Origin of the sequence: Achromobacter sp. Bel (genome assembly GCF_012928505.1) — a bacterium.
Classification (GTDB): Bacteria; Pseudomonadota; Gammaproteobacteria; order Burkholderiales; family Burkholderiaceae_B; genus Achromobacter.
The window spans coordinates 56178-104738 of record NZ_JABBJN010000019.1 but is presented as its reverse complement, the minus strand read 5'-3'; the positions used below and the strand labels follow the sequence as shown (position 1 = coordinate 104738).

Genomic DNA, 48561 nt, shown 5'->3' with positions numbered 1-48561 from the left:
CTTCCGATCCTCGGCCGTCAGTGCGACGGGTACGGCGGCCACCGGCGCCAGCACGGGCAAGGAGCCTGTGGCCGATGCGGGTTCCGGCGCAGCCGGCGCGCCTTGCGAGGCCAGGCGGCGGATCTCCGCTTGCGGAATGCTCTCCACGATGACCTGGCCGCTGCCCGGCCCGATGATGCCCAGCTTGTACGCCGCCACATAGGACAGGTCCATGATCCGGTCGCTATGGAACGGCCCGCGGTCGTTCACGCGCACGACGATCGTCTTGCCGTTGACCAGGCTCGTGACGCGCGCATAGCTGGGGATCGGCAGCGTCGTGTGGGCGGCCGTCATGGCGTACATATCGTAGGACTCGCCGATGGACGTCGAATTGCCGTGGAATTTCTTGCCGTACCAAGATGCGGTGCCGCGCTGCTTGTACGGCTGGCCGCTGGTGTCCGGCACATAGCGTTGGCCGAACACCACGTAAGGCCGGTTGGCGCCGCTGGCGTAGGGTTCGATGCGCGGCACGGCGTCGGGCACCTGGTCCAGGTTGGACGGTGGGTTGGCATCCGGACCATCGTCCTTGTAATAACCGCCGCCCTTTTTGCGTCCACCGGTGGAAGAGCATCCTGCCACGGCAATGGCCAGCAGCAACATCAGGATCAGGTGGAGCGGACGGGACAGGATCATGCGGATTCGACGGGCAATTGGTTGCGGTGGCGCACAAGCAGGGGGTCGTGGTCGGCGAAGCGTAGCGCCAGTTGCTCGACAACATAGACCGAGCGGTGCTGGCCGCCGGTGCAGCCGATCGCTACGGTCAGGTAGTTGCGGGTGTCTTGGGTGTACTGCGGCAGCCAGCGGTTCAGAAAGCCGGCGATGTCGTCGATCATCTGTCCGACCTGTTCGTACCCGGCCAGCCAGGTGGCCACGGGCTCGTCGCGGCCGGTCAGCGGACGCAGGTTGCGATCGTAATGGGGGTTGGGCAGGCAGCGCACATCGAACACCAGGTCGGCGTCGCCAGGCACGCCGCGCTTGTAGGCGAAAGATTCGAAGGTCAGTACCAGCGGCGCGCGATCGGCCTGGATCAGGTCGCGGACCCAGGCGCGCAACTGGCCGGGGGTCAGGTCGGACGTGTCGATCACATGCTCTTGCTCGCGCAGCGGCGCCAAGAGTTCGCGCTCCAGCGCGATGCAGTCGGTGAGCGACGGGGCGGTACCGCCGCGCTGCAGGCGGTCGGTCAGCGGATGGCGGCGGCGGGATTCGGAGTAGCGCTGAACCAGGGTGGCGGTGTTGGCGTCCAGGAAGACCACGCGCAGGCTGGTGCCCATGGCGCGCAGGGCCGTGACCACGTCGGGCAGTTCCGCCAATTCGCCCGGGGACCGGACGTCGATGGCGACGGCGACGCGCTCCAGGCCGTCGTCCCGCGCATTGGCGATGAATTCGGTCAGGAACCGGACGGGCAGGTTGTCGACGCAGGTGTAGCTGGCATCCTCGAGCATGCGCAGGGCAACGGATTTGCCTGAGCCTGAGATGCCGGTGACAAGGACGACTTTCAACATGGACATGATTGTGGCACGCTTTTCCAGGACGATGCCGGCGGGATGGCATCTGATATGGCCGTAAACTGGGAATCTGCGCCTGTACCGTTTCGTCTGCCCTGGCGTAAGCTTGGGGCCGGATACTTGATCGATTCACTTACGCGCCCCGCCGTCATGCGTTTCGGGGGATTGGAATTCGACCTAGATGTTAGCCCTCATTTCGTTTTGTAGTGTTTCACTGCCGCGGTTTGGGGCGATTTTCCGCGTGATGGCGGCAGCCGTTGTTGCCTTTATGGCAACGTCCGCGCTGGCGCAGCCGGCCGTTCAAGACACGTTGCGCCCCGACACCATGGCGGCCCGGGTCGCGGCCTGTACAGCCTGTCATGGGACGCAGGGCCGGGCCGGCACGGACGGCTACTACCCGCGCCTGGCCGGCAAGCCGCAGGAATACCTGTATCACCAGCTCCTGAATTTCCGCGACGACCGGCGCCAGTACCGCCCCATGGCGCATCTGCTGACTGGCTTGCCCGACGACTACCTGCGCGAGATGGCCGCGTATTTCTCCGAACAGCACGTGCCATATCCGGCGCCCACGCGCGCGCAGGTCGCGAGCGCCACGATGGAAGCCGGCCGCACGCTGGCCTTGAACGGCGACGCGGCCCGCGGCCTGCCCGCCTGCGCGTCCTGTCATGGCGCGGCCCTCAGCGGCCTGATGCCGGCCATCCCGGGCTTGCTCGGCTTGCCCCGCGACTACATCGGCTCGCAGATCGGCAGCTGGAAGAACGGTTTGCGCCGCGCCGCCGCACCCGACTGCATGGCGGACATTGCCGACAAACTCACCCCCACCGACATCGGCGCCCTGGCGGCGTGGCTGTCGTCGCAACCGGTCGTCGAGCCCTACGCGCCCGAGGCCGCCGGATCGCTGCGCCTGCCCGCCGAGTGCGGCAGCCAGGCGCAACGCTGAGAGGGGCCCCCGATGAAACTGCTAAAGAAAATCCTGGGTGTGGTGTTGCTGGCGGCGGTCGTCGCCGCGGGCGGCCTGTATTGGCTGGGTACGCGCGATGACACCAGCACGGGGCCTGCCGCAGCGTCGGTCGACGCCTCCACGCTGATCGAGCGCGGACGCTACCTGGCGCTGGCAGGCAACTGCATGGCCTGCCACACCAGCCGGGGCGGCAAGGCGCTGGCGGGCGGCACGCCGATCCCGACGCCGTTCGGCACCGTATTCGGTCCGAACATCACCCCCGACGACAAGACCGGCATCGGCACCTGGTCCGCCGACGACTTCTGGCAGGCGCTGCACAACGGCAAATCGAAAGACGGCACGCTGCTGTATCCGGCTTTTCCGTACACGGAATACACGCGCGTCACGCGCGCCGACGCCGATGCGCTCTACGCCTATCTGCGCAGCGTGGCGCCCGTCAGCCAGCCGAACCGTCCGCCCGAACTGGACTTCCCCTACGACCAGCGCGCCTTGCTGGCCGCGTGGCGCGCGCTGTACTTCAAGCCCGGCGTGCACGAAGCCGATGCGGGCCAGTCGGTGCAATGGAACCGTGGGCGTTATCTGGTCGAAGGGCTGGGGCACTGCGCCGCTTGCCATACGCCGCGCAACAGCCTGGGCGCGACGCGCGCGTCGGCCTCCCTGACCGGCGGGGTCATCCCGGTACTGGACTGGTATGCGCCGCCGCTCACTAACGACATGCAGACGGGCATGGGCCGCTGGACGGCAGCCGATATCGCCGCTTTGCTCAAGACCGGCATTTCCGCGCATTCCAGCGCCAGCGGACCGATGGCCGAAGTGGTCCTGGGCAGCACGCAGCACCTGACCGACGACGACGCCCTGGCGATCGGCGTCTATATCAAGTCGCTGCCCGCCACGCCGGCGTCCACGCCGCGGCAGAAGGTGGCGGCGGCGCCGGCGGCGATGGAACTGGGCAGCAAGATCTACGAACAGCAGTGCGCGCAGTGCCATCAGTCGAATGGCGGGGGAAGCGGCTCGGCCTGGCCCGCGTTGGCGGGCAACCCCACGGTGACGGCGCCGTCGCCGCTCAACGTGATTCGCATGGTGCTGGACGGCGGCTACGCGCCGGCAACCGCTGCCAACCCCCGGCCGCACGGCATGCCGCCGTTCGGGCAGCTGCTGAATGACAACGACATCGCCATGCTGGTGTCCTACCTGCGAAACAGCTGGGGCAACGAGGCCGGCGGCGTCACGGCGCTTGAGGTCAAGCGGGCGCGTGCCGCGTCGACACTGAACTGATGTCGCGCTAGCGCCGCCGGGCGGCCTGCGCAGAGGCCTTGCGCGCCAGTTCGCCCAGCAACCGGATGGCGGTGTCGTGGGCGGCGTCCCAGGGGTGGCCATAGTTCAGGCGCAACGCGGTGGCGAACTGGCCGCTGGCCGAAAATATCGGGCCCGGCGCTACGCTGATGCCGCGCGCCAGCGCATCGCGGTGCAGGGCTAGCGCATCTACGGCCGCGGGCAGCTCCAGCCACAGGAAAAATCCCCCTTGCGGACGCGTCACGCGTGTGCCGGCGGGGAATTCGCGCGCAATCGCATCGGCCATGCGTTCTTGCTGCGCTTGCAGCGTTTCGCGCAGGCGACGCAGATGGCGGTCGTAGCCGCCTTGTTCCAGGTATTCGGCGATCGCGCCTTGCGCGGGGCCGGAGGCGGACAGCGTGGACGTCAACTTCAAGCGCTGGACGCGTTGCGCGTAGCGGCCTGCCGAGGCCCAGCCGATGCGGTAGCCCGGCGCCAGGCATTTCGAAAACGACGAGCAGTGCAGCACCAGCCCCTGCTTGTCGTAGGCCTTGGCGGGCACGGGCCGCGCGGCGCCGAAATACAGTTCGCCGTAGACATCGTCTTCGATCAACGGGATGTCGTGGCGTGCCAGCAATTCGACAAGCTGCCGCTTCTTGTCATCCGGCATCAGGCTGCCCAGCGGGTTCTGGAATTGCGTCATCAGCCAACAGGCCTTGGGGGCGTGCCGCTGGATGGCGGCTTCCATGGCGTCCAGGTCGACGCCGGTGCGCGGATGGGTCGGCACTTCCAGCGCCTTCAGGCCCAGCCGTTCAAGCGCCTGCAACGCGCCGTAGAACGTGGGCGCTTCGACGATGACGGTGTCGCCTGGCTGCGTGACCGCTTGCAGGCACAGGTTCAACGCTTCCAGCGCGCCGTTGGTCACGACGATATCGTTGGCGGGCACGTTAATGCCGCCGATCAGGTAGCGCAGCGCGATCTGTCGGCGCAGGCGCGGATTGCCGGGGCTCAGGTCTTCTACGGTATCCAGCGGATCGTGGCGTTTCAGGTGCGCGGCCATCGCCTGCGCCAGCCGCGCCAGCGGAAACAGCAGCGGCGACGGAAAGGCGGATCCCAGCGGCGTCACGTCGCGGTTGCGTACGGAACCCAGGATATCGAAGATGCGTTCGCTGATCGCGAGTTCGGTGGACTCGCCGTCGGGGCTGGACGTGCCCGGTTCGGGGGGAAGGGATTCCGCGGGGGCGTGCACGTAGTAGCCCGAGCGTGGCCGGGCGCGGATGAGCCCGCGCGCTTCAAGCAGGTAGTACGCCTGGAACACCGTGGAAGGGCTGACGCCCCGGGCCGCGCAGGCATCGCGCACGGACGGCAATTTGTCGCCCACGCGCATTACGCCGTCCGCGATCGATTTGGCGATCTCGGCGGCCAGGGTTTCGTACAGGCTCACGGTGCCGCGTGGCGACGCGCGTTCATTTGCTGCTTTGCAGGATCGCCATGGCCTGGCGCTCCATGAACTCGCCCAGCGTATCGATGCCGCGCAGCTTGAGTATCGTGTTGCGCACGGCGGCTTCGACCAGCACCGCCAGGTTGCGGCCGGCGGCCACTTGCAGCATCACCTTGCGCACGGGCAGGCCCAGCATGTCTTGCGTGATGTCCTGCAGCGGCAGGCGTTCGAACTTGTCTTGCGCGGTGGCGCGCACCAGGTGCACGATCAGTTTCAAGCGCATCTTCCGGCGCACCGAGGTCTCGCCGAAGATGGTGCGGATGTCGAGCAAACCCAGGCCGCGGACTTCCAGCAGGTTCTGCAGCAGCTGCGGGCAATGGCCCTCGATCATGTTGGGGGCGGTACGCGAGAATTCCACGGCGTCGTCGGCCACCAGGCCGTGTCCGCGCGAAATCAATTCCAGCGCCAGTTCGCTTTTCCCCAGGCCGGATTCGCCGGTGATCAGCACGCCCAGACCCAACACGTCCAGGAATACGCCGTGCACGGTGGTGGTGGGCGCAAGCTTCTTGCCCAGGTAGATGCGCAGCAGGTCGATCAACTGGGCCGCCGCCACCGGGGTGGACAGGAGCGGCACCTGATGCTGGTCGCATTGGTCGACCAGGTCTTGGGGCGGCGTCAGGCCGTCGGCCAGCAGGATGGCGGGCACGCCGCCGATCAGCAGCTCGTCCATGTGGTGCATGCGGCGGCGCAGGTCGAAGCGCGTGTAGTACGCCAGTTCTTCCTGCCCGAACACCTGGATGCGCGACGGGTGGATCAGGTTCAAGTGGCCGACGAGGTCGGCGGCCGCCATGCCGTCATCGGGAATTGCGCGGTCCGCGGCGCCTTGGCCCGAGATCCAGTTGAAGGGGATTTTGTCGGCGTTGTCGTCGACGAGTTCCTGCACCGTGAGCATGGCAGCGTTTCCGCGGAGGGGTCAGAGTTGGCCGGTCGTGAGCATCTTGTGGACGATGGCCGGATCGGCCTCCGTGGCCAGAGCCTCGCGCAATGCCTTGTTGGACATGAGCTGAGCAAGTTCGGCCAGGATCTCCAGGTGCTGCTGGGTGGCCGTTTCCGGCACCAGCAGGCAGAGCAGCATCGACACGGGTTGCCCGTCGGGTGCGTCGAAAGTGATGGGCTGGGCCAGGCGGATGAATGCCGCCAGCGCCTGCTCCAACCCCTTCACGCGGCCGTGGGGCACGGCGACGCCCTGCCCAAGGGCAGTGGAGCCTAGACGTTCCCGGGCAAACAGGCTGTCGAACACGAGCGCGCGTGCCAAGCCATGGTTGTTTTCAAAAAGAAGGCCAGCTTGTTCGAACGCACGTTTCTTGCTCGTTGCGAGCATATCGAGCACGACGTTGCCGGCGGGTAGGATGCGCGACAAATGATTCATCGGATCATTATATGGTTATATGACGCAGTGCAATAAATTGGCCTCGCGCCGTGCCCATGGTGTGGGCGGACGACGTCACGGCAAGAGCGACAGCATAGACTGATCGCGCCGGATTGTGGGCATTCCCGGGGCCGAAGCGGCCCGATTGAGGGCGAAAAGCCGGAAATGCACGGCGCAACGACGCTTCTCCGGGAGAACCGGAAATTCAGGGACAAGCTTGGGTGGGGAGTGACGCGGAAGGGGGAGTGCGGGGAGTTTTGCCGATGCCCCGGCTGGACTGACGTCTAGCGGGACACCGGGACTTAGGCAGGATTTCTACAATCGCTGTTTAGCTTGATCGCCCAGGGCGAGTGGTCATGAAGCGCATTACTGCTGGGGTGGCGAGAGGCTCGCCGCTTGCCGCTTCACGGACTCCGCTGAGTGACTTCGTACCTTGTCCTTGTGCTTGATGACCTGACGGTCGACTTTGTCAGCAAGAAGGTCTATGGCTGCATAGAGGTTTTCATCGGTTGCTTCACAATGAATGTCCTTACCGCTTAGACGCATGGTGATTTCGGCTCTATGCCGCAGGGGCTCTACCGAGAGCATGACCTGGGTATCGATGACGTGATCGAAATGCCGCAGCACTCGCGCCAATTTGTTCATGACATATTCCCGGATTGCCGGGGTGACGTCGAGGTGACGACCGCAGATGCTCAGGTTCATAGTGTGCTCTCCTTCTAAAAGAGAAAAATGGGTGCGCAAAATGCGCGGTGAGGTCGTTAGGCGTTCTCCTTGATTGGGTGGGTTCGTTAAGTACTAGTGTATAGACTCGGGCCGATAAAACAAGCTGACCTAGCGCAAGAACATGGCATTTTTATGGCGGAGTCCCCGGGGTGTATCCGCCCTTGCCCGAGAGGGGGCTAGGGGTCTTCCCCAGGGGGCCTGTTACATGCGGAAGTGCTCGCCCAGGTAGACGCGGCGCACGGCCGGATCGCCCACGATTTCGTCGGGGTGGCCGTCGGTCAGCACTTTGCCCTCGCTGATGATGTAGGCGCGATCGCAGATGCCCAGCGTTTCGCGCACGTTGTGGTCGGTGATCAGCACGCCGATGCCGCGGCCTTTCAGGAACCGGACGATGCGCTGGATTTCGATGACGGCGATGGGATCCACGCCGGCGAAGGGCTCGTCCAGCAAGATGAAGCGCGGGCTGGTGGCCAGCGCGCGCGCGATTTCCACGCGGCGGCGTTCGCCGCCCGACAGCGAGATCGCGGCGTTGCTGCGGATGTGGCCGATCTGGAGCTCTTCCAGCAAGGACTCCATCTGCTCGTTGATCTTCGGCGTGGACAGCGGGCGTCCGTCGGCGCCGACCTGCAGTTCCAGCACCGCGCGGATGTTCTGCTCCACCGTCAGCCGGCGGAACACGGAGGCGTCCTGCGGCAGGTACGACAGGCCCATGCGGGCGCGCTTGTGGATCGGCATCGCCGTGATGACCGAGCCGTCGATTTCGATGCGGCCAGCGTCCGCGGGCACCAGGCCCACGATCATGTAGAAGCTGGTGGTCTTGCCGGCGCCGTTGGGGCCCAGCAGGCCGACGACTTCGCCGCTGACCACGGACAGGGACACGTCCTGCACCACGGTCCGGCCGTTATAGGTCTTGCGCAAACCGGTTGCGCGCAGGCTGCCCTGCTTGACCCCCGAGGGGGCGGAGGTCACGGGTGTCGGCACAGAGGGTTGGTTCATCGTGGCTGCGAGTGGTGTTGCATGGGGGGCGGTTCAACGCCCTTTCTTGGCGGCTTGCTGCTTGCGGCATTCGGCGACCGCGGCATCCGATTTGGCGCGCGGTTCGGCGACCGAGCGGACCCGTCCGCCGGCGGCGGCGGAATTCGGACCGCCCTGGGCTTCGTACGTGCCGGTTTTCTCGTTGTAGCGTACCCGTTCGCCGCGAATCGTGTCGAACGGTTTGCCACAGACGTAACGGATGACGACGGCCTGGCCGATCAGGTCGAAAGTGCTCTTGGTGCCGTCATATTCGGCGCGCAGGCCCTTGCCTTCGATCAGTTCGAACGTCTCGGGGCGTTCCTGGCGGATGGTCACGACCTTGCCCTTGTTGGCGGTGGCCGTGCCGTATTGGCCGCCCTGGGCGTCCTCGTGCATTTCCAGCGTGTCGGAGGTCAGCGTCATCAGGCCGCGCGTCATGTTGACGTTGCCCGTAAAGACGCTTTGCTTCTTCACGTCGTCATAGTGCAGGGTGTCCGACAGGATCAGCGTGCTGGGCTCCTCGGCGGGGGCTGCCGCCTTGCTGGCGCCGGCCGCGGGCTTGGGCGTGGCATCCTGCGCGTGCGCCGGCGCAAGCACCGAAGCCGTCAGCAGGACCGCGCCAAGCAGGCGGGTCGTCGGGGCAAGGAGAATCCGGAGGTCGGTCATGGTTTCTTCTGGTCAGAGTTGTTGGCGGGTATCTCGGTCCGGCGCTGTTGCTTGCCTTCGGAACCGGCGATCTCGACGTCCGTTGACGCGGATACCTGCAATTGGCGTGTTTTGTTGTTGTAGTGCATGCCCTTGCCGTTCATGCGCGAACGGCCCTTGATCACCTCGGCGGGCAGGTCGGTGAAAACCACATCTTCGTCCGGCAGGATGATCAACTGCTGGCTGCGCACGTCCAGTATGTCGTTGTTGGCGTCGGGCTGGCGATGCACGTGGGCGTCGCCATTCATGACGATGCGCTTGCCGCCTTGCTCCATTACCGCGGTCTTCGCAACGCCCACCGTGATCGGGTTGGCTTCGCGCTGGCCCACCGCGCGCGGCGCGGTGATGTGATAGGAGTCGTCGTCGGGGAAGTGTTCGGCGTATTCGCCTTCCAGCCGATTGATGGGGCGCCCCGTCGGATCGGTGCGCAGCATCACGAAATCGCGCGACCACGCGTCCATCTCGTGCGTGATGCGGCGCGGCGGGTCCACCTGGATGGCGCGTTGCGCGTAATCGGCGGCCCACCAGGAACTGGTGACGAGCACCAGCAGGAGGAACAGCGCGATCAGTGAAGGGAAACGTTCTTTCATCAGGTTCGCCGCGCGGGCGTATGCGTGTTCAAGAGGGTCATTGGATAGCGCCGGGACCCAGCAGGCCCGGCGCCGCCAGGAACGCGCCCAGGCGTCCCTGCGAGGCCAGCAGCAGGTCGCAGCATTCGCGCACCGCGCCGCTGCCGCCCGGTTGCGTCGAGATCCAATGCGCCGCCTGGCTGACATAGCCGGGCGCGTTCGGCACGCTGACGGCGAAGCCTGCGCGCTGCATGGCCGGCAGGTCGATGATGTCATCGCCCATATAGCCGGTCTGGTTCAGTTGGACACCGTTGCGCTGCGCAAGTTCTGCCAGGGCCGAACCCTTGTCGCGCACGCCCTGCATGACTTCCGCGATGCCCAGTTCGGCGGCGCGGCGCGCCACGATGGGGCCCGAACGGCCGGTCATCAGCGCCACTTTCAGCCCACCCTCCATCAGCAGGCGCAGGCCGTGGCCGTCCAGCGCGTTAAAGCGCTTCTGCAGTTCGCCGCTTTCGCCATAGTAAAGGCTGCCGTCGGTCAGCACGCCGTCGACGTCGAACACCATCAGGCGTACGGCCGCGGCGCGGTCGCGCACGGTGGCGGGGATACGGGCAAGGACCAGCGCTTCGGCCGGGTGAGTCACGGAAGCAGGAAGATTCATAGTCATACCACTTTAGCGGCCATCAGATCGTGCATGTGCAAGGCGCCGAGCAGCGCGCCGTCATTGTCCAGCACCAGCATCTGACTGAGCCGTAGCTCGTCCATCTGCTGGGCGGCTTCGACGGCAAGCGCGTCGGGGTTGATGCTGCGTGGCGACCGGGTCATGCCCGCCTCCACGGTCAGACTGCGGATATCGCCGTGCCGGGCGATCAGGCGGCGCAAGTCGCCGTCGGTGAAGATCCCCAGCGGGCGGTGCTGCGCGTCGGTGACGACCGTCATGCCCATGCCCTTGTTGGACATGACTTCCAGCGCCTGCGACACCGGGGTGCCGGCCAGCACGATCGGCAGGGCGTTGCCCTGGCGCATCACGTCGCGCACGTGGGTCAGCAGGCGGCGGCCAAGGGCGCCGCCCGGATGCGAGCGCGCGAAATCCTGCGGACCGAAGCCGCGGGCTTCCAGGCAGGCGACCGCGAGGGCGTCGCCCAGGGCCAGCGCCGCCGTGGTGCTGGCGGTGGGGGCCAGGTTCAGTGGGCAGGCCTCCACGGCCACGCTGCCGTCCAGGTGCACGTCGGCCAGCAGGGCCAGTTCCGATTGGGGGTTGCCGGTGATCGCCACCAGCTTGGCGCCCATGCGGCGCGCCACGGGCAGGATGGTCAGGAGCTCCTGGCCCGCCCCGGAATACGAGATGGCGATGACGACATCGTCCTGCGTGATCATGCCCAGGTCGCCATGGACGGCCTCCGCGGCATGCACGAAGAAGGCAGGCGTGCCGGTCGAGGCGAACGTCGCCGCGATCTTGCGGGCGATATGGCCGGTCTTGCCGATGCCGGTGACGACCACGCGGCCACGGCACGCCAGCAGCAGGGCGACGACCTGGGTGAAGGTGTCGTCCAGCCGGGCAGACAGGTCCAGCAGGCCCTGACTTTCGATTTGCAGCGTTCTGCGCGCAGATGCCAGCGCGGTATCGGACGATGTAGTGGGATGATCAGTCATGCGGCGATTTTAATATCAGTATGCGGGTTTGCCCCCGGCAGGGGCGTATGGCATCCTGGCGGCTGTTTTCAACGGCTTTCAATCCTTCTATCCAGGCCCGCTCCATGTCCAGCATTTCCAGCCCCGTCCTTGGCACGCCCCTGTCCCCCCTGGCCACCCGAGTCATGCTGCTCGGATCCGGCGAATTGGGTAAAGAGGTCATCATTGCCCTGCAGAGGCTGGGCGTGGAAGTCATCGCGGTGGACCGGTACGCGGATGCGCCCGGCCATCAGGTGGCGCACCGGGCGCACGTGGTCTCGATGACCGACGCGGACGCCCTGAAGAAGATCATCGAACAGGAACGGCCGCACGTTATTGTCCCCGAAATCGAGGCTATTGCCACGAGTTTGCTGGTGGAGCTGGAAGCGGCCGGCGTGGCGCGCGTGACCCCCACCGCCCGGGCCGCCCAATTGACCATGAACCGCGAGGGCATCCGCCGCCTGGCGGCCGAGACGCTAGGCCTGCCCACATCCCCGTACAAATTCGTCGATACCGAGGCGGAACTGCGCGCCGCCATCGACGGGGGCATCGGCTACCCCTGCGTCATCAAGCCGGTCATGTCTTCGTCGGGCAAGGGCCAGTCGGTGATCAAAACCGCCGACGACGTGGCGCAATCGTGGCGGTACGCGCAGGAAGGCGGCCGCGTGGGCGGCGGGCGGGCCATTGTCGAAGGCTTTATCCGCTTTGACTACGAAATCACCCTGTTGACCGTCCGCGCCCGCGGCGCCGACGGCACGGTCGAGACCCGGTATTGCGAACCCATCGGCCACAAGCAAGTCGACGGCGACTACGTCGAAAGCTGGCAGCCGCACCCCATGTCGCCCGCCGCGCTGGCACGCGCCCGGGAAATCGCCCTGGCGGTCACGGCCGACCTGGGCGGGCTGGGCATTTTCGGCGTCGAACTCTTCGTGGCCGGTGATCAGGTCTGGTTCTCGGAAGTCAGCCCGCGCCCGCACGACACGGGCATGGTCACCATGATCACCCAGGCCCAGAACGAATTCGAGTTGCACGCCCGCGCGCTGCTGGGCCTGCCGGTGGATACGCGCCTGCGCCAGCCGGGCGCCAGCAGCGTCATCTACGGCGGGGTGGATGCTGCGGCCGTCTCGTTCCATAACGTGGCGGAAGCCTTGGCCGAAGTCGGCACCGACATCCGCCTGTTCGGCAAGCCGGAATCCTTCGTCAAGCGCCGCATGGGCGTGGGCCTGGCCGTCGCCGACGACGTGGCGACCGCCCGCGCCAAGGCCAAGCGGGTGTCCGCCGCCGTCTCGGTCAAGGCGGGCTGACACCGCCGCATAAAGCTCGTCCCTTTTAATTTCTGCCGGGGCGTCGCCCCCGTCTACAGCCACCCGCCCTACGGCCGGTGGCTGTTTGCATTGGGTGGCCGTCCGCGGCCCGTATCCGGAGTTTGACCCTGGCCGTCCGCCCGGGCCCCGAAGCGGGGGCTTGTGCGATTGCCCCTGCCAGGTGTGTGGTTTGCGCTTTCTCACAGTTTGTTCGATAATTTCAGGAATTACTGAAAGCGGTGTAACTGTATTTATCAGCCATGCCGTGATCCTGACCCGCTGGCGCCGATAACTCATGGTTCTCACTCCTCAAAACGAACGTTTCGTGCTGCATTTCGGCGAAATGGGCAGCCGTTGGGGCGTGAACCGCACCGTCGGCCAGATCTACGCGTTGCTGTTCCTGCACCCCGAGCCGCTCAATGCTGACGACATCGCCGAAACCCTGGGGTTCTCGCGCTCGAACGTCAGCCTGGGGCTGAAAGAGTTGCAGTCCTGGCGGCTGGTCAAGCTGATCCATCAAGTCGGCGATCGCCGCGACTACTTCGAGACACCCAAAGACGTCTGGGAGATCTTCCGCATCCTGATGGAAGAAAAGCGCAAGCGCGAAATCAATCCCACGCTCACCCTGCTGCGCGACACCTTGCTGGAGACCCCGTCGGGGCCCAACGACGCCTACGCGCAGCAGCGCATGACCGAAATGCTGGAGCTCATCGAACTGTCTTCCGGATGGTTCGATGAGGTTCAACGCCTGCCCCCGGAGACGGTGCAAAAGCTCATGCGACTGGGGTCGCAAGTGCAGAAAGTGCTGGGCTTCGCCGGCAAATTGCGGGGCAAGGGCTGAGTTCCCGATGCGCCCCGATTTTTCAGGAAACCTCTATGAAGTTGTATGTAACGCCCGTAAGATGGCGCGAGAGACGGCCTGGGAACCATGCCGGTTGCCGCGGCACCTCAACTGCTTGGGAGCGTCCCAATGATTGATCTCGACGTCGTAAATCTGTCGCGATTCCAGTTTGCCGCGACCGCGCTTTACCACTTCCTGTTCGTCCCTCTCACGCTCGGCCTGTCGTTCATCCTGGCCATCATGGAAAGCGTGTACGTCATGACCGGCCGCCCCATCTGGAAGCGGATGACCATGTTCTGGGGCACCCTTTTCGGCATCAACTTCGCGCTTGGCGTCGCTACCGGCGTGGTGATGGAGTTCCAGTTCGGTATGAACTGGTCCTACTACAGCCACTATGTCGGCGACATCTTCGGCGCGCCGCTGGCGCTGGAAGGGCTGATGGCCTTCTTCCTGGAAGCCACCTTCGTCGGCCTGTTCTTCTTCGGCTGGAACCGCATGTCCAAGGTCAGCCACCTTGTCGTGACCTGGCTGGTGGCGTTCGGCACGAACTTCTCGGCTTTGTGGATCCTGATCGCCAACGGCTGGATGCAGAACCCGGTGGGCGCGATCTTCAATCCCGACACCATGCGCATGGAGATGACCGACTTCGCGGCGGTGATCTTCAACCCGGTGGCCCAAGCCAAGTTCGTGCACACGGTCAGCGCGGGTTACGTCGCGGGCGCCATGTTCGTGATGTCGATCAGCGCCTGGTACCTGTTGAAGGGCCGCCACACCGACCTGGCCAAGCGTTCGATGGCGGTCGCCGCCAGCTTCGGCCTGGCGGGCGCACTGTCGGTCGTGGTGCTGGGCGACGAAAGCGGCTACCTGACCACGGAACACCAGAAAATGAAGATCGCGGCGATGGAGTCCATGTGGCACACCGAGCCGGCGCCCGCGTCCTTCAACCTGATCGCGATCCCGAACCAGGCAGAGCGCAAGAACGACTTCGCCATCGAGATCCCGTACGTCATGGGCATCATCGGCACGCGTTCCTTGACCACGCCGTTGCTGGGCATCGACGACCTGATCCTGCGCGCCGAGAACCGCATCCGCGACGGCATGGTCGCGTACGACGCCCTGCAGAAGATACGCGCCAATCCCAAGGACGTGGACGCGCGCCTGACCTTCGACAAGACCTGGCCCGACCTGGGCTACGCCTTGCTGGTCAAGCGCTACCAGGAAGACATGAGCAAGGTCACTGAAGCGGACATCAAGAAGGCCGCGGTGGACACCGTGCCCAATGTGGCGCCGCTGTTCTGGGCGTTCCGCATCATGGTGGCGGTGGGCATGTACCTGATCCTGTTCTTCGGCGTGGCGTTCTGGCTGGCCTCCCGCGGGCGCCTGGACAGTCGCCGCGGCCTGCTCAAGGTGGCGCTGTGGAGCCTGCCGCTGCCGTGGGTCGCCATTGAAAGCGGCTGGTTCGTGGCTGAATACGGCCGCCAGCCCTGGGTGATCGAGGGGGTGCTGCCGACGTACTACGCCGCCTCGGGCCTGACGATCGCCGACCTGGCCATCAGCCTGGCGATCTTCCTGGTGCTGTACACGGTCCTCCTGATCATCGGCGTGAAGGTGATGCTGCACGCCATCAAGGCGGGTCCGAAATCCGATGGGCCGGTAGCGGGCAACGCCGCCGCCGATCCTGTGCGCGCCGCCGTGCGCGCCTGAGGGGGAGAAGCAGATGGATACCCTTATTCCTTTTGACTATGGCACCTTGCGTGTGATCTGGTGGGCGCTGCTGGGCGCCTTGCTGATCGGCTTCGCCGTTATGGACGGCTTTGATCTGGGCGTGGCCGCCTTGCTGCCCGTCGTGGCCAAGACCGATGCCGAGCGCCGTGTGGTGATCAATGTGGTCGGCCCGGTGTGGGAAGGCAACCAGGTCTGGCTGATCACGGCGGGCGGCGCGATCTTCGCCGCCTGGCCGTTGCTGTATGCCGCGTCGTTCTCCGGGTTCTACCTGGCGATGATGCTGGCGCTGATCGCGCTGATCCTGCGTCCCGTGGGCTTCAAGTACCGCAGCAAGATGGAAGGCACCCGCTGGCGCAACAGCTGGGACGGCGTGCTGTGCTTTTCGGGCGTGGTGGCCTCGCTGGTGTTCGGCGTGGCGGTCGGCAACATCATTCTTGGCGTGCCATTCACGTTCCAGGGCTCTGCGCTGCGCATGGTGTACGAAGGCCATTTCTATCAGCTGTTCACGCCATTCGCCCTGTTGTGCGGCGTGCTGAGCGTGGTGATGCTGGCCATGCACGGCGCGGTGCTGCTGGCCTGGCGCACGGAAGACCCGATTTCTTCGCGGGCCCGCAACTGGGGGCGCCTGCTGGCGTTGCTGACGGTGGCGCTGTTCGTCGCGGGCGGCTTCTGGGTGGCGGGTGGCTTGGGCGGGCACGTCATCACCAGCGCGGTCGACATGAAGGGGCCGTCGGATCCCATGCTCAAGTCCGTGAGCGTGCAGGCCGGCGCCTGGATGGCCAACTACGCGAAATGGCCGTTGATGTGGATCGCGCCGGCGCTGGGCGTAGCGGGCGCGGTGCTGGTGCTGCTGCTGTTGAGCGTGCGCGCCCATGTCCTGTCGTTCCTGGCCTCCGCGCTATCGATTACAGGCGTGATTCTGACGGTGGGCTTCTCGCTGTTCCCGTTCCTGATGCCGTCCTCGACCAATCCTCAAGCCGGCCTGACCGTCTGGGACGCGTCGTCCAGCCATCTGACGCTATGGATCATGGTGATCGCGGTCGTCATCTTCCTGCCGATCGTGACGCTCTACACCGCCTGGGTGTATCGCGTCATGCGCGGCAAGGTCACCCATGATTCCGTGGGCGACACGCCCAACTCATACTGAAAAGGAGCCTCCACCATGTGGTATTTCTCGTGGATACTCGGCTTGGGCCTGGCGTGTGCGTTCGCCATCCTCAATGCGATGTGGTTCGAGCTGCGCGAAGGGCATTCGCATGACCCGCGCGCCAGCCGTGGCGACGAGTGAGCGGCGGCGCTAGCACCCTCGAGCACGATCCCTCGGCCAGCCTGCAGAAACCGCCGCGCGAACAGTCGCGGTGGTTGATGGCGCTTGCCAAGGCGGCGCGGGTTCCGCTGATTTTCGCGGGGGCTGCTCCGCTGGCCAGCGGCGCTTTGCTGGTCGTGCAGGCCTGGCTGCTGGCGAGCGTGCTGGACGCGGCCATCGTCCGCCAGGCGCCGCGCCAGGAATTGCTGGCTGGCATCCTGGGCATCGCCGGCTTGATGCTGCTGCGCGCGTGCATCACCTGGGCGGGCGAACGCGCTGGGGCGGACGCCGCCGAACGCATCAAGCGCCATGTACGCCAGTCGCTGTTCGCCCGCTTGGTCGCGAAGGGCCCGTACTGGAGCCGCGGCAAGGCATCGGGTGAATTGGCCAGCGCGGTCGTGGACCAGGTCGAGGCCCTGGACGGCTTCTTTTCCAAGTACCTGCCTGCGATGGCCGCCGCCGCGATGCTGCCGGTGGCGTTTTCGGTGCTGCTGTTGCCGGTGGACGTGATCGCGGGCCTGGTGCTGCTGATCACCGCGCCGCTGATCCCGTTGTTCATGGCCCTGGTGGGGTGGGGCGCGCAAGGCGCCAGCCGCCGCCACCTGCGCGCCTTCGCCCGCTTGTCCGGTTTCTTCGCCGACCGGTTGCGCGGCCTGTCGACGCTGAAACTTTATGGCCGCGCCGAAGCCGAGGCGGCTTCCGTCGTGGCTGCCAGCGATGCGTTGCGCCAGCGCACGATGTCGGTGCTGCGAATCGCTTTCCTGTCGTCCGCCGTACTGGAGTTTTTCGCCGCGCTGGGCGTGGCGGGCGTGGCCGTTTACATCGGCCTGACCTATCTTGGATTTCTGGATGTGCGGTGGTCGCCCTTGACCTTGCAGGCGGGGCTGTTCTGCCTGCTGATGGCGCCGGAAGTCTATGCACCGTTGCGTCAGTTCGCCGCGCACTATCACGACCGCGCCACGGCGTTGGCTGCCGTGACGCAAATCGCCGTGCTGTTCGATGGGTTGCCGCAAGACGACGCTGCCGAGCCGACGTCGGCCGGGCGCGGAACCGTCGTGCCGCGGGCGTCGGAAGCCGGCGCGCCAGTCGAGGTGACGGGCTTGTGCGTGACGGCGCCGGGGCGGGGTCAGCGGGTGCTGGTCGACGCCGCGTTGCGGCTGGCGCCGGGCGAACACGTGGCGTTGATGGGCCCCAGCGGCATCGGCAAGTCGACGCTTATCGAGGCCGTTGCCCGGTTGAGGCCATTCGACGGCGACGTGCGCGTGGACGGCGTGCCGCTGGACGATTGGGACGAAGCCGCTTTGCGCCAGCGCGTGGGGCTGATCGGGCAGAAGCCGCAATTGCTGGCCGGGTCGATCGCCGACAACATCCGGCTGGGCCGGCCGGGGGCGTCCGACGCCGACCTGCGGGAAGCCGCCCGGCGCGCCTGTGTGCTTGAGTTTTCGGACGCGCTGCCGCAGGGCCTGGACACGCTGCTGGGCAGCCGGGGCCATGGCCTGTCGGGGGGGCAGGCACAACGCGTGGCGTTGGCGCGCCTGTTCCTGCGCGATCCCGGGCTGATCCTGCTGGACGAGCCCACCGCGCACCTGGACGAGGCGACCCAGGCGCGGGTGTTGGATGAAATCCTGGCATTCTCCACGGGCCGCACCTTGCTGCTGGCGACGCATTCGCCGACGGTTGCTGCCCGGTTTGGCCGCGTGTTGCGGGTGGTGCGCGGGAAATTGGAAGACGCATGAAGAACCTGTTGTTGCTGGCGCCCCTGTACGTACGCCGTAAAAGCGGGCTTTTACTCGCATTATTCTGTGCGTTGGCGACGGTCGCGGCAGGCGTCGGATTGCTTGGCGTGTCCGGCTGGTTCCTGACGGGCGCGGCGTTGGCGGGGGCGGGCGGAGTGTTCAACCTGTTCGCGCCGTCCGCCCTGGTGCGCGGCCTGTCTTTTCTGCGCATTGTGTCGCGCTATGCGGACCGCGTCGTGGGCCATTCGGCCACGTTGCGCCTGTTGGCGGATCTGCGCGCCACGGTGTTCGGGGCGCTGATCCGGTTGACGCCGCGCCAGTTGGCGAAGTACCGCAGCGGCGATCTGGTGGCGCGCATGACGGGCGACGTCGACGCGCTGGATACCGTCTTCCTGTTCGTGCTGGCGCCTTTGGCAACCGCCATTCTGGGCGGCGCCGTACTGACGGCGGTGCTGGGCATGTGGGTGCCTGCCGCCGCGCTGGCGTTTGCGCTGGCGTTGCTGACCGCCTGTGTCCTGGTGCCGGCGTGGCTGCTGCGCGCGGCGCGCAAGCCGGGCGCGGCCGCTCAGGAAAGCGCGGCAGGGCTGCGTGCGGCCACGCTGGATGCGGTGGACGGGCACGCGGATATGGTGGCGTTGCATGCCCAGGCGCCGACCGCCGCGCATTTCGAACGGCTGTGCGACGCCAGCGCGCGGGCGCGCCGCAGCCAGGCCCGGGTGGCAGCGCGCGGGCAGTGGTGTCTGCAAGTCGCGGCCGGCCTCTCGGTGTTGGCGTTGCTGTGGTTTGGGTTGGGGACGCATGAGGCGGGGCGGATTGAAGGTCCGGTGCTGGTCGGGCTGCTGCTGGCCGTGATCGGCATTTTCGAAGTGGCGGGTCCCATCATGCGCGGCGCTTCCCGCATGGGGTCGGCCATGTCGGCGGCCGCGCGGATCCGGGACGTGACGCAAGCGCAGCCCGACATGCAGGACGCGCCGGCCCCACGCGCCTTGCCGCCCGCGGGCGCGCTGGAGCTGGACGGCGTGGTGTTCCGCTATCCGTCCCGCGGGGAGGGCGCTTGCCCGGCGGTGCTGGACGGCGTGGACTTGCGGATCGAGCCGGGCGAGCGTGTCGCCATCGTGGGGGCGAGCGGGCAGGGCAAATCCACGCTGCTGCATCTGATCCTGCGCCTGGAAGATCCGGAATCGGGGCGCGTGCGCTTTGGCGGCTGCGACGCGCGCGATTGCACGCAGGCGGATTGGCATCGTCGCATCGCCTTGCTGTCCCAGGATGCGCCCGTCTTCCTGGGCACGTTGCGCACGAACCTGCTGATCGGGGACCCCGGCGCGGATGACGCCGCGCTATGGGGCGCGCTGGACGCGGCGAGGTTGGGCGATTTCGTGCGTGGCCTGCCCGACGGGTTGGATACCTGGGCGGGAGAGACGGGCTCGCAGCTGTCGGCGGGCCAGGCGCGCCGCCTGTGCCTGGCGCGGGCGCTGCTGTCGCCGGCGGCGGTCATCGTGCTGGATGAACCGACCGCCGGCCTGGACGCCGCGGCGCAAACCGACTTCTTCAATGACCTGGAACGGGCGGTGCGGGGACGCACCGTGGTGCTGGCCACGCACGCGGCGCTGCCCCCCGGCGCGGTCGACCGCTGCTACGAATTGCGCGATGCGCGCTTACATGACTTGTCACTGGCGGCAATCCTGGCTTAAGCGCAGTGGCAGGGTTATAGTTCGCCTTGCTTCAATTCTTCAGGGCCGCCTTCCATGCAGACCGACAACGCCGAGTACATCCGGCGCACCATCCGCAGTGTTCCGGACTGGCCCCAACCGGGTGTCGTGTTCCGCGACATCACGCCGGTTCTGCAAGACCCGCGCGCGTTCCGGGTGCTGATCGATCTGTTCGTCTACCGTTATATGCGCCAGCGCCTGGATCTGGTGGCGGGCGTGGACGCGCGCGGCTTCATTGTGGGCAGCGTGCTGGCCTATGAGCTGAATCTGGGTTTCGTGCCGGTGCGCAAGAAGGGCAAGCTGCCCTACCGCACCGTGGCCGAGGAATACTCGCTTGAATACGGCAATGCCGCGGTCGAGATGCATACGGATTCCGTGCGCACCGGCCAACGCGTGCTGCTGGTCGACGACCTGATCGCCACGGGCGGCACCATGCTGGCCGCCATCAAGCTGCTTCAGCGGCTGGGGGCAAACGTGGTCGAAGCGGCCGCCATCATCGATCTGCCCGATCTGGGCGGTTCGGCCAAGGTGGCCGCCACCGGCACGCCGCTCTATACGGTCTGTCAGTACGGCGACGCCACGCCGTAACCGTAACGGGGCCGCGGCCAAGCCGCCGCGCCCGGATCAGGAATCCGATAGCCGGGGCTGGATGAAATCCAGGAATGCCTTGGTCTTGGCGGGCAGCATGCGAGAAGGCAACAGTGCGAACAGCGGCAGGGGCGTCAGGCTCCAGTCGGGAAGCACCCGCACCAATCCCGCTTGCTTGATGGCGCGTTCCATCGCATCGAACACCAACAGAGGCGTAATGCCCAGGCCCTGGCCGGCCAGGCGCCCCAGCATGCCCACATTGTTCGCCGACAAGCGGCCGGACACCTGCACGCGTTCCACCTTATCACCCGAATGCAGCATCCAGAAGGATGACTCTTCGCGCATGGTCGGCCGCAGGCATTCGTGGTGCGTCAGGTCGGCGGGCACGCGCGGCTCGCCGTGGCGGGCCAGATAGTCGGGCGAGGCGTAAAGCTGGTGGGCCATCAGCACGATCTTGCGCGAGATCAGGCTGGAATCGGGCTGTTGCCCGAAGCGCAGGATCAGGTCGAACGGATTGCTGATGGGATCGATCGGGCGCATGCTCAAATCGAAATCGCATTCGATGTCGGGATGCTGCTCGCGGAATTCGCTGATGACGGCGGGCAGGAACAACTGAGCCAGGCTCGTGGGCAGCGAAATGCGCAGGCGGCCCTTGGGCTGCACCGCCATGTCGAGCAGCTGGTCGTGCGCAATGCGCGCTTCTTCCACGATATGCCGGCAGCGTTCAAAGTAGATGGCGCCCGCTTCGGTCAGGTCGATCTTGCGCGTGCTGCGGTTCAACAGGCGCATGCCCACGCTGCGTTCCAGTTCGCTGACCCGTCGAGAGAGCGTGGAGGTTGGAATATTCAAGGCTTCCGCCGCGTGGCTGAAGTTCTTGCGCTTGGCGACTTCGACGAAAAGCGCGATGTCGTTAAGCTGGATATCCATAAGGCCCTCTACACTCAAAATTCCATTTCTGGCAGGTTTGTATGATAAATGGAATTATTGTCCCGCCAGCAGAAATGTCTATTTATCCACACGGAACATCCTGTTCCCCGGGCGGCGGGCACGTATCCCGTTACCCAGCTTGCTTGGGGCTGAACGCCCGCAAGGCTTGTCGTGCCTGGGTCTACAGGGGAACTGCGCAAGAATCGCGCACATTGCACCGGATACATCGTGCAATTGTCCCACCCGTGAAAATATGTTCACCAAAATAAGGGTTTTTACTAGGCGCCAATCACCAGATACTTCGTTCCATCAATCAAACGGTCACATCGCACCTGCCAGCCTGGCAGAAGACGCTGTGCAAGGTTTAGGATGGAGTCATCACAATGAAAGCACTAGCAACCGCACTTATGGTCACCGCAACCCTGGTAGGCATGTCCGCCGCCCACGCCGATGGCAAGACGCGTGAACAGGTCCAACAAGAACTGCAGGCCGCCAAGGCCGCCGGCCAGGTCACGTTCGGCGAACTGGACTACCCGCCCGCCGCCGCAACGCAAACCAGCATGACGCGCGACCAGGTCCAGCAAGAATTGCAAAGCGCCAAGGCCGCCGGGCAGGTCACGACCGCCGAACTGGATTACCCGCCCCGCGCCGCCGTGTCGCAATCCGGCGGCAAGACGCGCGAACAAGTCCGCCAGGAATTGGCCGAAGCCAAGGCCCGCGGCGAATACACCTTCGGTGAACTGGACTACCCGCCCAAGGGCAAGTAAGCCTGGCGCCCGACGCCTGCCCCCGATGGTCACGAGAAACCCCTTGAGACGCCGAGGGGTTTTTTATTGTCCGCCGGGGGCGGGGGCGACGAAACAGTGTGGCGTTTTTGCCGCAAAACTGTCCGCCCGCGCGAACAAGTGTTGTCGTTGAATCCGGCGCGCCGAACGGCTCGGACGCCGGGCGTTCCCGATTTGCGAGCAATGATTCATATTTATTTTCAAGGCGTTAACGCAGGTTTCCGATCCCGGCGAGGTATCAGCTTGCCGTCATTATCCCAACCATGGAAAGTAGTTCGTCGAAATCCGTGTTACTTCGGGTTGCCGCAAGCCGGACACTAGATTCAGTGCAGACGCCGCCTGCTTGTTCGCAGCGGCACGCAAAGGCCCCGTCGTTCGGATGGCGCGTTTGCGGATGCCTTTCATCTCGCCATTTTGGGGACTTATATGAAGAAGACGCTATTGGCCGTCGCGTTGTTGGCAGGCTTTGCCGGCGCCGCGCAAGCCGCAGACTCCGTGACGCTGTACGGCTTGATCGACGCCGGTATCGGCTACGAGCAAGTGAAGTTCAATGGGGTGTCGCAAAGCCGTTTCGGTGGCGTGCAGGGCGTGAGCAGCGGTTCGCGCTTCGGCCTGCGCGGCACGGAAGACCTGGGTGACGGCCTGCGCGCCGTGTTCACGTTGGAAGGCGGCTTCGGCCCCATGAACGGTAAATCGCTGCAGAACGGCCGCCTGTTCGGCCGCCAGGCCACCGTGGGCCTGGACAGCGACTCGTGGGGCCGTCTTGAATTCGGCCGCCAGACGAACCTGGCGTCGAAGTACTTCGGTTCGATCGACCCGTTCTCGATCAGCTACAACACCGCCAACATGGGCACCACGTTCGGCAGCGCCAACACGATGCGCCTGGACAACATGGTCCTGTACCAGACCCCGAGCCTGAGCGGTTTCAAGGTGGGCGTGGGCTATTCGTTCAGCGCCGACGACAGCGTCAGCGACACGACCCAGACCGGCTTCGCCACGGGCGACAACAACCGCGTGCTGACTGCCGGCGTGCAGTACGTCAACGGCCCGCTGAACCTGGCGCTTGCCTACGACCGTTTCGATCCGACGAACAAGCGCGTCGGCGGCCAAGACTCGGCCCGCATCCAGGAATACATCATCGGCGGTTCGTACGACTTTGAAGTCGTGAAGCTGGCTGCCGCGTTCGGCCAGACCCGCGACGGCTGGTTCGTCGGCCAGAACATGGGCACCACGCCCGATGGCATGAACAACCTGGGCTCGTTCAAGCTGGCTGACGGCTTCCGCGCCAACTCGTACCTGATCGGCGCCACCGTGCCGTTGGGCCGTCACGCCGTGTTCGGTTCGTGGCAGCGCGCAACCCCGGGCAACGACAAGCTGACGGGCGACGACGCCACGTTCAACGTGTACAGCCTGGGCTACACCTACGACTTCACCAAGCGCACCAACCTGTACGCGTACGCCTCCTACGGCGACAACTACGCATTCCAGCACGATGCGCGCGACACCGCGGTCGCAATGGGTATTCGTCACCGGTTCTAAGCGGCAAAGCGCCCGGCCGGACCTTGCTGAATGCGCGGCTTATCTCCGTAAGCCGCCGAGTGACAGCGAACCCCCCCCTACTTGGGTCCGGCCGGGCGTGTTTGACGGTCAGAAGGGAAGGGCCTCCGCCAGGAGGCCCTCTCGCATTGGGGCGGCCGTGCGGCGCCTGGCGCCGCCGCTACAGGAACAGCTTGTAGGCCGGGTTGTCGGTCTCGTTCCAATGCGGGTAGCCGAGTTCGGCCACGAACGTGCGGAATTGCTTCTTGTCCGCCGCCGGCACCTGGATGCCGATCAGGATGCGGCCGTAGTCGGCGCCCTGGTTGCGGTAATGGAACAGGCTGATGTTCCAGTCCGGATTCATTGCGTTCAAGAAACGCATCAGCGCGCCCGGGCGCTCCGGGAATTCAAAGCGGTACAGCAATTCGTCGCGCGCAAGCGAAGAGCGCCCGCCCACCATGTGGCGCAGGTGGGTCTTGGCCATTTCGTCGTGCGTCAGGTCCAGCGTGTCGAAACCGTGGCGGCGGAAGTTCGCGGCGATCTTGTCCGGTTCGGCGGCGGACGACACCTGGATGCCGACAAAGACATGGGCGCGGTCCGCATCCGAGATGCGGTAGTTGAATTCCGTGACGCTGCGTTCGCCCACCAGTTCACAGAAGCGGCGGAAGCTGCCGCGCTGCTCAGGCATGGTCACGGCGAAGACGGCTTCGCGCATTTCACCCACTTCGGCGCGTTCGGCCACGAAGCGCAGGCGGTCGAAGTTCATGTTCGCGCCGCAGGCGATGGCCACCAGCGTCTTGCCTTTCAGGTGGTGTTCGGCTGCGTACTGCTTGGCGCCGGCCACCGCCATGGCGCCTGCGGGCTCCAGCACGCTGCGCGTGTCCTGGAACACGTCCTTGATGGCGGCGCAGATCGAATCGGTGTCGACCACCACGAAGTCGTCGACGTATTTGCGGGTCAGCTTGAAGGTTTCGGCGCCCACCATCTTGACGGCGGTGCCGTCCGAGAACAGGCCCACGTCGCTCAGTTGCACGCGGCGGCCGGCGCGCACGCTGCGCAGCATGGCGTCGGAGTCTTCGGTCTGCACGCCGATGATCTTGATCTCGGGCCGCAGCTGCTTGATATAGGCGGCCACGCCGGAAATCAGCCCGCCGCCGCCGATGGCGACGAAGATGGCGTCAATGGGGCCCGGGTGCTGGCGCAGGATCTCCATGCCCACCGTGCCCTGGCCGGCGATCACGTCGGGATCGTCAAAGGGGTGGACGAAGGTCAGCTTTTCTTTCTTTTCCAGGATCTGCGCGTGCGCGTAGGCGTCGGTGAAGCTCTCGCCCGCCAGCACGACTTCGCCGCCCAGCCGGCGCACCGCGTCGATCTTCACCTGCGGGCTGGTCGTGGGCATGACGATGACGGCGCGGCAGCCCAGCCGGCTGGCGGCCAACGCCACGCCCTGGGCGTGATTGCCGGCCGATGCCGCGATGACGCCGCGGTTGCGTACCGCGGGCGCAAGATTGGCCATCTTGTTGTACGCCCCGCGCAGCTTGAAGCTGAAAACCGCCTGGGTGTCCTCGCGCTTGAGCAGGACCGTATTCGAGATCCGCGCGGATAGCTGGGGCGCTATTTCCAGCGGCGATTCAACCGCGACGTCGTAAACCTTCGAGGTCAGGATGCGTTTCAGGTAATCAGTGGACATGGACTGCTGCAGGGACAAGAGTGGGGACGTGGGCACGATTATTGCAGGGAAAGCCGTAGCGCCTGAAAGGTTTATGCCCGTGATGACGCTACGTGGACGGGAACGGCCGAATCGATGCCCGATCGTCATTCACCTGCGCACGGCTACACTCGCTCATCATGGAAGAAAGCCTCTTATCCGCTGTTCACTGGCTCCTTGGGGTGCTGGCGCTGCCCTCGGTGGGCCTGTCGGCCATTTTCACGGTGTCGCTCGTATCCGCCACGTTGCTGCCGCTGGGCTCCGAGCCGGCGGTGTTTGGCTATATCAAGCTGTCGCCCGACATGTTCTGGCCGGCCATCCTGGTGGCCACCGCCGGCAATACCGTAGGCGGCGCAATCAGCTATTGGATGGGGTGGGGCGCCGAACGCGCGATGCAGCGCTGGAAGGAAAAGCACCCCCACCCGCACCCCGACGCGACCGAAAGCGGCCGCATGCGCGGGCGCTGGAACGAGCGGGCGCACGACTGGATCCACCGCATGGGCCCCCCGGCCCTGCTGCTGTCGTGGCTGCCGGCGGTGGGCGACCCGCTGTGCGCGGTGGCGGGATGGCTGCGACTGTCCTTTTGGCCCTGCGTGCTCTATATGGCCATCGGCAAATTCTTGCGTTATCTGGTGATGACGTCCGGCTTGCTGTGGTTCTTCCCCGGGCAGGTCTGATACTGACTTTCAGCTTAAATAGGGACGGATTTCCACCATTTCCCACCGCTTTTGGCCGGCTTCTTAGGGGTATTTGAGGTCAAGTCCGCCCAATGGCATAAAATAATTTTTTATGGGCCCCTCTTGCCGCCATGAACGCCCCACTCGCTAGCCACATCTTGAACGGGGCGATGCCGCCCGCAGCACCCGCGCGATTGCGCGAAATTCCCTACAACTACACGTCGTTCTCCGACCGCGAGATTGTCGGCCGGCTGCTGGGCGAAGACGCCTGGAGCCTGCTCGGCGACCTGCGCGGCGAACGCCGTACCGGCCGCTCCGCGCGCATGCTGTACGAAGTGCTGGGCGACATCTGGGTCGTGCGCCGCAATCCGTACCTGCAAGACGACCTGCTGGACAATCCCAAGCGCCGCAAGCAGCTCATTGACGCCTTGCACCACCGCCTGGGCGAGATCGACCGCCGCCGCGAACCGGGCACGCCCACCGAGGAAGGTCACGATCCGCACCGCGACGAAAAGGTCGTCGGTCTGCTGGCCCGGGCCCGTTCCGCTATCGCCGCGTTCGAAGGCGAGTTCGACCAGACCACCATGATGCGCAAGCAGGCGCAGAAGGTGCTGGGCCGTATCACGGCGCGCGACAACATCAAGTTCGACGGCCTGTCGCGTGTATCTCACGTGACGGACGCCACCGACTGGCGCGTGGAATACCCGTTCGTGGTGCTGACGCCGGACTCCGAAGACGAGATCGCCGCGCTGGTCACCGCCTGTATCGAGCTGGGCCTGACCATCGTCCCGCGCGGGGGCGGCACCGGCTATACGGGCGGCGCCATCCCGTTGACGTGGAAGTCGGCCGTCATCAACACCGAAAAATTCGACAAGCTGGGCAAGGTCGAGTCCTGTATTTTGCCCGGGCTCACCGAGCCCGTGGCTGTCATCCATGCCGGCGCCGGCGTGGTGACCAAGCGGGTGTCGGAAGCGGCCGAGGCCGCCGGCTTCGTGTTCGCCGTGGACCCGACGTCCGCCGAAGCGTCCTGTGTCGGCGGCAACATCGCCATGAACGCGGGCGGCAAGAAGGCCGTGCTGTGGGGCACCGCGCTGGACAACCTGGCCTGGTGGCGCATGGTCGATCCGGACGGCAACTGGCTGGAAGTCAGCCGCCTGGACCACAACATGGGCAAGATCCATGACGTGGAGCTGGCCCGTTTTGAACTCAAGTGGTTCGACGGCAAAGGCAAGCCCGGCGAACGCCTGCTCAAGACCGAAACGCTGGAAATCAAAGGCCGCGTGTTCCGCAAGGAAGGGCTGGGCAAGGACGTCACGGACAAGTTCCTGGCCGGCCTGCCGGGCATCCAGAAGGAAGGCTGCGACGGCTTGATCACCTCCGCGCGCTGGGTGCTGCACCGCATGCCGCGCCACACGCGCACGGTTTGCATGGAGTTCTTCGGGCAGGCGCGCGACGCCATCCCGTCGATCGTCGAGGTCAAGGGCTACCTGGACGGCGAAGGCAAAGCGCGTGGCGCCATCCTGGCCGGGCTGGAGCATCTGGACGAACGCTATCTGCGCGCGGTGGGTTACGCCACCAAGAGCAAGCGCGGCGTGCTGCCCAAGATGGTCCTGATCGGCGACATCGTCGGCGACGACGACGACGCGGTGGCGGCTGCCGCCAGCGAAGTCGTCCGCTTGGCCAACACGCGCCACGGCGAGGGCTTCGTGGCCGTCAGCGCCGAGGCGCGCAAAAAGTTCTGGCTGGACCGCTCGCGCACCGCCGCGATCGCGCGTCACACCAACGCCTTCAAGATCAACGAAGACGTCGTGATCCCGCTGCCCCGCATGGGCGAATACACGGATCACATCGAACGCATCAATATCGAGCTGTCCACCAGCAACAAGCTCAAGCTGCTGGGCGCGCTGGACGCCTATCTGTGCACGCCGCTGCCCGTGGGCAAGGCGGACGACGCGGACATCGACGGCACCCGCGCCGAGGTCCTGGCCGAGCGCACGCGCCAGGCGCTGGAGCTGCTGGGCGCCACGCGCCAGCGGTGGCAGTGGTTGCTGGACAATCTGGACCTGCCGCTTGCGCAGGCCCTGCCGGCACTGCACGGGCTGGGCCTGGGCGATGTGCATGCCGCGCTGACCGAGCGCCTGGCCGCGCAACCGGACGCCCGCGTCTTCGACATCGTGCAGGACCGCACGATCCGCGTGTCCTGGAAGGTCGAAGTGCTGCCCGGCCTGCAACGCGCGTTTTCGGGCGCCGCCTACAAGAAGATCGTCGATGAGCTGGTCGCCATCCACGGCCGCGTGCTCAAGAGCCGCGTGTTCGTGGCGCTGCACATGCACGCCGGCGACGGCAACGTACACACCAATATCCCGGTCAACTCGGACGACTACGAGATGCTGCGCGAGGCCCATCAGGCCGTCGACCGCATCATGCAGATCGCCCGCGACCTGGACGGCGTGATCTCCGGCGAACACGGCATCGGTTTGACCAAGTACGAATTCCTGACCGAAGCCGAACTGGCGCCGTTCCAGGACTACAAGCGCCGCGTGGACCCCAACGGCCACTTCAACGCCGGCAAGCTGATGCCGGGCGCCGACCTGCGCCACGCCTGGACGCCCAGCTTCAACCTGATGGGCCACGAGTCGCTGATCATGCAGCAAAGCGACATCGGCGCCATTTCGGAATCCATCAAGGACTGTCTGCGCTGCGGCAAGTGCAAGCCGGTGTGCGCTACCCACGTGCCGCGCGCGAACCTGCTGTATTCGCCGCGCAACAAGATCCTGGCCACGTCGCTGTTGGTGGAAGCCTTCCTGTACGAAGAGCAGACCCGCCGTGGCGTCAGCCTGAAGCACTGGGAAGAATTCGAAGACGTGGCGGACCACTGCACCGTCTGCCACAAGTGCTACAACCCCTGTCCGGTGGACATCGATTTCGGCGACGTGTCGATGAACATGCGCGCCGTGTTGCGCCGCATGGGCCGCAAGTCGTTCAACCCGGGCACGGCCAGCGCCATGTTCTTCTTGAACGCCAAGGATCCGGCCACCATCAACGCCACGCGCAAGGCGATGGTGGGCGTGGGCTACAAGGTTCAGCGCGCCGCGCATGACCTGTTTTCCGGCCTGGTGAAGAAGCAGACGGCCAAGCCGCCGGCCACCGTCGGCAAGCCGCCGCTGCGCGAGCAGATCGTGCACTTCGTGAACAAGAAGATGCCGGGCGGGCTGCCCAAGCAGGCCGCCCGCAAGCTGCTGGACATCGAAGACGCGAACTACGTGCCGATCATCCGCGATCCCAAGGGCACGACCGCCGATACGGAAGCGGTGTTCTACTTCCCGGGTTGCGGCTCCGAGCGCCTGTTCTCGCAAGTCGGCCTGGCCACGCAAGCCATGCTGTGGCATGCGGGCGTGCAGACCGTGCTGCCGCCGGGCTACCTGTGCTGCGGCTATCCCCAGCGCGGCAATGGCATGACGGACAAGGCGGAACAGATCATCACCGACAACCGGGTGCTGTTCCACCGGGTCGCCAATACGCTGAACTACCTGGACATCAAGACGGTGGTGGTCAGCTGCGGCACCTGCTATGACCAGCTGTCGGGCTATGAATTCGACAAGATCTTCCCGGGCTGCCGCCTGATCGACATCCACGAGTACCTGCTTGAAAAGGGCATCAAGCTGGAAGGGGCCAAGGGCGTGCGCTACATGTACCACGACCCCTGCCACACGCCGATGAAGCTGCAGGAGCCCATGAAGACCGTGCGCGCCCTGGTGGGCGATGACGCCATCAAGAGCGACCGCTGCTGCGGCGAGTCGGGCACCTTGGCGGTCAGCCGGCCGGACATCTCCACGCAGGTGCGTTTCCGCAAGCAGGAAGAGCTGCTCAAGGGCGACGCCGCGCTGCGCAGCGACGGCTTTGCCGGCGACGTGAAGGTGCTGACCTCCTGCCCGTCGTGCCTGCAGGGCCTGTCGCGCTACGAAGGCGACACCGGCATGGACGCGGACTACATCGTGGTCGAGATGGCGCGCCACATCCTGGGCGAAGGCTGGATGGAAGACTACGTGAAGCGCGCGAACGCGGGCGGCATCGAGCGCGTTCTGGTATAGGCATCACGCCGCTTTTCCACCCCCTGCGCCATGCTGTGGCGCAGGGCGGACCTTCCCCTTTTTTCCCTATTTCGCCGACTCTTGAAGTCGGCGAAATTGCTCCCATCATTGGTCCTGAGGCGATCAGACCTGCGGTCGCACTAGCCGCGATTGCGTCGTGTCCTGATCTGTCCCTTTTCACTCGGGAGACCAACATGAGCAACTTTCCATTCAGCGATAGCGGCTTCGCGTCGGCCTTCGACGCCATTCAGGAACATATGGGTCGCGTCTTGCGCAGCGCTGGCGTGCCGGCGGCCTTGCGCGCCACCCCGCAGGCCTTGTTCCCGCCGGTCAACGTCGGGGTGTCTGGCGACTCGGTCGAAGTGGTCGCCTTTGTGCCGGGCATGCAGCCTGACGACCTGAATGTCACGATTGAAAAGCGCGTGCTGACCATCAGCGGCGAACGTACCCCGCCGGAATTGCCGGAGAACGCCCGCTATTACGCGCGCGAACGGGCATACGGCCGGTACACGCGGGTGATCGAGCTGCCTGCCGACGTGGATCCAGACCAAGTGCAGGCGCGCTACACGGACGGTTGCCTGGCCATCTCGATCAAGCGCAAGGAGTCGTCCAAGCCGCGCGTCGTGCCCGTGCAGTAAGTTCCGCCAACCGCATAAGGAGTACCGATCATGAATGAACGCAAAGATCTCACCGTGACCGCGGACGAATCGGCCAAGCGCGAAGGCAGGGCGGTCACCGTGCCCGCCGTCGACGTCTATGAAGACCCGCAAGCGATCACGCTGGTCGCGGACCTGCCTGGCGTGTCCAAAGAACGGCTGCACATCAACGTGGAGTCTGACGTGTTGGTGATCGAAGGCGAGGCATCTGTCGCTACGCCGGGCGATCTGCAACTGGTCTTGGGCGAACTGCGTGCGCCGGTGTTCCGGCGCGCGTTCCGGCTTGGCCAGGAGTTCGACCGGGCGCAGATCAACGCCAGTCTGAAGCAGGGCGTCCTTACGCTTCGCATTCCGCGTGCGCGTGAGGCGCAGGCCCGGCGCATCCCCGTGACGGCGGACTGACGCCGACGTCACGCCAGCAGGCACAAAAAAAGCCGCGGCCCCCAAAAGGGGCTGCGGCTTTTTTCCATCGGCCGGACAGGCGGCGGGCCGATCACTCCAGCTTGATGTTCGCCTTCTTGATGACGTCGGCCCAGGTGCTGCGTTCCTGTTCAGCGTACGCCTTGAAGTCCTGTGCGGACATCGGCATCGGAATCACGCCCATGTCCAGCATCTTCTGCGACACGGCCGGGGTCTTGAGCGTGGCGTCCAGGTCGGCCGACAGCTTCTTGACCACGGCTTCCGGCAAGCCGGCGGGGCCGACCAGGCCTTGCCACGCATAGGCCGTGAAGTTGGCCACGCCTTGCTCGGCCATCGTCGGTGCGTCGGGCAGCACGGACACGCGTTCCGGCGTGGCGGCGGCCAGCACGCGCAGCTTGCCGGCCTTCACGTTGGGCAGGCCCGAGGCCAGGTCGATGAACATCACGTCCACCTGTCCGCCCAGCAGGTCCTGGATGGCGGGGGCGGCGCCCTTGTACGGCACGTGCAGCAGGTTGGCGCCCGTGCGCTGCTTGAAGAGCTCCAGCGCCAGGTGGTGCGGTGAGCCCGCGCCGGCGGAAGCCGCCGTCAGCTTGCCCGGTTCCTTCTTGGCGGCGGCCAGCACGTCGTCGACGGTCTTGTACGGCGAATTGACGTTCACGGCCAGCAGCAGCGGGAACTTGGCGATGCCGCCGATGTAGGTGAACTTGGCCGGGTCGTAGGACAACTTGGCATACAGCGACGAGTTGAACGCCAGGGTGCCGGAGTCGGCCGTGCCGATCAGGTAGCCGGTGGGTTCGGCCTGCGCGATGGCGGTGGCGCCGATGATGGTGGCGGCGCCGGGGCGGTTTTCAACGACGATGGTCTGGCCCAGGGGCTTTTCCAGGCCGCTGGCGACGGTGCGGGCCACCACGTCGGTGCCGCCGCCTGCCGGGTAGGGCACGATCCAGCGGATCGGCTGCGTGGGCCAGGATTGGGCGGAAGCGGTGGCGGCGGCCAGCGACAGGGCGGCCAGCGCCAATAGGCGCCGTGCGGGGTTCTGCATGGGGTGTCTCCTCGTGCGGGGTCTGTATCGAGCGCGACGCCAGCGGCGATCGAGTGTTGCGCCGTCCGTCTGTGTCGCTATTTTTGCGACGCTATTATGCCTCGCGCGCCCGCCCGAAGGGGGCGTCATACCCCCCCGGTTTTCCCGCACTGCACCCCGCTGCGGCTACTGTGGATCGGGGTAGGTGCGGGCGCCGAAGATCGCCGTGCCGATGCGCACTTCGGTCGATCCTTCCTCGATCGCCAGCTCGAAGTCGCCGCTCATGCCCATCGACAGCCGGTCCAGCGAGACCCCGGCGATGTTCTCGGCCTGCAAGCGGTCGCGCAGTTCGCGCAGCGCGCGGAAGCAGGCGCGGACTTCCTCGGGATCCGGGGAATTGACGGCCAGCGTCATCAAGCCCTTCACCCGCAGGGTGGGGAATTCCGCGGCGATGCGGTAGAGGAACGCCGCCACGTCTTCGGGCGGCATGCCGAATTTGCTGGGCTCGGCCGAGGTCTTTACCTGCACCAGCACGTCCAGCGTGCGGCCTTCAGCCAGCAGCCGGCGGTGCAGGGTTTCGGCCAGGTCGGGGCGGTCCAGCGACTGGACTTCCGTCGCGTCGCGGGCGGCGTCCTTAGACTTATTGGTCTGCAGGTGCCCGATCAGCACCCATTGCAGACCCTGGCCCGCCAGCGCGGCGGCCTTTTGGCGGATCTCCTGCGTCTTGTTTTCGCCGAACCGGTTCAGGCCCAGCGCCATGGCTTCGCGGATCGCGTCCACGTCGAAGGTCTTGCTGACGGGCAGCAGGACGACGCTGCCGGGCGCGCGTCCGGCACGCGCGCACGCGTCGGCGATACGTTGCTGAATCTGGGCAAGGCGCCCGGCCATGGTGTCTTCGACGGTCATGCAGCTCTCTTGCAGGAACAGGATGTCCCATAGTGTAGGACTGCACAGGATCGTTTCGCCACACTGGCCGCTTTCGCCGTTGACCCTGCGTAATCGCCAGGCTTAGAATTTATGGAGATTTGTTTATATTTCAATGTTCTATGCCCTCCCGGCGCCGCCCATCGGGCGACACGGTCTCCCACCTTTCCAGTCCCCCGCCATGTCCAGCGCTGCGCCAGAATACGCCTTTGCCACGCCTTTCCTGAATCCCCCCGCCTCCCCCATCCGATCGCTCATGCCCTATGCCATGCGTCCGGGCACGATTTCGCTGGCGGGCGGCTACCCCGCGCAGGAGCTTTTCGATGTGGATGGCCTGTCGATCGCGTCGACGCAGGTGCTGGCCCGCCTGGGCGCCTGCCTGCAATATTCCAACATCGATGGCCAGGCCAGCCTGCGCCACGAATTGGCGCGCCTGTCCGCGGCGCGCGGCCTGCAGTGCAACGCCGACACGGAGCTGATGGTGACGGGCGGATCGCAGCAGGCGCTGGCGCTGCTGACCCGCGTGATGCTGCAACCCGGTGACCATGCCATCATCGAATCCCCCGCGTTCCCGAATTCCGTCCAGGCGCTTCGCTATACGGGCGCTACGGTGCATACCGTGCCCTCCGGCCCCGACGGCATCGACGTGGACGCGCTGGATGAACTGGCCGGCCGGATCAAGCCCAAGATGGTCTGCGTGGTCGCGTCGTTCTCGAACCCTTGCGGCGCCACGTTGACGCGTCAGCGCCGCTTGCGCTTGCTGGAGCTGGCGGTCAAACACCGCTTTCTGATCGTTGAAGACGATCCCTACAGCGAGCTGCGCTTTGCCGGCGAAGCGGTGCCGCCCATCGCAGCCCTGGCCGAAGGCGAAGCCCGCCATTGGGCCGTGTACCTGGCCAGCATGTCCAAGACCATGGCGCCTGCGTTGCGCATCGGCTGGCTGGTCGCGCCGCCCGAGATCCGCCGCCGCTGCGTCGGCGCCAAGGCGGCCGACGACATGGCCTCGTCCGCATGGATCCAGGAAACGGTGGCGCAATACCTGGCCAACGGCCGCTATGAAGAGCACGTGCCGCGCATCCGCGCCGCCTACGGCCTGCGCTGCGACGCGATGGCGGAATCCCTGGCCCGCGAACTCAATGGCCGCATCCGCTTCAGCAAGCCCGAAGGCGGCATGTTCTTCTGGGCCCGCCTGACGGGTGACGTGGACGCGACGCGCCTGTTGCCCTACGCCATCGAGCACGAAGTGGTCTACGTGCCGGGCAAGGCTTTCTACGCCAATGCCGACCAGGCCGATCTCTTCGCCATGCGCATGTCGTTCGCCACCATGAACGAAAGCCAGATCGCCGAGGGTATGGTCCGGCTGGGCCGCGCGCTAGAGGCCTGCGAAGCCAACGAGCCCGTTTCGATTTCGCTGGCGGCTTGAACGCTGCGTGATTGCGCGTTGACTGCGGTTTGATCCGCGCCAAGGCGGCCCGCAGAAGCGGTGGTTACTCTGGAACCCGGTCCACCTGCGCCTGCATCCGGCCGGGGGCGGGCATACCTAAATAAGCGCTTGTTATTTGGCACGGGCGCTTCAGGTCTATAAGCTTCTCGCCTCGGCGCGTTCCCGCGCCCGGCATAACAGGAATCCAGGTCATGAACATTGCAAAAGGGTTGGCGGGCGCGGCGCTCTTGATGGCGGCGGCGCAAGGCGCGCAGGCGGCAACACTTGACGTCGTGCGGCAGCGCGGCGCGGTGGCTTGCGGCACGACCACGGGCTTCGCGGGCTTTTCGGCGCCCGATGCGCAAGGCAAATGGCAGGGGCTGGACGTGGACCTGTGCCGTGCGATCGCCGCGGCGGTTTTCGGCGACGCCGACAAGATCAAGGTGGTGCCGTTGAATTCGCAGCAGCGCTTCACTGCGCTGCAATCCGGCGAGGTCGACGTGCTGACGCGCAACACCACCGTGACGCAGCAGCGCGATACCGCGCTGGGCATCATCCACGCCGGCATCAACTTCTACGACGGCCAGGGCTTCCTGGTGCCCAAGTCGCTGGGCGTGAAGAGCGCCAAAGAGATCAACGGCGCCACGATTTGCCTGCAGACCGGCACCTCCAACGAGAACACGCTGGCCGACTGGGCGCGCGCTAACAACGTGACCTACAAGCCGGTGGTGATCGAGACGTTCAATGAAGTGGTCAACGCGTTCGCCGCGGGCCGTTGCGACGTTTTTTCCACGGACGCTTCGGGCCTGGCCTCGATTCGGATCTCGAAGCTGCAGAACCCGGACGACTACGTCGTGCTGCCCGAGATCATCTCGAAAGAGCCGCTGGGGCCTTTCGTGCGCCAGGGCGACGATGCCTGGCTGAACATCGTGCGCTGGTCCCTGTCGGCGATGATCGAAGCGGAAGAATACGGCGTGACGTCCAAGAACGTGGACGAGCAGGCCAAGAGCGCCAATCCCAACATCAAGCGCATCCTGGGCGTCACGCCCGGCGGCGGCGCCAACCTGGGGCTGGACGAGAAATGGGCCTACAACATCGTCAAGCAGGTGGGCAACTACGGCGAAAGCTTCGAGCGCAACGTGGGCCAGGGCAGCCCGCTGAAGATCAAGCGCGGCCTGAACGCGCAGTGGACGCAGGGCGGTTTGATGTACGCATTGCCGATTCGCTGATCGCGCATCGCCCCCGATGAAAAGCGCTCCGCTTCACTGGCGGGGCGTTTTTTTTGCTAACCGTGCCGATACACGTGCGCGATCTTCACGAAGGCGCTGCGCAGTTCGCGCGTGCCTCCCTGGAAGATCACCGGCCGTCCGCGGTGGGTGAACACCACCAGCCGTTTCGAGAACAGCATGGGCACGAAGCGCGCGTAGCGCACGTCTTCCCAGGCGACTTCGCGGCGCGTGAACCAGGTCTGGCGCAGGCCGCGTTCATCGATGGTGGTGATCGACGTCTGCATGTGCCAGGACACGAACAGCAAGCCTACGAAGCACAGCACCACCACGACCGCCAGCACGGTATCGAACGGCTGCGCGGGCGCGCGGATGGCGGTCGTCACCACCTGCACGCCCAGCACGGCCAGGATCACCCAGGCCAGGATGCGCACCCAGTCGGGCCATGCCTGGCCCGACAGCGGCAGCGGCCCGATTTCGCGCAGCAGCGCCGCGCGGTCTTCCACGGCCGGGGTGGTGTCAGGCGTGGTCATGCGGCCCGTTTGGCAGCGATCGCGTTGCCGGCCCGGCTGGAACCCTTGCGGTTCAGGTGGGCCGACATCCACTGGCCGATATCGACCACGGCGTCGAAGTCCACGCCGGTGTCGATGTCCAGGCCCCGCAGCATGTAGAGCACATCTTCGGTCGCGACGTTGCCGGTGGCGCCCTTGGCGTAAGGGCAGCCGCCCAGGCCGGCGACCGACGTGTGGAAGATGGAGATGCCGGTTTCCAGCGCCGCCAGGATGTTGGCCAGCGCCTGGCCGTAGGTGTCGTGGAAGTGGCCGGACACGCGGGCCGGGTCGACCACGCGCGTGACCGCCGCCATCACGTCGCGCACGCGCTGCGGCGTGCCCACGCCGATGGTGTCGGCGACGTCGATCTCGTCGACCTGCATCGCCAGGTAACGCTGCGCCACGTCGACCACGGCTTCGACGGGGACCTCGCCCTGATAGGGGCAGCCCAGCGCGCAACTGATGCTGCCGCGCACGCGGATGCCGGCTTCGCGCGCGGCTTGCACGACGGGTTCGAAGCGGGCGATGGATTCGGCGATGGAACAGTTGATGTTCTTTTGGGAGAACGCTTCGCTGGCGGCGCCGAAGATCACGATCTCGTCCGCGCCGGCGGCCAGCGCGCCTTCGAAGCCTTTCATGTTCGGGGTCAGCACGGAGTAGATCGTGCCGGGGCGGCGTTCGATGCGCGCCATCACGTCGGCCCCGTCGGCCATCTGCGGCACCCATTTGGGCGAAACGAACGAGGCGGCTTCCACATTGGGGAAGCCCGCCGCGGCCAGGCGGTTGACCAGTTCCACCTTGACGTCGGTGGGCACGAATTCCTTTTCATTCTGCAGACCGTCGCGAGGCGACACCTCGACGATCTTCACGCGGGAGGGCAAAGCCATGTCTCTTCCTGGTTCGGTATTGGGTGACGCGGCGCGCAAGGCGGCGGCGCTTGCGTCAATAGTAGCGCCATCGCGTGGCACTCCGCTTACGCCCCGGCAGGGAATGCGACCCTACTTCAGGCGCTGGTAGCGGCCGTCATCCAGGCGGGCGATACGGCCCTGCAATTCCAGTTCGACCAGTTGCGCCTGCAGGTCGCCGGTGTCCAGTGTCAGACGCGCTTGCAGGGTGTCCAGGTGCAGCGGATCGAAGCCCAGCGCATCCAGCACGGGGTGGTCGGGCAGCGGAGCTTCGGGCCGGGGCGCGCCACGGACGGCCGGGGTCGGACCGGCACCCAGTTCGTCGGTGATGTCGGCTGCCGTTTCCACCAGTTTGGCGCCTTGGCGGATCAGCGCATGGCAGCCGCGCGACAACGGCGAGTGGATCGAGCCGGGGATGGCGAAGACCTCACGGCCACTTTCACCGGCCAGCCTCGCCGTGATGAGCGAACCGCTTTGCTTGGCCGCTTCTACCACCAGCACGCCGCGCGCCAGCCCGGCCACGATGCGGTTGCGCTTGGGGAAGTGCGGGGGCAGGGCGCCCGTGCCCAGCGGAAATTCGGAGACCAGCGCGCCATGCGCGGCGATGCGGTGCGCCAGGTCGCGGTGGCGGGCGGGATAGATTCGATCGATGCCGGTGCCCATGACCGCCACCGTGCCCGCGCCTTCCGGGCCGGCGTCAAGCGCGCCTTCATGCGCCGCCGCGTCGATGCCCAGCGCCAGTCCGCTAATGACGCGCCAGCCGTGCGCGGCCAGATGGCAGGCGAAGGCGCGGGCGTTGTCCTGGCCGCCGGGCGTGGCGTTGCGCGCCCCCACGACGGCCAGCGACGGGCCTTGCAGATAGGCCGGGTCGCCCGCCACGTACAGCAGGATGGGCGGGTCGGCGATAGTCAGCAGGCTTTGCGGATAGGTCGGGTCGGCCAGCGTCAGGATGTGCCGGCCGGGGGCGTCGACCCACTCCAGCGCGCTTTCTACCTGGAGCGCCATGTCTTCTGGCATGGGCGCGGCCAATTGGCGCGCCAGCGCCTCGGGCACATGGCGGATCAGCGCCGTGGCGCGCTGTGCGTAGATCTGCTCGGGCAGGCCCAGCGCGCCCAGCAGGTTGCAGGCGGTGGCGGAACCGATGTTGGGTTCCAGGGACAGCCGCAGCCAGGCGGACAGTTCGGCGGAAGAATGCGTAAGCGGCATGGGACAAGCGCGTAAGGCGTCGAAGGGTGCATGAGTGTCGCACGCGGGGCGGGCGGGGCCGCCCAAGCGGGACGGAAGCGTCACTCCCGCCGCCCCGCGCGGTGCGGGATAAACGGGGACGCAGCAATGCCGGCAATACTCGACTTAGCCGAAAACTATTAGAAATCAAGACTCTAATGAATTAAACTCTTAGGTAAGCATCAATCACTGGCGACACCCCTGCAATGGCTTTACTTCCTATCCTTCGCTATCCGGACCCGCGCTTGCACAAAAAGGCCAAGCCGGTAGCGGAAGTCGACGACCGCATCCGTCAACTGGTGCGCGACATGGCCGAGACCATGTATGACGCGCCGGGCGTCGGCTTGGCCGCGACCCAGGTCGACGTGCATGAGCGCGTCGTCGTGATCGACGTATCCGAGGACAGCAATCAACTGCTGACCTTGATCAACCCCGAGATCACCTGGCGCAGCGACGACTACAAGATCTACGAAGAGGGGTGTCTGTCCGTGCCGGGCGTCTACGACGAGGTCGAACGCGCCTCGCGTATCCGCTGCAAGGCGCTGGACATCGACGGCAAGCCGTTCGAATTCGAAGCCGACGGCCTGCTGGCCGTGTGCGTGCAGCACGAGCTCGATCATCTGGAAGGCAAGGTCTTCGTCGAATACCTGTCCAACCTGAAGCAGAATCGCATCAAGACCAAGCTGAAGAAGGCCGAGCGCGAAGCGCTGCGCGACTGACGGGAAAGCCCTCCCCCTACCCGCTTGAGCGGGCCTTCTACAGGGGGCCGCCGAGGGGGCTCCAGCGGACCGACAAAGCCGGATCCGCGGCGCCCTGGAATCCACTTTCATTCTTTGTTCTTCATCTCATGCGCCTAGTCTTTGCCGGCACGCCGGAGTTCGCCCGTATCGCTTTCGACGCCTTGCGGGCGGCGGGCCACGACATCGCCCTTGTCATGACGCAGCCCGATCGCCCCGCCGGGCGGGGGCTGAAGCTGACGCCCAGCCCGGTCAAGCAAGCCGCGCTGGACGCGGGCATTCCGGTCGCCCAGCCGCGCAGCCTGCGCCTGGACGGCCGGTATCCCGACGAGGCCGCCGAGGCTCGTGCGTTGCTCGAACAGGTGGCGCCCGATGTCATGGTGGTGGCGGCCTACGGCCTGATCCTGCCGCAATGGGTGCTGGACTTGCCGCGCCTGGGTTGCCTGAACATCCACGCCAGCCTGCTGCCGCGCTGGCGCGGCGCGGCGCCGATCCAGCGCGCCATCGAAGCCGGCGATGCGCGGACGGGCGTGACGATCATGCAGATGGATCAGGGCCTGGACACCGGCGACATGCTGCTCGAGCGGGTGGTGCCGATCACGGGCGACACCCATGCGGCGCAATTGCATGACGCGTTGGCGTTGGCGGGTGGCGAGGCCATCGTCGAGGCGCTGGCCGCGTTGGCTCAAGGCGGCCTGACGCCCGTGAAGCAGCCCGAAGCGGGTGTGACCTATGCGGCCAAGCTGGACAAGGCCGAAGCCGCGTTGGATTGCACCCAACCGGCCGAATTGCTGGAACGCCGCGTGCGCGCCTTCAACCCCGTGCCTGGCGCCAGCATCCGGTTGCCAGGCTTGCCCGATCCGGTAAAGGTCTGGCGCGCACAGGCGCTGGCGTCGCCGACGGCGGCGGAACCCGGCAGCGTAGTGCGCGCCGATGCGTCGGGAATCGACATCGCCACGGGCAACGGCGTGCTGCGCTTGCTTGAATTGCAGAAAGCCGGCGGCAAGCGCCAGCCGGTGGATGTGTTCGTGCGCGGCTGGCAGCCGGCCTGAACCCTCAAGGCCGGCGGCTGGCCAGCAAGTCCAGGTAGGCGCCCGGCAGCAACTGCGTGGGCGCCACGCCCAGGCTCTGCATCAAGGTCCGGGCCTCTTCCATGCCGGCTTCAGCGCTTTCACCGTCGCGCAGCACGACTTCCAGTTCCAGAAATTCCCCCAGGCCTTCCACCCGGTCCAGATGGATACGGGTGCGTCCGGCCATGAATACCGTCCGCTGCTTTTTCACGCGGCCGATCGCGCCATAGGCCCGCGTCAGCGCGTCGCGCAAGGTGTCGGGCGAATCGGTCGGCGAGATGACGTAGAAGCTCTCCTTCGGCCCCGAATCGTCGGCGCGCTGATAGAAGATCAGTTCGCCCGTGCCGTCGGCGAACGCACGCAGCTTCAGCCGGCCGTGGGTGCAGGTGAAAAAGGTGTCGTCTTGATCGATGGCGACGGGCTCCTGCCCGGACAGCGCGGCGGCCAGGGGTTCGATGGCGGCCAGGCTGTCGACCTGCGCCTTGATTTCCACGTTGCGGGCCATGCGGGCGTCCTTCGGTCTGGGTCAATACAGGGTGCTGGCCACGCGCCCGGGCAGGTCGCGGTCGTAGGTCGCGCCGTCGAAAGTACCCGCGGTCAGGTCGGACAGGATGCGGCCCACGCTAGGCAGCGCGCTGCGCGGCACCTGTGTCGCGGGGTCCCACAGGCGCGAGCGCAGGAGCGCGCGCGAGCACTGGAAGTACACCGTCTGCACGTCCACGATCATCACGGAGCGCGGCAGCTTGCCGTCCATCTCGAAGCGCGCCAGCAGGGCGGGCTCCACGCTGATGCGCGCCGTGCCGTTCACGCGCAGGGTCTCGCCCACGCCGGGCACCAGGAACAGCAGCGCCACGCGGGGATCGGCCAGGATGTTCAACAGGCTGTCGATGCGGTTGTTGCCGCGGCGGTCGGGCAGCAGCAGCGTCTTTTCGTCTTCGACCACGACGAAGCCCGCGGGGTCGCCGCGCGGCGACGCATCCAGCCGGCCAGGACCCGACGTGGCCAGCACGGCGAACGGCGCGGCTTCGATGAAGGCGCGATAGTGCGGATGCACGTGATCCACTTCCTTCTTCAGCGACGCTTCGCCGGGCGAGCCATACAGCGCCTGCAAGGCGGCGGCGTCGGTGATGAGATGGGCGGGATCGGTATGCATAGCGGGGTCCGGGTTCAGGTCAGGATGGCGGGCAGGTCGTCGACAGTCAGGAAAATCTCGTTGGGGCCGCGTTCGCGAAGGGCGTCTACATGGTTATAACCCCAGGCGACGGAACCCACGTGCACGCCCGCCTTGCGGGCGGCGTCGATGTCGCGCATTTCGTCGCCCACCAGCAGGAAGCGCTCGGGAGCGACCTCGTGCCGGCGCATCAGGCGGTCGATCTTGGCGGCCTTGCCGAACAGGTCGGTGCCGCATTCGTAGTCGTCGAACAGGGCGGCGACATCCGGGCCCAGCACGCGCTGTACGTTTTCGATGGAGTTCGAACTGATCACCGCCAGCCGCAGTCCGTCGGCCTTCAGGCGCGCGAGCACCTCGGGGATGCCGTCGAACAGATGCACGCTGGGATCGATGTCCTGCATCAGGGTGCGCACGTGCGACATGATCGCAGGCAGCTTCCACAGCGGAATTCCCAGGAACTTCAGGATCTCGGAGGCTTCGCGGTGGCGCAGGTTCTCGCGTTCCGACAGGTCGATCTTGCGGAAGCCGTACTTGTCGGCCACGGTGTTCAGGATGGAATTGAACCAGGGCATGGTGTCGGCCAGGGTTCCGTCAAAATCAAAAGCGGCGATGTCGTATTTCAAGTAAGGATCCGGTAGACGGCTGAGGCGTGGCTACAAGCCGTTGGGGTGAAGCAGATAGTGGACGACCGGCGCCAGGGCTTCCAGCGGGGGAGCGCTGGCCACGACGCGGGCGGCGTTCGTCCAGGGGTAATCCAGCGCCAGCAGCCAGCCGAAGACGGCGGCCATGTCGCCCGGGGGGAGCGTCACCATGGTTTCGATCGTGATGGTCAGGTCCGTGGCGCGGTATGGGTCGGCCTGGAATTTCCAGTCGTAACGGCCGCAGCCCACGCGCACGTTGCCGGTGGCTTTCTCGGTCATGGCCACGATCCAGTCACATTGGTAGTCGGGCAGACAGGCGCCTGGCGCCGGCCGCGACAGATAGAACGTGTAGACGTTGTCGTAAGTCTGGCCGAACTTGCGCACCAGCGTGTCGGCGATCGCCGCCAAGCCGTGCGATTCAGGGGGGAAGGCGATGGCCTGCGTGCGCAGCGCCATTTTCAGCACGGCGCCGTCCGCGAATGCGCGCGCCATGTAGTGCGGGCGATTCTCGTCCTTGGCGTGGAAATAGTCGCGCAGTACGGACTCGGTGCAGGAAGGGGACGACGATTCGGGCGTCATTGCGTGGGTTTCCATGTGGGTCATGAAAAGGCGGTTTCAGGCCTTGATGGGGTCGAACCACTTCGAGACATTGGGTGCCTCGTAGAGGGCATAGCGGTCCAGCAAAACGGCGGGGTCTTCTTCCACCACCAGCATGTCGCGGTGCTGGGGGCGGATGAACGCTTCGTCAACGGCATGGTCCACGAACTGCACCAGCGCGTCGTAGTAGCCTGCGATGTTCAGCAGGCCGCAGGGTTTCTGGTGCATGTTCAACTGCGCCCAGGTCCAGACTTCGAAGAACTCCTCCAGCGTGCCGGCGCCGCCGGGCAGCGCGATGAATCCGTCGGCCTTGTCGATCATCATGGCCTTGCGCTCGTGCATATTCTGCACCAGATGCAGTTCGGTCAGGCCGCGGTGCGCCTGTTCTTTCTTTTGCAGCAGTTCAGGGATCACGCCGATCACGCGGCCGCCGCCGGCCAGCACCTCATTGGCGACGACGCCCATGATGCCGACCACCGATCCGCCGTACACCAGGCCCAGGTCCCGCTTGACCAGTTCTCGCGCCAGCACGCGGGCCTGCTCGATGTAGTCCGGGCGCGAGCCCGGATTCGAGCCGCAATACACGCAAATGTTCTTCAGAGTCATAAAAGGTCGGAGATAGCCGGTCCCGTTACAGATTGCGTCACGGGCTTTTCGGGAAGCCGATAGTTTACGCAAGGTTTGATGAGGGATTCCGGCGGCCCGGGCGGGATGGCGAATTGGGGGCAGGAGCAATGTTTGGACACAGCAAGATTGGCCATGATCGGTAGACTGAGTTGTTCGGTACGACTGGAAATCCAGCGTCGTAGTGCTTTCACTAACCCGAGGAGCTAACGATATGGAACACGCAACCCAAAACGGCCAGAAGGCAAACCGTCCTTTCGACATGGACGTGAAGGCTATCCGTGCCAAGGCGCGCCAGGACATTGAATCGGGGGCGGTCACGGATAGCTACCGCGCCGACCGGCAGACGGTGCTGAAGCTGTTGAACGAAGCGCTGGCCACCGAGATCGTCTGTGTGCTGCGCTACAAGCGCCACTTCTTCATGGCCCGCGGCCTGAATGCCGAACCGGTCGCAGCGGAGTTCGCCGAACACGCCATGCAAGAGCAAGAGCACGCGGATCGCCTGGCCGAACGCATCGTGCAATTGGGCGGCGAGCCGAACTTGTCGCCCAAGGGCCTCCTGGAGCGCAGCCATTCAGAATACGTCGAAGGCGCCACGCTGGAAGAGATGATCAAGGAAAACCTGATCGCCGAGCGCATCGCCATCGACAGCTACCGGCAGATGATCGATTACCTGGGCGAACAGGATTCCACCACGCGCCGCATGTTGGAAGAGATCCTGGCGGTGGAAGAGGAACACGCCGACGACATGTCGGACCTTCTGGTCAAGCCGTAAGCAAGACGGCGTAAAAAAACCCGGCCTCGCGAGGCCGGGTTTTGTGTTGCAGCGCTGGCCTGAGCCTTGCCGCATCGATCAGATCGCGTCGCCCCAGAGGTCGTATTCGTCGGAATCGGTGACGCGCACGCGCACCATGTCGCCTGCCGCAAGCGGCTTGTCCGAACTGACGTAGACACAGCCATCGATTTCGGGCGCGTCGGCGCTGCTGCGGCCGACGGCGCCGTCTTCGTCCACTTCATCGATCAGCACGTCGATCTCGCGGCCGACCTTGCGGGCCAGGCGCGCGGTCGAGATCCCCTGCTGCAATTCCATGAAGCGTTCCCAGCGGTCTTGCTTCACGTCATCCGGCACGGGGTTGTCCAGCAGGTTCGCGGGCGCGCCTTCCACCGGCGAATACTGGAAGCAGCCCACGCGGTCCAGCTGCGCTTCCTGCATCCAGTCCAGCAGGTACTGGAAGTCTTCCTCGGTTTCGCCGGGGAAGCCGACGATGAAGGTCGAACGGATGGTCAGGTCAGGGCAGATTTCGCGCCAGCGCTTGATGCGCGCCAGGGTCTTGTCTTCGAAGGCCGGGCGCTTCATGGCCTTCAGGATGCGCGGGCTGGCGTGCTGGAAGGGGATGTCCAGGTACGGCAGGATCTTGCCTTGCGCCATCAGCGGGATCACTTCGTCCACGTGCGGGTACGGGTACACATAGTGCAGGCGCGTCCAGACGCCCATTTCGGACAAGGCCAGGCAGAGCTCGGTCATGCGGGTCTTGACGGGGCGGCCGTTCCAGAAGCCGCTGCGGAACTTCACGTCCACGCCGTAGGCGCTGGTGTCTTGCGAGATCACCAGCATTTCCTTCACGCCAGCCTTGACCAGGCGCTCGGCTTCGCTTAGCACGTCGCCCACCGGGCGGCTGACCAGGTCGCCGCGCATCGACGGGATGATGCAGAAGCTGCAGCGGTGATTACAGCCTTCCGAGATCTTCAGGTAGGCGTAGTGGCGCGGCGTGAGCTTGACGCCTTGCGGAGGCACCAGGTCCAGATAGGGGTTGTGGTCTTTCTTGGGCGGGGCGGCGTCGTGCACGGCGCGTACCACCTCTTCATACTGCTGGGGGCCGGTCACCGACAGCACGCTGGGGTGCACCTGGCGGATCACCGATTCCTCGACGCCCATGCAGCCGGTGACGATGACGCGGCCGTTCTCGGCAAGCGCTTCGCCGATGGCTTCCAGCGATTCCGCCTTGGCGCTGTCGATGAATCCACAGGTGTTGACGACGACGACGTCCGCGTCGTTGTATTCGGGCGTGACTTCGTACCCTTCGGTGCGCAGTTGCGTCAGGATGCGTTCGGAGTCGACCAGGGCTTTCGGACACCCCAGCGACACGAATCCCACGCGCGGCGCGCGACCCGGATCCGCGCCCTTCGCGGCGGCCGTGATGGCCTGCAGCGTCGAGCCGCTGTCATTACTGACGGAAGTGCCGGCGCCTTTGCCGGGCCGGGATTGCTCAAGAATTTCCAATCTGGTTCACCGTAGGTTCGCGCACCGGCTCATGCGGTGCGGCGGGGTATTCGTCAAATATTCGGGTTTAGGCGGGTTTGCCTGGGTGGCGGGGCGGCAGGTCGCGCAGCGTTTCCGGGTGGAGGATGGCCACTTGCAGCAGGGTCTGAGCCGCGCCCGACGGATGGCGGCGGCCCTGTTCCCAATCCTGCAAGGTGCGCACGCTGACGCCCAGCAATTGCGCGAAATCCGCTTGCGGCAAACCGACGCGGCTGCGCGCTTCGCTGATATGCGACGCCTGCCACCGGGCGGGAAGCGCCGGCGGAGCTGCTTTCTTCATGACTCTTTCAATTTACGGGCAGCGCCGCCTCTGGCCATCGCCTGGATTCATGCGATGCGCGGGGAGCAGCAACTGCGGGGACGCGGAGGATTATACGGCAATGCCGTAGGGCACGATAGCAAACCGGGTTCCATGGCGCGGCAGGGCTCGGTACCGGACGCGGCAACGCCTCGCCAGCAATGAGGGGGACCGGGTGGCGAAAGGTCTGTCCCTTTTTTAATCGAAGTCCGCAATGCCCTACGGCGCCCCGCGCCGGTACAGTGCCAGCGTTCCTGCCAGTCCGATCATCAGGCTGCCGCACACGCGGTTCAGCCAGCGCAGGCCCGACCCCTGGAAGGCGCGCACCAGTTGGGCGCCCAGCGTGGCGTAGACCAGCATCGTCAAGATATTGATGGTGGCCAGGACGCAGGCCACGATGGCGTACTGGGTCGCCAGCGGTGCTTGCGGGTCGATGAACTGGGGCAGGAAGGCCGACATGAACAGCAGCGCCTTGGGGTTGGTCAGCGCCACCATGAAGCTGCGCAGCCCCAGCGCCAGGCCCACGGGCCGGTCCGCGCCGGCCGCGGCCGACGGCAGGATCAGCGCCGCGTCCGAGCGCAGCATCTTCCAGCCCAGATAGGCCAGATATGCCGCGCCCACCCATTTGATGAGCTGGAAGGCGACTTCGGACGCCGCCAGCACCACGCCCAGGCCGGAGGCCACGGCACCGACCAGGATCAGGTCCGCCAGCACGGCGCCGGCCATCCCCCAGCCCGCCGCGCGCACGCCATGGCGTGAGCCGTTGCTCAGGGCCAGCAGGGTCGTGGGGCCCGGCGTCACGATAGCGACGGCCGAAGCCAGGATGAACAGTAGCAGCGTGGCGGTGGTCATGAAGAAAGCGCTCCCGGGGAGGGGCCAGTTTGACGCGCGCGCGGCCATTCGTCCAGGTCCGGCTACCATATCGGTCTTATCCTCTGAATTCCCACCATGTCCACGCGTTCCGACTCCCCCCATCTGGCCCCCCCGCTTTCCTCCGTTCTTCTTTCCAGCGCGGGGGTGGTCGAGGGCGTGCTGGACGGCCGTTCCCTGACGGACGCGTTGACGGACGTCAGTTCCGCCCTGCGCCCGGCCACCCAGGCCGTGTCGTTCCATGCGATGCGCTATCTGGGCTGGGCCGACGCCGTGGGCCGCGAACTCGTCCAGCGCTATCCCAGCGTGCTGTTCGAATCGCTGCTGCTGGTGTCCCTGACCTTGCTGAAAGAAGAGGGCGACGCCGCCTCCGCGCTGCCCGGCATGCCGGTATACGCCCCGCACACGGTGGTGGACCAGGCCGTGACGGCTGCGTCCAATACCCGCGCGCTGGCCTCCTTCAAGGGCATGCTCAACGCCTGCCTGCGCCGTTTCCTGCGCGAGCGTGCGGCGCTGGAAGCTGCGGTGGCCGATAGCCCCGAGGCCCAATGGAACCACCCCGGCTGGTGGGTCAAGCAACTGGGCGTGGCCTATCCGCAGCAATGGCGCGAGATCCTGGCTTCGGCCAACGTGCCCGCCCCGCTGACCTTGCGCGTGAACCGCCGCCGCGCCAGCCGCGAGCAGGTGCTGGCGGCCTTCCAGGACGCCGGCCTGTCGGCGGAACCGGTGGGCCAGGCGGGCCTCGTGATGAGCAGCCCCAAACCCGTGACCCAATTGCCCGGTTTCGCGGAAGGCTGGTGGTCGGTGCAGGACGCCGGCGCGCAGCTGGCGGCCGAACTGCTGGCGCCGGCCGACGGCATGCGTGTGCTGGACGCCTGCTCGGCGCCTGGCGGCAAGACCGCCCACCTGCTGGAGCTGGCTGATATCGACCTGGTGGCGCTGGACGCCGACGGCGAACGGCTGGAACGGGTGGAGCAGAACCTGGACCGCCTGGGCCTGGCCAGCAAACGCGTCCAGCTGCAAGCCGCCGACGCGTCCGACCTGGACGCCTGGTGGGACGGCAAGCCGTTTGACGCGGTGCTGGCGGACGTGCCTTGCACGGCGTCGGGCATCGTGCGCCGCCACCCCGACATCCGCTGGCTGCGCCGCGAAAACGATGTGCGCCGCACGGCCACGCTGCAGGCCAAGATCCTGGATTCGCTGTGGCAGACCGTCGCGCCCGGCGGCCGCTTGCTCTATGTGACGTGCTCGGTCTTCCCGATCGAAGGCGCGCGCCAGGCCCTGGAGTTCCTGCAGCGCCACCCCGAGGCCCAGCGGCTGGACGCTCCAGGCCAATTGCTGCCTGTTGCGGTCGATGCAACACCGGCAGCCCAACATGACGGGTTTTTCTACGCCCTGTTTGCCAAGCAGTCCTGAATCACCAAGAATAGGGGCATGACGGTGTTTCGGTGTCGTATGTCCATCATTTCGCGTTTATTTCTTGGGTTGTTGCTGGTATCCGCCTTGCTTTCCCTGGTGCCGGGCGGCGAGGTATATGGCGCCGAACCGAAGGTCGTGCGGGTCGAGCCGGTCGTGCGCAACGGCCGCCTGGAGATCGACGCGGACATCGAATTCGAAC

The 48561-nt window shown here is 65.8% G+C and carries 49 protein-coding genes (1 of these 49 cut by a window edge); 23 read left to right on the top strand and 26 right to left on the bottom strand.

What is annotated here, in order from left to right:
• Together HG262_RS14200 and rapZ are read right to left on the bottom strand one after the other, a co-directional pair.
• On the bottom strand, positions 1 to 672 hold a 672-nt coding region (locus HG262_RS14200; RefSeq protein ID WP_169271631.1), incomplete at its 3' end, for a septal ring lytic transglycosylase RlpA family protein.
• Positions 669 to 1541 (bottom strand): RNase adapter RapZ, encoded by an 873-nt coding sequence (gene rapZ, locus HG262_RS14195; protein ID WP_006224731.1) that lies wholly within the window; start codon positions 1539 to 1541, stop codon positions 669 to 671. The genes rapZ and HG262_RS14200, both read right to left, overlap by 4 nt.
• A gap of 184 nt (positions 1542 to 1725) precedes the next feature.
• Here rapZ and HG262_RS14190 point away from each other — a divergent pair, with 184 nt between their 5' ends.
• Both HG262_RS14190 and HG262_RS14185 read left to right on the top strand, forming a co-directional pair.
• Positions 1726 to 2484 carry a c-type cytochrome gene (locus HG262_RS14190; protein WP_211187299.1) on the top strand — a complete coding sequence of 253 codons (759 nt, stop codon included), beginning with the start codon at positions 1726 to 1728 and terminating at the stop codon, positions 2482 to 2484.
• Between the two features lie 12 nt (positions 2485 to 2496).
• A complete protein-coding gene (locus HG262_RS14185; protein ID WP_169271630.1) occupies positions 2497 to 3780 on the top strand; it encodes a cytochrome c in 1284 nt (427 codons plus the stop codon).
• A gap of 7 nt (positions 3781 to 3787) precedes the next feature.
• Here the strand turns inward: HG262_RS14185 and HG262_RS14180 are convergent, their stop codons facing one another.
• The 9 genes from HG262_RS14180 to HG262_RS14140 form a co-directional block, all read right to left on the bottom strand.
• Positions 3788 to 5221: a PLP-dependent aminotransferase family protein gene (locus HG262_RS14180; RefSeq protein WP_169271629.1), complete on the bottom strand. Its 1434-nt coding sequence runs from the start codon at positions 5219 to 5221 to the stop codon at positions 3788 to 3790.
• A 22-nt stretch (positions 5222 to 5243) separates the two neighbouring features.
• Positions 5244 to 6170, bottom strand: a complete 927-nt coding sequence (hprK, locus tag HG262_RS14175) for an HPr(Ser) kinase/phosphatase (protein ID WP_006216298.1) — start codon at positions 6168 to 6170, stop codon at positions 5244 to 5246.
• Positions 6171 to 6191: 21 nt separating this feature from the next.
• A complete protein-coding gene (locus HG262_RS14170; RefSeq protein WP_169271628.1) occupies positions 6192 to 6647 on the bottom strand; it encodes a PTS sugar transporter subunit IIA in 456 nt (151 codons plus the stop codon).
• A 366-nt stretch (positions 6648 to 7013) separates the two neighbouring features.
• Positions 7014 to 7352 (bottom strand): ribosome-associated translation inhibitor RaiA, encoded by a 339-nt coding sequence (gene raiA, locus HG262_RS14165; protein WP_006216296.1) that lies wholly within the window; start codon positions 7350 to 7352, stop codon positions 7014 to 7016.
• 222 nt (positions 7353 to 7574) lie between these two features.
• Entirely contained in the window at positions 7575 to 8369 is a 795-nt protein-coding gene (gene lptB, locus HG262_RS14160) for an LPS export ABC transporter ATP-binding protein (protein ID WP_169271627.1), read from the bottom strand.
• A gap of 33 nt (positions 8370 to 8402) precedes the next feature.
• Positions 8403 to 9053 (bottom strand): lipopolysaccharide transport periplasmic protein LptA, encoded by a 651-nt coding sequence (gene lptA / locus HG262_RS14155; protein WP_169271626.1) that lies wholly within the window; start codon positions 9051 to 9053, stop codon positions 8403 to 8405.
• On the bottom strand, positions 9050 to 9682 hold the full coding sequence (lptC, locus tag HG262_RS14150) for an LPS export ABC transporter periplasmic protein LptC (RefSeq protein ID WP_169271625.1): 633 nt from the start codon (positions 9680 to 9682) through the stop codon (positions 9050 to 9052). The genes lptA and lptC overlap by 4 nt, the downstream gene beginning before the upstream one ends.
• Before the next feature lie 37 nt (positions 9683 to 9719).
• Positions 9720 to 10328 (bottom strand): HAD hydrolase family protein, encoded by a 609-nt coding sequence (locus HG262_RS14145; protein ID WP_211187297.1) that lies wholly within the window; start codon positions 10326 to 10328, stop codon positions 9720 to 9722.
• Entirely contained in the window at positions 10325 to 11314 is a 990-nt protein-coding gene (locus HG262_RS14140; protein ID WP_169271623.1) for a KpsF/GutQ family sugar-phosphate isomerase, read from the bottom strand. The genes HG262_RS14145 and HG262_RS14140 overlap by 4 nt, the downstream gene beginning before the upstream one ends.
• Before the next feature lie 104 nt (positions 11315 to 11418).
• On the opposite strand from HG262_RS14140, the gene purT reads away from it, so the two are divergent.
• The 8 genes from purT to HG262_RS14100 all read left to right on the top strand — a co-directional run bounded on the left by purT (position 11419) and on the right by HG262_RS14100 (position 20541).
• Positions 11419 to 12636, top strand: a complete 1218-nt coding sequence (gene purT, locus HG262_RS14135) for a formate-dependent phosphoribosylglycinamide formyltransferase (protein WP_169271622.1) — start codon at positions 11419 to 11421, stop codon at positions 12634 to 12636.
• A gap of 295 nt (positions 12637 to 12931) precedes the next feature.
• Positions 12932 to 13477 (top strand): GbsR/MarR family transcriptional regulator, encoded by a 546-nt coding sequence (locus tag HG262_RS14130; RefSeq protein WP_006224720.1) that lies wholly within the window; start codon positions 12932 to 12934, stop codon positions 13475 to 13477.
• A 129-nt stretch (positions 13478 to 13606) separates the two neighbouring features.
• Entirely contained in the window at positions 13607 to 15181 is a 1575-nt protein-coding gene (locus HG262_RS14125) for a cytochrome ubiquinol oxidase subunit I (protein ID WP_169271621.1), read from the top strand.
• 13 nt (positions 15182 to 15194) lie between these two features.
• Positions 15195 to 16349, top strand: coding sequence for a cytochrome d ubiquinol oxidase subunit II (cydB, locus tag HG262_RS14120; RefSeq protein WP_169271620.1), 1155 nt, complete (start codon positions 15195 to 15197; stop codon positions 16347 to 16349).
• Positions 16350 to 16364: 15 nt separating this feature from the next.
• Positions 16365 to 16490, top strand: coding sequence for a cytochrome bd-I oxidase subunit CydX (gene cydX, locus HG262_RS14115; RefSeq protein WP_105555915.1), 126 nt, complete (start codon positions 16365 to 16367; stop codon positions 16488 to 16490).
• A gap of 77 nt (positions 16491 to 16567) precedes the next feature.
• The gene (gene cydD / locus HG262_RS14110) at positions 16568 to 18244 is read left to right on the top strand and encodes a thiol reductant ABC exporter subunit CydD (protein ID WP_248293358.1); all 1677 of its coding nucleotides are present in this window, start codon (positions 16568 to 16570) and stop codon (positions 18242 to 18244) included.
• A complete protein-coding gene (gene cydC, locus HG262_RS14105) occupies positions 18241 to 19935 on the top strand; it encodes a thiol reductant ABC exporter subunit CydC (RefSeq protein WP_169271618.1) in 1695 nt (564 codons plus the stop codon). Before cydD ends, cydC begins: the two co-directional genes overlap by 4 nt.
• A 54-nt stretch (positions 19936 to 19989) precedes the next feature.
• Complete coding sequence (locus HG262_RS14100; RefSeq protein ID WP_088588704.1) at positions 19990 to 20541, top strand: adenine phosphoribosyltransferase; 552 nt, start codon at positions 19990 to 19992, stop codon at positions 20539 to 20541.
• A gap of 36 nt (positions 20542 to 20577) precedes the next feature.
• Here the strand turns inward: HG262_RS14100 and HG262_RS14095 are convergent, their stop codons facing one another.
• A complete protein-coding gene (locus HG262_RS14095; protein WP_006224713.1) occupies positions 20578 to 21468 on the bottom strand; it encodes a LysR family transcriptional regulator in 891 nt (296 codons plus the stop codon).
• Between the two features lie 383 nt (positions 21469 to 21851).
• Here HG262_RS14095 and HG262_RS14090 point away from each other — a divergent pair, with 383 nt between their 5' ends.
• Positions 21852 to 22235, top strand: a complete 384-nt coding sequence (locus tag HG262_RS14090; RefSeq protein WP_169271617.1) for a DUF4148 domain-containing protein — start codon at positions 21852 to 21854, stop codon at positions 22233 to 22235.
• Between the two features lie 444 nt (positions 22236 to 22679).
• Positions 22680 to 23792 carry a porin gene (locus HG262_RS14085; RefSeq protein ID WP_169271616.1) on the top strand — a complete coding sequence of 371 codons (1113 nt, stop codon included), beginning with the start codon at positions 22680 to 22682 and terminating at the stop codon, positions 23790 to 23792.
• A gap of 178 nt (positions 23793 to 23970) precedes the next feature.
• Here HG262_RS14085 and ilvA read toward each other — a convergent pair whose 3' ends face one another.
• On the bottom strand, positions 23971 to 25479 hold the full coding sequence (gene ilvA / locus HG262_RS14080; protein ID WP_169271615.1) for a threonine ammonia-lyase, biosynthetic: 1509 nt from the start codon (positions 25477 to 25479) through the stop codon (positions 23971 to 23973).
• 158 nt (positions 25480 to 25637) lie between these two features.
• On the opposite strand from ilvA, the gene HG262_RS14075 reads away from it, so the two are divergent.
• The 4 genes from HG262_RS14075 (at position 25638) to HG262_RS14060 (ending at position 31323) form a co-directional block, all read left to right on the top strand.
• Positions 25638 to 26174, top strand: coding sequence for a YqaA family protein (locus tag HG262_RS14075; RefSeq protein ID WP_169271614.1), 537 nt, complete (start codon positions 25638 to 25640; stop codon positions 26172 to 26174).
• A 131-nt stretch (positions 26175 to 26305) separates the two neighbouring features.
• Positions 26306 to 30265: an FAD/FMN-binding oxidoreductase gene (locus tag HG262_RS14070; protein WP_169271613.1), complete on the top strand. Its 3960-nt coding sequence runs from the start codon at positions 26306 to 26308 to the stop codon at positions 30263 to 30265.
• A 194-nt stretch (positions 30266 to 30459) separates the two neighbouring features.
• Entirely contained in the window at positions 30460 to 30903 is a 444-nt protein-coding gene (locus HG262_RS14065; protein WP_169271612.1) for an Hsp20/alpha crystallin family protein, read from the top strand.
• Between the two features lie 30 nt (positions 30904 to 30933).
• On the top strand, positions 30934 to 31323 hold the full coding sequence (locus tag HG262_RS14060; protein WP_169271611.1) for an Hsp20/alpha crystallin family protein: 390 nt from the start codon (positions 30934 to 30936) through the stop codon (positions 31321 to 31323).
• A 91-nt stretch (positions 31324 to 31414) separates the two neighbouring features.
• Here the strand turns inward: HG262_RS14060 and HG262_RS14055 are convergent, their stop codons facing one another.
• Together HG262_RS14055 and HG262_RS14050 are read right to left on the bottom strand one after the other, a co-directional pair.
• Positions 31415 to 32383: a tripartite tricarboxylate transporter substrate binding protein gene (locus HG262_RS14055; protein ID WP_169271610.1), complete on the bottom strand. Its 969-nt coding sequence runs from the start codon at positions 32381 to 32383 to the stop codon at positions 31415 to 31417.
• Between the two features lie 165 nt (positions 32384 to 32548).
• The gene (locus HG262_RS14050) at positions 32549 to 33268 is read right to left on the bottom strand and encodes a YggS family pyridoxal phosphate-dependent enzyme (RefSeq protein ID WP_169271609.1); all 720 of its coding nucleotides are present in this window, start codon (positions 33266 to 33268) and stop codon (positions 32549 to 32551) included.
• Between the two features lie 199 nt (positions 33269 to 33467).
• On the opposite strand from HG262_RS14050, the gene HG262_RS14045 reads away from it, so the two are divergent.
• Positions 33468 to 34709, top strand: coding sequence for a PLP-dependent aminotransferase family protein (locus HG262_RS14045; RefSeq protein ID WP_169271608.1), 1242 nt, complete (start codon positions 33468 to 33470; stop codon positions 34707 to 34709).
• Positions 34710 to 34921: 212 nt separating this feature from the next.
• Positions 34922 to 35938: an amino acid ABC transporter substrate-binding protein gene (locus tag HG262_RS14040; protein WP_169271607.1), complete on the top strand. Its 1017-nt coding sequence runs from the start codon at positions 34922 to 34924 to the stop codon at positions 35936 to 35938.
• A gap of 56 nt (positions 35939 to 35994) precedes the next feature.
• Here the strand turns inward: HG262_RS14040 and HG262_RS14035 are convergent, their stop codons facing one another.
• The 3 genes from HG262_RS14035 to dprA form a co-directional block, all read right to left on the bottom strand.
• Positions 35995 to 36468, bottom strand: coding sequence for a hypothetical protein (locus HG262_RS14035; RefSeq protein ID WP_169271606.1), 474 nt, complete (start codon positions 36466 to 36468; stop codon positions 35995 to 35997).
• Positions 36465 to 37373, bottom strand: a complete 909-nt coding sequence (locus tag HG262_RS14030) for a hydroxymethylglutaryl-CoA lyase (protein ID WP_169271605.1) — start codon at positions 37371 to 37373, stop codon at positions 36465 to 36467. The genes HG262_RS14035 and HG262_RS14030 overlap by 4 nt, the downstream gene beginning before the upstream one ends.
• Positions 37374 to 37484: 111 nt before the next feature.
• Positions 37485 to 38597 (bottom strand): DNA-processing protein DprA, encoded by a 1113-nt coding sequence (dprA, locus tag HG262_RS14025; protein ID WP_169271604.1) that lies wholly within the window; start codon positions 38595 to 38597, stop codon positions 37485 to 37487.
• A 224-nt stretch (positions 38598 to 38821) separates the two neighbouring features.
• Between dprA and def the strand changes: the two genes are divergently transcribed.
• Positions 38822 to 39334, top strand: a complete 513-nt coding sequence (gene def / locus HG262_RS14020; protein WP_169271603.1) for a peptide deformylase — start codon at positions 38822 to 38824, stop codon at positions 39332 to 39334.
• A gap of 128 nt (positions 39335 to 39462) precedes the next feature.
• Positions 39463 to 40404 carry a methionyl-tRNA formyltransferase gene (gene fmt, locus HG262_RS14015; RefSeq protein WP_169271602.1) on the top strand — a complete coding sequence of 314 codons (942 nt, stop codon included), beginning with the start codon at positions 39463 to 39465 and terminating at the stop codon, positions 40402 to 40404.
• A 4-nt stretch (positions 40405 to 40408) separates the two neighbouring features.
• On the opposite strand, the gene HG262_RS14010 is transcribed toward fmt, so the two are convergent.
• The 5 genes from HG262_RS14010 to HG262_RS13990 are packed head-to-tail and all read right to left on the bottom strand — an operon-like array spanning position 40409 to position 43437.
• Positions 40409 to 40927 carry a class IV adenylate cyclase gene (locus tag HG262_RS14010; protein WP_169271601.1) on the bottom strand — a complete coding sequence of 173 codons (519 nt, stop codon included), beginning with the start codon at positions 40925 to 40927 and terminating at the stop codon, positions 40409 to 40411.
• Positions 40928 to 40948: 21 nt separating this feature from the next.
• Positions 40949 to 41575, bottom strand: a complete 627-nt coding sequence (locus tag HG262_RS14005; RefSeq protein WP_169271600.1) for a pyridoxamine 5'-phosphate oxidase family protein — start codon at positions 41573 to 41575, stop codon at positions 40949 to 40951.
• Between the two features lie 14 nt (positions 41576 to 41589).
• On the bottom strand, positions 41590 to 42216 hold the full coding sequence (locus tag HG262_RS14000) for an HAD hydrolase-like protein (RefSeq protein ID WP_169271599.1): 627 nt from the start codon (positions 42214 to 42216) through the stop codon (positions 41590 to 41592).
• A 30-nt stretch (positions 42217 to 42246) separates the two neighbouring features.
• The gene (locus tag HG262_RS13995; protein ID WP_169271634.1) at positions 42247 to 42813 is read right to left on the bottom strand and encodes a hypothetical protein; all 567 of its coding nucleotides are present in this window, start codon (positions 42811 to 42813) and stop codon (positions 42247 to 42249) included.
• Between the two features lie 36 nt (positions 42814 to 42849).
• Complete coding sequence (locus tag HG262_RS13990) at positions 42850 to 43437, bottom strand: TIGR00730 family Rossman fold protein (protein ID WP_169271598.1); 588 nt, start codon at positions 43435 to 43437, stop codon at positions 42850 to 42852.
• Positions 43438 to 43669: 232 nt separating this feature from the next.
• On the opposite strand from HG262_RS13990, the gene HG262_RS13985 reads away from it, so the two are divergent.
• Positions 43670 to 44230, top strand: coding sequence for a ferritin-like domain-containing protein (locus tag HG262_RS13985; RefSeq protein WP_169271597.1), 561 nt, complete (start codon positions 43670 to 43672; stop codon positions 44228 to 44230).
• 78 nt (positions 44231 to 44308) lie between these two features.
• Here the strand turns inward: HG262_RS13985 and rimO are convergent, their stop codons facing one another.
• The 3 genes from rimO to HG262_RS13970 all read right to left on the bottom strand — a co-directional run bounded on the left by rimO (position 44309) and on the right by HG262_RS13970 (position 46925).
• On the bottom strand, positions 44309 to 45655 hold the full coding sequence (gene rimO / locus HG262_RS13980; RefSeq protein ID WP_169271633.1) for a 30S ribosomal protein S12 methylthiotransferase RimO: 1347 nt from the start codon (positions 45653 to 45655) through the stop codon (positions 44309 to 44311).
• A 148-nt stretch (positions 45656 to 45803) separates the two neighbouring features.
• Positions 45804 to 46055, bottom strand: coding sequence for a helix-turn-helix domain-containing protein (locus tag HG262_RS13975; protein ID WP_169271596.1), 252 nt, complete (start codon positions 46053 to 46055; stop codon positions 45804 to 45806).
• A gap of 237 nt (positions 46056 to 46292) precedes the next feature.
• Positions 46293 to 46925, bottom strand: a complete 633-nt coding sequence (locus tag HG262_RS13970) for a LysE family translocator (protein WP_169271595.1) — start codon at positions 46923 to 46925, stop codon at positions 46293 to 46295.
• Between the two features lie 96 nt (positions 46926 to 47021).
• Here HG262_RS13970 and rsmB point away from each other — a divergent pair, with 96 nt between their 5' ends.
• Both rsmB and HG262_RS13960 read left to right on the top strand, forming a co-directional pair.
• On the top strand, positions 47022 to 48359 hold the full coding sequence (gene rsmB, locus HG262_RS13965) for a 16S rRNA (cytosine(967)-C(5))-methyltransferase RsmB (protein ID WP_169271594.1): 1338 nt from the start codon (positions 47022 to 47024) through the stop codon (positions 48357 to 48359).
• 18 nt (positions 48360 to 48377) lie between these two features.
• Positions 48378 to 48561, top strand: partial view of a DUF4390 domain-containing protein gene (locus tag HG262_RS13960; protein WP_169271593.1) — the start only. 428 nt of this gene lie beyond the right edge of the window; 184 of the gene's 612 nt are visible here — the first part of the coding sequence; the start codon lies at positions 48378 to 48380; its stop codon lies beyond the right edge, outside the window.

Bases quoted from the DNA above. Each gene is read 5' to 3' on its own strand.
- HG262_RS14060 (WP_169271611.1), top strand. From the start codon at position 30,934: ATGAATGAACGCAAAGATCTCACCGTGACCGCGGACGAATCGGCCAAG.
- HG262_RS14130 (WP_006224720.1), top strand. From the start codon at position 12,932: ATGGTTCTCACTCCTCAAAACGAACGTTTCGTGCTGCATTTCGGCGAA.
- HG262_RS14030 (WP_169271605.1), bottom strand. From the start codon at position 37,373: ATGGCTTTGCCCTCCCGCGTGAAGATCGTCGAGGTGTCGCCTCGCGAC.
- HG262_RS14140 (WP_169271623.1), bottom strand. From the start codon at position 11,314: ATGACTGATCATCCCACTACATCGTCCGATACCGCGCTGGCATCTGCG.
- hprK (WP_006216298.1), bottom strand. From the start codon at position 6,170: ATGCTCACGGTGCAGGAACTCGTCGACGACAACGCCGACAAAATCCCC.
- HG262_RS14040 (WP_169271607.1), top strand. From the start codon at position 34,922: ATGAACATTGCAAAAGGGTTGGCGGGCGCGGCGCTCTTGATGGCGGCG.
- lptB (WP_169271627.1), bottom strand. From the start codon at position 8,369: ATGAACCAACCCTCTGTGCCGACACCCGTGACCTCCGCCCCCTCGGGG.
- HG262_RS14075 (WP_169271614.1), top strand. From the start codon at position 25,638: ATGGAAGAAAGCCTCTTATCCGCTGTTCACTGGCTCCTTGGGGTGCTG.
- dprA (WP_169271604.1), bottom strand. From the start codon at position 38,597: ATGCCGCTTACGCATTCTTCCGCCGAACTGTCCGCCTGGCTGCGGCTG.
- HG262_RS14100 (WP_088588704.1), top strand. From the start codon at position 19,990: ATGCAGACCGACAACGCCGAGTACATCCGGCGCACCATCCGCAGTGTT.
- HG262_RS14050 (WP_169271609.1), bottom strand. From the start codon at position 33,268: ATGACCGTCGAAGACACCATGGCCGGGCGCCTTGCCCAGATTCAGCAA.
- cydD (WP_248293358.1), top strand. From the start codon at position 16,568: ATGGCGCTTGCCAAGGCGGCGCGGGTTCCGCTGATTTTCGCGGGGGCT.
- HG262_RS14055 (WP_169271610.1), bottom strand. From the start codon at position 32,383: ATGCAGAACCCCGCACGGCGCCTATTGGCGCTGGCCGCCCTGTCGCTG.
- HG262_RS14185 (WP_169271630.1), top strand. From the start codon at position 2,497: ATGAAACTGCTAAAGAAAATCCTGGGTGTGGTGTTGCTGGCGGCGGTC.
- HG262_RS14005 (WP_169271600.1), bottom strand. From the start codon at position 41,575: ATGCATACCGATCCCGCCCATCTCATCACCGACGCCGCCGCCTTGCAG.
- HG262_RS14170 (WP_169271628.1), bottom strand. From the start codon at position 6,647: ATGAATCATTTGTCGCGCATCCTACCCGCCGGCAACGTCGTGCTCGAT.
- HG262_RS14145 (WP_211187297.1), bottom strand. From the start codon at position 10,328: ATGACTATGAATCTTCCTGCTTCCGTGACTCACCCGGCCGAAGCGCTG.
- raiA (WP_006216296.1), bottom strand. From the start codon at position 7,352: ATGAACCTGAGCATCTGCGGTCGTCACCTCGACGTCACCCCGGCAATC.
- HG262_RS14125 (WP_169271621.1), top strand. From the start codon at position 13,607: ATGATTGATCTCGACGTCGTAAATCTGTCGCGATTCCAGTTTGCCGCG.
- HG262_RS14070 (WP_169271613.1), top strand. From the start codon at position 26,306: ATGAACGCCCCACTCGCTAGCCACATCTTGAACGGGGCGATGCCGCCC.
- HG262_RS13995 (WP_169271634.1), bottom strand. From the start codon at position 42,813: ATGACGCCCGAATCGTCGTCCCCTTCCTGCACCGAGTCCGTACTGCGC.
- HG262_RS14045 (WP_169271608.1), top strand. From the start codon at position 33,468: ATGTCCAGCGCTGCGCCAGAATACGCCTTTGCCACGCCTTTCCTGAAT.
- HG262_RS14035 (WP_169271606.1), bottom strand. From the start codon at position 36,468: ATGACCACGCCTGACACCACCCCGGCCGTGGAAGACCGCGCGGCGCTG.
- HG262_RS14190 (WP_211187299.1), top strand. From the start codon at position 1,726: ATGTTAGCCCTCATTTCGTTTTGTAGTGTTTCACTGCCGCGGTTTGGG.
- rapZ (WP_006224731.1), bottom strand. From the start codon at position 1,541: ATGTTGAAAGTCGTCCTTGTCACCGGCATCTCAGGCTCAGGCAAATCC.
- HG262_RS14065 (WP_169271612.1), top strand. From the start codon at position 30,460: ATGAGCAACTTTCCATTCAGCGATAGCGGCTTCGCGTCGGCCTTCGAC.
- HG262_RS13985 (WP_169271597.1), top strand. From the start codon at position 43,670: ATGGAACACGCAACCCAAAACGGCCAGAAGGCAAACCGTCCTTTCGAC.
- purT (WP_169271622.1), top strand. From the start codon at position 11,419: ATGTCCAGCATTTCCAGCCCCGTCCTTGGCACGCCCCTGTCCCCCCTG.
- cydC (WP_169271618.1), top strand. From the start codon at position 18,241: ATGAAGAACCTGTTGTTGCTGGCGCCCCTGTACGTACGCCGTAAAAGC.
- lptC (WP_169271625.1), bottom strand. From the start codon at position 9,682: ATGAAAGAACGTTTCCCTTCACTGATCGCGCTGTTCCTCCTGCTGGTG.
- def (WP_169271603.1), top strand. From the start codon at position 38,822: ATGGCTTTACTTCCTATCCTTCGCTATCCGGACCCGCGCTTGCACAAA.
- HG262_RS14010 (WP_169271601.1), bottom strand. From the start codon at position 40,927: ATGGCCCGCAACGTGGAAATCAAGGCGCAGGTCGACAGCCTGGCCGCC.
- HG262_RS13975 (WP_169271596.1), bottom strand. From the start codon at position 46,055: ATGAAGAAAGCAGCTCCGCCGGCGCTTCCCGCCCGGTGGCAGGCGTCG.
- cydB (WP_169271620.1), top strand. From the start codon at position 15,195: ATGGATACCCTTATTCCTTTTGACTATGGCACCTTGCGTGTGATCTGG.
- HG262_RS13970 (WP_169271595.1), bottom strand. From the start codon at position 46,925: ATGACCACCGCCACGCTGCTACTGTTCATCCTGGCTTCGGCCGTCGCT.
- cydX (WP_105555915.1), top strand. From the start codon at position 16,365: ATGTGGTATTTCTCGTGGATACTCGGCTTGGGCCTGGCGTGTGCGTTC.
- ilvA (WP_169271615.1), bottom strand. From the start codon at position 25,479: ATGTCCACTGATTACCTGAAACGCATCCTGACCTCGAAGGTTTACGAC.
- HG262_RS14090 (WP_169271617.1), top strand. From the start codon at position 21,852: ATGAAAGCACTAGCAACCGCACTTATGGTCACCGCAACCCTGGTAGGC.
- lptA (WP_169271626.1), bottom strand. From the start codon at position 9,053: ATGACCGACCTCCGGATTCTCCTTGCCCCGACGACCCGCCTGCTTGGC.
- HG262_RS14095 (WP_006224713.1), bottom strand. From the start codon at position 21,468: ATGGATATCCAGCTTAACGACATCGCGCTTTTCGTCGAAGTCGCCAAG.
- HG262_RS14085 (WP_169271616.1), top strand. From the start codon at position 22,680: ATGAAGAAGACGCTATTGGCCGTCGCGTTGTTGGCAGGCTTTGCCGGC.
- HG262_RS13990 (WP_169271598.1), bottom strand. From the start codon at position 43,437: ATGACTCTGAAGAACATTTGCGTGTATTGCGGCTCGAATCCGGGCTCG.
- fmt (WP_169271602.1), top strand. From the start codon at position 39,463: ATGCGCCTAGTCTTTGCCGGCACGCCGGAGTTCGCCCGTATCGCTTTC.
- rsmB (WP_169271594.1), top strand. From the start codon at position 47,022: ATGTCCACGCGTTCCGACTCCCCCCATCTGGCCCCCCCGCTTTCCTCC.